Source organism: Providencia sp. PROV130 (assembly GCF_028482225.1).
Lineage (GTDB): Bacteria > Pseudomonadota > Gammaproteobacteria > Enterobacterales > Enterobacteriaceae > Providencia > Providencia rettgeri.
Map to the genome: position 1 here is coordinate 1 of NZ_JAMPQC010000010.1, position 57,671 is coordinate 57,671.

Below are 57,671 nucleotides of genomic sequence, written 5' to 3' on the forward strand. Positions count from 1 at the left end.
CCATCAACTATGGATGAAACGCGTTTATGGTTAGAGGAAATGGATATGTTATTGGCGAGAAGAAATGAATTTGTATTGATATATCCTCCAGTGGTTAAAAAAGAAAAACCATCATCAGAAGATATGCAAAGTATGAAATATGTGCGTCGTTGGTTGAAAGATGCAAAAGAAGCAATGGAACAGCATTGTCGCGCTCTAGTTGTTACGCTACAACCTGATGGCCGAGATAAAGAGGAGATGGAACGCATGGCTCCCATGTTGTCTGCGTTGTATGGTCCCCAAGTTTTAATCGCAACGGATGCAATGGCTGCAAAAGAACAAGCCCAATCAGTTTTAGCTTAGTCGATTGTGGTTTTACTGATTTTACGGATATAACTGGCGATGATATCGACGGACATAGCAATTTGCTGTTGAATAAATTCATCGCTGGGCTTGAAATCGGCAACACAAAAAGTGGTGATAAACACATCCGCTTTTAGCATTTCTAGGTAGCGTGAAGAAATGCTTAATAATGTTGTTTCATTCACTTTAACATCAGGAAGTAAAGCCAACTTCTGTGTTAACAAGCGATAGCTTTTTACAGGGCCTTGCTCAAAAAATGCATGGGTTATTTCAGGGAAACGGTTGTATTCGCCTAAAATTAACCGGTATAACCCGATGGATTCAGGTTTAAGAACATTCAATAAAAATCGAGAACCATAAAAAGAAAGTATGGACTCAATCGTATTTAGTGGGGGTGTTTTATCGTCAGGTTCTTGAAAAATATCATCAATCATAGATGCAATAACAGCGGCAAATAACCCTTCCTTATCACCAAAATTTTTATATAAAGTCGTTCGAGAGCCTCCTGCACGTTCAATAATCATATCCAGAGTTGCACCTTCAAACCCATATTGCAGAAAAATTTCAGTTGCGGCAGTGATCAAAGCCTGATGACGACGTCGGCCTTTTGGGGTTTTAGCTGTAAGCGTGCTATTCATGAATGGCTAATCCTACTATTTGTCTTCAAATAAGAAAATAACATAACAAATTTTACCAAATAGTTTAAATCACGTTACCTCAATCACAGATTTACCTGAAAGAGATCATCATTTAAGCTGATATTTGTCTTTATGATATTTATAAAGATTAACATGTTTAGGGTGATATCTGAATGGTTGTCACAATATTGGGGGTAAGATGGCAGAGCATGCATTGAACGAACAAAAAATAGACCAAAATGATCCTGTTGATCAGCAACGTGAGGTAACTCGGCTATGTATTGAGTGTGGCTTATTGTTATTGCAACATGGCGCTGAAAGTATGCTCGTTGAACAATTGACAACTCGTTTGGGCATTGCACTTGGAGCAAATCAAGTTGATAGTGCAATCTCATCTAACTCATTAGTTTTAACCACCATAATTGATGGCCGCTGCCTAACGTCAACACGGCGTATTATTGACCGTGGTATTAATATGCATGTTGTCACCGAAGTTCAGCATGCGGTCATTCTCGTCGAACATCATTTACTAGACCGAAAACAATTACACAAGAAATTATCATCGATTAAACCGCTACGATATCCTCGATGGTTAATGGTTTTGATGGTGGCTTTATCTTGTGCTTGTTTCAGCAAGTTGAATGGAGGGGGATGGGAAAGTGCGTTAATTACATTTTTAGCCAGTGGCTGTGCAATGTATGTGCGACAAGTGTTAACTTCTCATCAAATGAACCCATTGATTAATTTTTGTATCACTGCGTTTGTTGCGACAACGGTCTCTGGATTATTACTGAAAATACCGTATTTGGCCGTCACTGAAACGATTTCTATGGCTGCCAGCGTATTGCTTTTAGTTCCGGGCTTCCCATTAATTAATGCAGTCGCTGATATGTTTAAAGGGCATGTTAATACAGGTTTAGCGCGTTGGACAATGGCGAGTCTCCTTACTTTGGCTACCTGTATTGGGGTTGTATTAGCAATGACAATCTGGGGTTTAAAAGAATGGGCATAGAATTTCTGTTCTCCTTATGTGAGAAAATGCTACTAGCAGCTATACCAGCAGTTGGGTTTGCTATGGTGTTTAATGTACCTGTTAGAGCATTGAAATATTGTGCTTTATTAGGTGCTATTGGCTATGGTTTTAGAATGATATTGATGACATTAGGGCTGCAAATTGAGTGGGCAAGTTTTCTCGCGGCAATTTTAATCGGTATTATCGGTATTCAGTGGTCGCGCTGGTGGTTAGCTCATCCTAAAGTGTTTACTGTTGCTGCCGTGATCCCAATGTTTCCAGGTATTAGTGCTTATATTGCAATGATTTCAGTCGTTAAAATATCGCAATTTGGCTATGACCCTGAATTAGTTGAGGTCCTAGTGACTAATTTCTTAAAAGCCTCTTTCATTGTTGGAGCCTTGTCTATTGGTATTTCTTTACCTGGTTTATGGTTATATCGCAAAAGACCAAGTGTGTAATTTTTAAGGGATGGCTTACTGGTATTCTTGCTATATCCGCAAGCCATACTTTGCTCTTTTACTAATAAGAGTTAGATATTCTATTAAAGCTGCATAAATTCTGATGTGGGTGTTAACCATAAAATTGAGTTATCGCTGATATCATTAATGCTACTATTTGATTAGAATATGTGATATTTCTTCTTATGCATTAATGTGTTAGAGGAAAAACTAACGCATTCATTTCAATTCTTCGCATATATTCTTATTAGTGGTGTTATTTTGAAACAATTTAGCTTGTCCAAATATTATCAATTCGTTTTTTCGATTCTATTATTTGTTTTTTCTGCTTTTTCATTTTCTGCACCGAGTTCATTTACTGAAGCCAAAGCACTGAGTAAAACTCAGGTTTATGCAGATCAAAATCACCAAGGTGAGGGAACAATATACTGTGGGTGCCAGTGGGAATGGGTAGGAAAAAGCGGAGGAAAAGTCGATTTAGCCTCTTGCGGCTATCAAGTACGTAAACAACAGAACCGAGCCGAACGCATTGAATGGGAACATATTGTTCCTGCATGGGTGTTTGGTCATCAAAGACAATGTTGGCAACAAGGTGGGCGAAAAAACTGTGTGTCTAGTGACCCTATTTTTGGCCAAATGGAAGCCGATCTGCATAATTTAGCGCCTTCTATTGGAGAGGTGAATGGTGATAGAAGCAATTTTAGTTTTGGACAATTACCCGCTAATACGCCATATCCATACGGAATGTGTCGCAGTCGAGTAGATTTTAAACAAAGAGTCTTTGAACCAAGAGATGAGGCTAAAGGGCAAGTAGCCCGAGTATATTTCTATATGCATGACCGCTATAACTTATCTATGTCACGTCAACAACAACAGTTATTGATGGCTTGGGATAATAAATATCCTCCAACCCCTTGGGAAATACAGCGTGATAATCGAGTCGCTAAGGTGATGGGCCATCATAACCCATTTGTGACAGGGGAGAAAAAATGGAGTTTAAATCATAAAAATAGCGCAGAGGGTGTTAATATTTCACCAGTCTCACCTTTAAATCAGCCTCAAGTAATAGAAAATAAACCTATTGTACCAAATACGGTTGAAATTAAAGGTAATCGTAATTCTAAAAAATATCATTTTTCACATTGTGCTAGCTTCAATACCATCGCGGATAAAAATGCCGTCATCTTCACTGACGAACAATCGGCTAAAGCCGCAGGTTTTGAGTTAGCTGGAAATTGTAAAATACGCTAATTATTCGTTAAAACCGCAATAGTTAACTAACTGATTATTGTGGTTTTATTTTTTGTTTTTACGTGTGATAACGAAAGATTTTAATAAACGCCCAAAATTTTGTTAGAAAAATGTTGCTTTATCAAAAAAAATGACGCTATATTTAAAGCAGATGAAAACTGCAATAAAAACATGGACTCATTGAGTCACTAAAAATATTGCTGCTTGTCATATTACTGTCATATAGATTCATTAGTTTAAAAGTATCGCTGTTACAGGAGAAACTAATGGGAAATAAGTGTCTATACACGCGAGTACAAAGCCGGTTACCACTCCATCATGAAATTTCCATGGTGAGATTGGTAACCGGTTTTTTTATTAGCTGAGTTATTATTGCATGGAGTTACAGCCACATAATAGATATTTGATATTAACTTTGAGCTTGAAGGGAGCTCACCTCTGTTTTGAATAGTCCGTCATTTGAATTGACATCACTGATACCTGGAAGGGTTAATACTATGAGTAGACAGAAAGCTGCAACAAAGGCACGTCGTGAAATGAAACGTTCATCACGAAAAGATCGCTCAGGTCGTTTTGATATCAATAACGTCGCATCATTTGCTGAATTTACTGGCATTGAAGCTATCGGTATGGCAAAAGAACGTCGTGATGAATCCCCTATATTGCCCAGAAATGAAGCTCAAAAACTCTATATTAATTCCATTAAACATAAGCAATTAATTTTTGCTAATGGCGAAGCGGGATGTGGTAAAACCTATATCAGCACTGCACTTGCAGCTGATGCGTTAATTCATAAAGATATCAATAAGATTATTGTGACAAGGCCCGTTCTTCAAGCGGAGGAAGATCTCGGTTTTTTACCGGGTGATATGTCAGAAAAATTTGCGCCTTACTTTCGTCCTGTTTATGACGTATTGGTGAAAAGGCTCGGCGCATCCTTTTTACAATATTGTTTGCGTCCCGAAATTGCTAAAGTGGAAATCGCGCCATTTGCTTATATGCGAGGCCGAACATTTGAAAATGCTGTTGTGATATTAGATGAAGCTCAAAATGTCACTGTCACGCAAATGAAAATGTTTTTAACTCGGCTTGGCGAAAATGTGACGGTGATTGTCAATGGTGATGTGACCCAGTGTGATTTGCCAGAAGGTGTGTCCTCTGGGTTAGCCGATGCATTACAACGTTTTAGCACTGATGAAACGGTTTCGATGGTGAATTTTACTATTGAGGACTGTGTGAGATCACAATTGTGCCATAAAGCCTTATTGGCTTATAACCGTTAATTAGTCTTGTTATTGATGATATGCCCCACGATTTGTTCGCGGGGCATAGGTTAAATCTTTATAGAGGCCATTGATTAGTGGTAGAGCATTTCATGTACGATTTGCTCATCTGTGAGGGTATATGGGTAATAGGTTGGCCAATTTTCTAGTTGGCTTAATAATTTTTCCTGAGATTCGTTTCCCATATATAGGTGGAAGTGCCCCGAGGCCTGTGGCTCAATAATATGGTCACTAAATTGGATAAACTTGGGCGCTTTTGAATTAGCATCTTTGCATTCAAACAAGTAACGGACGCCTTTTTTCCCTGAAGTGTAATGAAGAATTTTGTAACCGGCGTAGTCATATTTACAGCTGCTTACGGCACCGTTTTGGGTAAATTCAATGACATCATTTTCAATTCCAATGCTGTCAACATCGGTGGCATAGCCTTTTTTATAATACTCACGATACTCTTCAACTGTTTTGTCTTTATTTTTCTTCGCTTTACTTTCTAAAACTTCATCGAGCTTTCCATTTAATAGTAATGGATTAACAGATTCCCAGATGCCTTGCCAATCGCTTAGAGACCTATCTTTGACGTCAGTATCTTCAAAAATCCCTTTTGAAGCTTGGAGTGCCTTCTCTGATTGTGGATGAGAGTGACTATGTGAGCCATGAGCAGCAGCTGTATAGCTAGTGAGAGCTAATGCGACATAAAGACTGGTTTTTAAAATTGCCATTTTGTACACAGTGGTTTTCCTATTTTTGAAGTGAATATAACGACCATAAAAACCATTATGTTATAACATAACATTTGTAAGCATGAAAATTATTTTAGCAAGTTTATTGATGAGGAACGTAATGACTAAAAACTTGATGAAGGCAGATAGGAGCAGGATATGAGCTCGCTTAGTAGAGTTTATAACCAATAAGCGAGCTAACTATTTGAACTGAAATTAGTCGTCAGGGTTGTCCATCACAGCATGGCGTTCATGGTGATAACCTTCCTCATCATAGCCATATCGCCAGTAAGGAATTGCATAGATATCATCACGACCAAAACCTTTTTCACGACGAATATAGCGACGCAAATCACGAATAATTTGGTCTTCACCCGCAATCCAAAAAGCACAATCATTGCTTGGAATGTCCCAAGACTTAAACGTGCTAATTAATTCAGCTGTTTTGGTGATATCACCACAGATCCAAATTACGTCAACGTGTTCAGGTTTTTTCAGCTCTCGCACGTCTTTTGGGTTATCTAACCGTAGTACGACTTTACCTTGGGCATTTGCTGGCATTTTTTCCAATAATGCGGCAATAGCGGGTAGAGAACTTGAATCACCGGCCATGAAGTAATGTTGTCGGGCAGGCAATAATGGGTCTGGGCCACCAGGATTGGTAATTCCCATCCAATTTCCCGGTTTTGCATCACGCGCAAATAGGTATGCAGGGCCAGTTGCGCCATCATGCATAGCAAATTCAATATCTATCTCGCTAACTTCAGGGCGGATGGCTCTGACGGTATAGGTACGAACAAATGGACGAGGTTTGTTTTCTGGCCAGCTACGGCCTTCTTTACTTAGGATAGGGAGTGCCGGCTGGCTGATTAAATCAGGGGCTAAAAATATTTTCAGGTGCCCACCTTCACAATCTGTTGGGTATGTATCGAGTCTTTCACCGGTGAAAGTAATGCTGCGAATAGATGGGCTGATATCGGTAATAGATTTGACTTGAATGAGCTGTGGTGGAGCCGGGCGGTAGATGTTTTTTTCAACGGGTTGTTCAGTGGCCACGGACGATCTCCTTTATTAATGATAATTTTATTATATGGTAATTATTATCATTATCATGAATAACTTTGTAAGTTGCAACCGCTAGTGAGTGATTGGAAGAGGATATTTATAAAGCGAGGTTTTCAACAGTAGGGAGGCAATTTACAGTGATGAATTGTTGATTTTAATAAAAATGCCGTATGATTTTTAGCATACGGCATATCGAAAGGTAAATTACTTCACTTTCATTCCGGCGGCGGTCATCATCAATTTAAACACGGAAGAGAAGGCAAATAGTGCCAATACACTTCCGAACCAGATAATGGCCATCCAACCGAGTTTTTTCCACCAAGGGGAGGCTGCCACGTTATCAGTGGTAACCTTGTTCTGGGGTAATTTTTCCTCTGAAGACATAGTAACTCCAATAGGTATAAACCAAAATAACAGGAATAATGAATAACGCACCGACTAACATAAAGCCTAAACTTTCGGCTGGGCCAGCGGCATCACGGAAACTGACTGCGGGTGGAATGAGCGTTGGCCAGATACTGATACCTAGGCCAGTAAACCCAAGGAAAATCAACATTAAAGCAGCTAAGAATGGCACGCTATCGAATCGTTGGCGCTTAGCACTTTTTAGGGTCAACCAAGTACAGGCTAATACCAGTAACGGAACAGGTAAAAAGAAGAACAGGTTTGGCAGGGAGAACCAACGCTCAAAGACTGCCTCATTTAACATTGGGGTCCAGAGACTGATCACCGCAATTACTGCTAACATCAGTAATGTTAATGGCCGCAGAACACGATACATCGTGCTACGTAAGTGGCCCTCAGTTTTCATGATCAACCACCCACAAGCTAATAGCGCGTAAGCAACAACGAGGCCAAATCCACAAAATAGAGGGAAAGGCGCGAACCAATCGAAATAACCCCCCATGTAAACACGGTTTTCCACGTGGAAGCCTTGGATAAAGGCGCCAACGACCACACCTTGAACAAAGGTGGCAAAAATTGAACCCCAAATAAAGGCGTGATCCCAATGGCGGCGGTGTGATTCATCCGCTCTAAAACGAAACTCAAAGGCAACACCACGGAAAATCAAGGCCAGTAACATGAAAGTTAATGGAATTGACAGTGCATCAAGGACAATTGCATAAGCGAGAGGAAATGCGCCGAATAGAGCGGCTCCACCTAAAACCAACCAAGTTTCATTGCCATCCCAGACAGGGGCAACGCTGTTCATCATCAGATCACGGTCTTGGCTGTCTTTTAGCGCAGGGTAAAGGATCCCAATGCCTAAATCGAACCCATCCATAACAATATACATCAACATACTAAATACGATAATGACAAACCAAATGAGAGGTAAATCAATGCCCATGAGCTGCGTCCTCCGCGATACCTTTACGAATTAATTTCATCATGTACATATAGCCAATCCCGAAAACACCGCCATAAACGACAAAAAAGGCGATTAAACTGATGCTCATGTGCATTTCACCATGTGCACTGACCGCATCAGAGGTTCGTTGTAGCCCATAAACGACCCATGGCTGGCGACCAATTTCTGTTGTAAACCAACCAGCAAGGATGGCTATCAGCCCAGAAGGTGCCATTAAAAACATAAAACGTAAGAATGTTTTCGACTCATAAAGGTTTTTACGGTAGCGAAGCCATAAACCCCAGACTCCAGCCGCTATCATTAATAAGCCGAGCCCGACCATTACGCGGAATGACCAAAACACCATAAACACGTTAGGCCTATCTTCTGGGGCATATTCTTTTAGCGCGGGGACTTGTTTATCAATACTGTGTGTTAAAATCAGGCTTGCTAAATAAGGAATTTCGATAGCGAATTCTGTTTTTTCCTTTTCTTGGTTTGGAATACCAAACAAGATTAGCGGGGTGGCTTCTCCGGGTTTGTTTTCCCAGTGACCTTCCATTGCTGCCACTTTAACCGGTTGATGTTTAAGCGTGTTTAGGCCGTGAGCATCACCGATTAAAGCTTGAACAGGGGCTAAGACTAAAATCAACCACAGGGACATGGAAAACATTTTTTTCATGGCACTGGACTTGTTGCCTTTGAGCAAGTGCCAAGCGGCGGAAGCCCCAATAAAAAATGCTGCAGCAAGGAAAGCTGCTGTAGTCATATGCAGTAACCGATAAGGGAAAGAGGGATTGAAAATAACGGCAAACCAATCAACGGGAACAATGCGCCCATCAATAATTTCAAAGCCTTGTGGTGTTTGCATAAAGCTGTTGGAGGCCAAAATCCAGAATGTGGAAATAATTGTTCCTAGCGCAACCATACAAGTGGCGAAGAAATGCAATTTTTCACCTACACGGTTCATCCCAAACAACATAACACCGAGGAAACCAGCTTCTAAGAAGAAGGCCGTAAGAACCTCATAAGTGAGTAATGGCCCTGTAATACCCCCCGCAAAATCTGAGAAAAAGCTCCAGTTAGTGCCGAATTGGTATGCCATAACCAAGCCAGAAACAACACCCATTCCGAAATTAACCGCAAAAACTTTCGACCAAAAATGGAACAGTTTTATATAGTCTTCATCACGAGTTTTAAGCCATAAACCTTGTAGCACCGCAAGGTAACTTGCGAGTCCAATAGTAATGGCAGGAAAAATAATATGAAACGAGACCGTAAACGCAAATTGTATACGGGCAAGTTCCAGCGCAGTTAGTCCAAACATATTGACCCCTGAGTGGATATGTTAATGACACGCAACATTCAACGTTTTGATGAGAGCAATTGAGGCGCTAATCCCTAGCAAAAGGAGTTGCTCACACCTGAGTGCAAAATAATCGCCATCCAACGAAAAATGTTTTGTGCTTATAGTTAAAAAAAAGTCAGGTGAATGTGTGGATAAGTAGAACATGAGACGATAAACTATAATAGTAACAATTATTGAGATATTAACTATAACAGTCGAGGCGGCTATGACGAGATATGAACAATTAGCAGCACAAATTCGTCAGCAAATTGAAGACAATATCTGGCAAGTGGGTGACAGATTACCTTCTTTGAGGGAAAGTGTTAAACAGTCGGGTTTAAGTTTAATGACTGTTGTGCAAGCATATCAGTTGCTTGAAAGCCAAGGATGGGTCGTTGCTCGCCCGCAATCAGGATATTACGTGGCAAATCGCAATAACGCATTTGCTGCCGCAAAAGGAGGTAAAGGGCTACATTTGAATGAAAATGTAGAGATTAACGCCTCTATTTTTGGTGTCCTACAAGCTTGTAAGGACCCGAATATTATTCCATTTGGCTCCGCATTTCCAGAGCCCGCCTTATTAGATGACCCAAAACTCGCGAAATCACTCGCGTCTGTCGCTAGGCGCTTATCAAAATTTAATACACCAGCTAATTTGCCTCCTGGTAATGAACAGCTGCGTCGAAACATTGCTCAGCGTTATGCAACTCAAGGGATCCATGTTGCTCCCGATGAAATCGTGATTACAGCCGGAGCAATGGAATCTTTAGTTCTGAGTTTACAATCAGTCACTCAGCCTGGGGACTGGGTCGTTATCGAATCACCTGCATTCTATGGTTCACTTCAGGCAATTGAGCGGTTAAAACTCAAGGCAATTGCTATTAAAACAGACCCGCTATTTGGTATTGATCTTGACGCGTTAGAGGATATTGCAAGTAAATATCCAATTAAAGCCTGTTGGCTGATGACACATTATCAAAATCCATTAGGCGGTACGATGCCGCAAACGAACAAAAAACGACTGGTCGATATCCTGAATAAGCAGCAAATTGCATTAATTGAGGATGATGTCTATGGGGAACTTTATTTTGGTAACAAACAGCCAATACCCGCAAAGGCACTAGATACAAAAGGAAATTTCTTTCATTGTTCTTCGTTTTCGAAATGTTTAGCGCCGGGGTATCGTGTGGGTTGGGTTGCTGCGGGTCAACACGCGACAAAAATTCAGCATTTACAAATGATGAGCACCGTCTCTGCCAGCGTTCCCACACAATTAGCTATTGCTGAATACTTATCATTAGGGGGATATGACAATCACCTCCGTAAACTGCGTTTAACGATGGAACAACGTCAGCACCAAATGTTGAGTGCAATAGCAAAATATATGCCTCAGTCAGTAAAAGTTAATACACCAAAAGGTGGGTATTTTTTATGGCTAGAATTTGAACCGCCATTTAATGCTATTCGTTTGTATCAACTCGCACTAAAAGAGGGGATCAGCATTGCACCGGGAAGTATGTTTTCCACCAGTGATCAGTTTAATCATGCATTTCGTCTTAATGCATCGTTTACATGGAGTGAGAGGGTGGAAGAAGCAATGAAAACTTTAGGCCGTTTATGTCACTTTTTAATCAATGAGAGGCGTGATTAGTCACATTATCATTGTTAATTCATTGCCTTGAAAGATTAACTTTGCCAATCTAAGTATAAATCTAAATGTGTTAGCAGCAATAGATGGGAGGTAATGTGAAAATAAAATGTTTTGACATAATGGAGTTACCTATCCTGGATTGGCATGATGGTGCGGGGGCCAGCCAAGAAGTATTTTGCTGGCCTGTTGCATCGGACTATTCACTACGCGCAAGCATTGCGACCATTGGACAAGAGAGCTATTTAAAACGCTATGCGGAAGGAGAAAGGTTGGCAGTATTGTTGAATGACCAGCCGCTTCTGTTAACCGATACCAAAGTATTTGAGTGTCGACTAGAGCACGCAGGTGATCATGTCCAATTTTCAGCTCAGCAATTTTGTGCGGTAAAAGTCCCAAAGCCATCAGTTAAGTTAATGAATTTCATTTTTCGAGATGACAGGTGGGCGGCTAAAAACTATTTCATCACTGAAGAGTGTAAATTACCAGTTAACCAAGCAGGGTTAGTCTATGTGCTCAATGGCAAATGGGAAATTTCAGGCGCAAATTGCCATCTTATGGCGCAAGGACAAGGAGGCTGGTGGCTACCTGATATCGGTGAAGGGGTGATAAAACCACTTAGCACCGATAGCAAGTTAATTTGGATTGAATTATTGCCTCGCTAACTAGTAGCTAAACCAATAGCAGCCAGTGTTAGCATACCGCCGGCAACACCCTCGGTTATACGGCGTTTTTTATCATTATAAGCTCGCTTATTATGCATGGATGCAAATAATGCACCTATTACACCGTAAATCACGACACACGAAAGTATAAAAGAGGCTGAGAGTATCAAGGACTGAACGGCCACACTTTCTGTCAGTTTAATAAAATTCGGTAAAATAGCGAAATACACAAGTAACCCTTTAGGGTTAAGAAAGCTAGTTAGAAATGCTTTAGCTATTACTGTCTTTGTTGATACAGTTTGAATCTTTAAGTCTCCCGCTTTCATCGCAGATAACACCATGCGGATAGCAAGATAAGTGACATAAGCCACGCCAACCCATTTAATCGTGTGAAAAATCATGGGGGAAGCCGCAACAATCGCAGCTAAACCAAGCGCAGCCAGAATCGCATGCGCCACATAGCCCAGTATAATACCTAAATTAGCTTTTAAGGCAGCAGAGGTGCCACCTGATAATCCTTGGGCGGAAATAAAAAGAATATCTGGGCCTGGTGTGCAGACTAAAGGGACTACGGTTGCGCTAAATAAGAGTAAGGTCTGTAACTCCATTTCAATTCCTCATTATTGTTTATTGTTATTTCACGCAACTGGCCAGTAGCGATAAAATTATAGCGATAATCCAGTGATATTGGATTTTTTTATTGCTTTAAAATAAACAATAATTGGTATTTAATATCATTAATTAATATTAGATTGGAGTTCAGTGCCAATGAAAGAAAATAGACTAAAATTAGATGCCATTGATAGGCGCATCTTACAGGTTTTACAAAGAGATGGAAAAATTCAGAATATTGAATTAGCTAAAGAAGTGGGGCTTTCCCCGTCCCCTTGCCTGCGTCGTGTGAAATTGCTTGAAGAAGCAGGGGTTATCAAACGTTATGTGGCCGTGTTGGATGGCAGTAAAATTGGAGCTGGTCTTTCTTTATTTGCACGTATTTGGTTTAAAACACAAGATGCCAAGACCATCAACCAATTTGTTGAGGACATTAAACTAATGCCTGAAGTCGTTGAATGTCATCTAATGGCAGGGGAATGTGATGCTTTGATCCGTATTGTAACGCAAGACTTAGCCTCTTATCGTCGATTTCATGCAGACCATTTAACGCAAATTAGCAGCATTCAGAGTATTAAGACGGAGGTGCCAATGGAAACGGTTAAGGTGACTTATGCTTTACCACTTTGACGATAATGACCAATCGAGTGATAGTGACGAGTTGGGAGTGCCTAACGATGAATTATAATTATATCTTTAACTATGATAAAAAGATAAATAATAACTATGCTGTATTTATTAGAGAGGTTTATAAAATAAAAGAAATTAAATATGATAAATATGAATAGCTGAACATTTTTTGAATTTTAATTTTACAAATTGAAATATTATTTCCTCTCTTTTAATGTTGAACAGTTAGTTTAATCTTATTTGAGAATGCTATTAAATGAGGTATTTGAATTTTATATGGCGATTTTTAAAGAGATAATTCTCATATAATGAGAACACGATTAAGTAATAACCTGGCCATAACGACAGCGATAGCTAATTATTTGATATATAAATAATGAAAGGAAAGTTTTTTTGATCCTGCGCAACACCATATTACGTCACTTACCTATACTGATATTAATTAAAAATCAAAACAATATAATGCGAATATTTCTTATTTAAAATTTTTCAATTTAATCGGTAATGATGTGAGTGTTTATAAGCATATTTTAAAATGTTATTAGTATTTTAATGACAGTTTATTAATTGATTGTTTACGTTCTAAACCTAATTGAAGACTCATTGAATAATAGGAACTGTTTGCTCATAAATTGAAGGGAAATTTATGATCTATCCTATTACTGATAGAACAATATCGACAGTAAATAATCAAAAATTTAAGCGCTACGCTATTCGCTATTTGGATATCGAACAGCAAACACAGCAGGCAATCATAGAATATGGCCTTAATTTTGAAGCCCCTTTTGCACAGCAACATGAAATTGAGAAACTCAAACTAAGTATAAAGAATCATGGCGCAACTTTTGCCAATAATGGGAAGAGTATACATTGTAATTGGCTCTCGAGTGCTTGCGTGCAATGTCGTACAGGGGAAGGGAGCCACACAACATTTTTGTCATTAAAATGTCACCGCGATTGTTACTTTTGTTTTAATCCAAATCAAGAAAACTATCAGGGTTATCAGCAAGAAATGCGTGATGCGATTGGGGAAGTTGATGCAATTGCAGAGCAAGGTTATCCATTGAGTCATATTGCGCTAACCGGCGGGGAGCCTCTACTTTTTCGCCAAGAAAGTATCGAATTTTTCCAAGCCGTCCAACAGAAATTACCTCAGGCTCATAGCCGTTTATATACCGCTGGTGACCCATTAGACCGTAATACCGCATTAGCTTTAGCGAAGGCAGGCCTACAAGAAATCCGTTTTAGTATCAAAACTGATGATTCAAAAGAACGCATCACCAAAGTTTTGCACCGCATCGCGTTAGCTCGTGAAATTTTCCCAGCGGTTATGGTGGAAATGCCGGTGATCTCCGGTACAGAACAGCAAATGTATCAGTTATTAACTCAGCTTGATGACATTGGTATAGATGGTATCAATTTATTAGAGTTTTGTTTCCCTCTAACAAATAGTGAAGCGTATCAAGCCCGAGGCTTCGAACTTAAAAATCCACCTTATGAGGTGTATTACAACTATTGGTATGCTGGTGGATTGGCGGTTGCACAGAGTGAATTAGCTTGCCTTCGAGTGCTTAATTTTGCACTAGAAAATAAATTATCGCTTGGGGTGCATTATTGCTCTTTAGAAAATAAACATACGGGGCAAGTGTACCAAAGTAATGCTTTTTTCGAACACAATGAAAAAGTATTAGGAAAACATTACTTCTTCTCTTCTCAAGATTATTTTTTTAAAAGCGCCAAGGTTTTTGGTGATGATTGTGAAAAAGTGGCGGCTTTACTGAAACACACAGGCGTTTCTTATTATCAAGATTTGTTACATGGTTTTTTGCAATTTAACCCTGAAGCAATTTACTTATTAACCCCACTAGCCAAACTACCTATTGCGTTGACCTCTCACATTGTTGAGCCCGATGAACAGGGCAATCCTTTAATTAAAGAAGTGCGAATTGAACTCACTACACCCGCTGAATTTTTACTGACTGACCTGTAGGGATACATTTATGACCAATGACGACCAAATTTTAGATTTTCTGTATGCGCGTCAATTTGCTTATGACGTATTGCGGCGTTTGTTTATGGAAGAACCAACGCCAGAGTTATTAAGTTATTTGAGAGACTCAGGGTTGTTGTTATTTCCCTGTGATGAAGCATTACCCGCGATGAGAAATGCCATAAATGACATGCATAAAGACTTAAACAATAGGCAGCTAAAAGCCAATACTGAGGATTTTGAAAACGTGCATTGGGATTTTACTCGCTTATTTATTGGCCCTGAAGCCCCGCCAGCAGCGCCATGGGAGTCAACTTATGTTTCCCGTGACAAACTGTTATTTCAAGAAAGTACCTCAGCAGTGAAATCCTTTTATGAACAGTATGGCGTTCATTTACCGGAAGGGGATAGGGAAGCCGCTGACCATATTGGTTATGAGTTAGATTTTATGTGGCATTTAAGCCTGCGTATTACTGAACTTATTGATAGCGAAAATGAAACCGTTGATTGGGTTAACGTAAACGCGTTGTTGCTCGGGTCTGCCACATTTTTAAATACCCATTTATTGGCGTTTATTACGCCATTTTGCCGCTCAATGCATAACCATGCAGACACATTATTCTATCGCCAATTAAGTTCATTAGTTGAGCTTTTCTTACGTAATGATATTAAAAAAATCAATGAGTTAGTTAATTTATAATAATAAACAAAATGAAGAGGTAAGAGCAATGTCAGAAAGACAGAAAATAGCCTTGAGTCGCCGTTCATTTATAGCTTGGACATCGGCGGCATCAGTGATGGCTACGTTACCGCTGAGTAAGCAATTATATGCGGCAACACCAGAGGAAGAAAAAGCGGTTGAGCAAGCAACTGATGCGGTCACTCAAGGGAAATGGAAGCCCGTGGCCTGCTGGCATAACTGTGGTGGCCGCTGTGTTAATAAAGCATTGGTGGTTGATGGCGTAGTTGTTAGGCAAAAAACCGATGATGTGGTTGCGGACTCACCTGATTTCCCACAACAACGAGGTTGTTTACGTGGCCGTTCACAACGTAAACAAGTCTTTGGTGCAGATCGCTTAAAATATCCAATGAAGCGTAAAGGCTGGGCTCCCGGTGGTGGAGATAAAAGCTTGCGAGGCCGAGACCAATGGATGCGCATCAGTTGGGATGAAGCATTAGATATTGTGGCATCAGAATCGAAACGTATTAAAGAAAAATATGGGAATGAATCGATTTGGATCACTGGCGGTAATGGTGTTGATATCCAAAACGTTTATGCGAAAGCTGGGGGATTTGTTGGCGATTGGGGAACAACCTCATGGGGGGCATGGTTTGAAACACCGGCGCATTTAGGGTTACTTGAAGGGTTTTATACTTTTGGTACCAATGACCGCTTTGATATGCGTAACTCCCAGTTAATCGTGATGTGGGGAGCAAACCCAGCGTGGAGCAGCCCTGGTAGCCCAACCTATAATTACTATCAAGCGAAAAAAGCGGGAGCGCGCTTTATTAGTATTGACCCAAGTTATACGACCACGGCAGAGTTAATGGATGCAGACTGGTACCCTATCAACCCCGGTACTGACCATGCTTTAGCTCTGGGTATCATGTCTGCGTTATTAGAAATGGATAGCCCTGACAACCCATTGATTGATTGGGATTTCTTACGCCGTTGTACGGTTGGTTTTGATGAAAATAATATGCCAGCAGGCGCTGACCCAAAAGGTAACTTCAAAGATTATCTGTTAGGCACCTACACGGGAGAGCCTAAAACACCAGAGTGGGCCTCTAATATTTGTGGTCTGTCAGCTAGCGATATTCGCAAGTTAGCGCGTGAAATCGGCGGTACTAACCGAGTCGCATTGCTTACCGGTTGGGCGCCTGCTCGAATCCATAACGGTGAAGGATGGGTGCAAGCATTCTCAACATTAGGCTTTATGACTGGCCATATGGGAAGGCCTGGCCGCATGACTGGGGTTAGTTGCCACTTTGCTGCTGGAAATAATGGCACGCGGCTCGTAATGGCAGGAGCCAGTGGGTTACCTTCAATCCCAAATCCAGTTAGCTTGAAAATTAATCACAATGAGCTTAACCGTGCATTATTAGAAAAAAGATTCCGCCAACGTGGTGTTGGGGATGTCGATGCAAATATCCAAATGATCATTCACCCGTTTAATGCGACACTGCAAACGCGAGCTAATATTTCACAAAGTGTTGAAGCTTATCGTAAAGATGTAGAGTTGGTTGTAACTGCAGCATATGTTCCACATACTTGTGCTAAATATTCGGATATCGTCTTACCCGTTACGACAGAGTGGGAACGCGAAGGAACCATATTAAATCCAAGTAACCGCGAAGTTATTATAGCTGCGGTGAATGTAACTCCGCCACTTTATGAGGCGAGAAGTGACCAGTGGATTGCCAAAGAAATAGGTAAACGTTTGGGTATTAATGTCGATGAAGTTTTCCCTGTTTCGGAAAAACAACAATTTTTTAATAAACTCAATGGCGCAACAATTATTGGTGAAGATGGTAAGACGACAGAGCCATTAATCACCATTACCCAAGCAGATATTGATGAATGGCAAATAACAGGTAAGCCACAGCAAGGCCGAATTACCCTCAATGAATTTCTTACTGTTGGGAAATACCAAGTCAAGCGTACTGCTGGTGATAACTATGGTTATATTGCCTATGAAGATTTTATTCGCGACCCTCAAGCCAATCCACGACCAACTCCGAGTGGTAAATTCGAAATTTACTGCCAAAAATTAGTCGAAAAAGCCGATGAATGTGGCTGGACGAAATTACCGCCAATTCCGGAATATATCCCTTCCGCAAGCGGTTATGAGGCAAGTTTTAGCGACTTCTCGAAGAAGGAAAAAGGGGATTATCCATTCCAAATCTATAACCCACACTATTTACGTCGATCTCACAGTACGCTTGATAACGTGCCTTGGTTGCGTGAACAGTGGCCAAGCCCAATTTATATCAATGCGTCTGATGCGAAACGTTTAGGTATTAAACACGGTGAAACTGTGTTGATAACGAGCCCACAGGGGAAAATTGTGCGTCCTGCTTTAGTCACACAAACTATGAAACCGGGTGTTGTGGCATTACCACATGGAAGTTGGACAGATGTTGATGAAAAAACAGGAATAGATATGGCGGGAGCTGATAATACGCTAACCATTCAAGTCCCTACAGGGCTTGGGACGTCAGGGTGGAATACGATGCTATGTAATATCGAAAAATGGCATGGTGACCAGCTAGTTCCAGATGCTGCAATTCCACAGCGTATTATTTTTTAGGGGGCAATAAGAAATGGATAAACAAGTTGGATTTTATATTAATGTTGCCACTTGCATTGGTTGCAAAACCTGTGTTGTTGCATGTAAAGACAAAAATGATCTCGAGGTCGGGCGCAACTTTCGTCGTGTGTATGATATTGAAGTTGGTGAATTTCCACGTCCTCGGACTTGGCATTTGTCTATTGCCTGTAACCATTGTGACGATCCGCAATGTGTCAGCCATTGCCCTACCACCGCAATGCATAAACGAGAAGAAGATGGGGTTGTATTAGTCGACCATGATAAATGTGTGGGGTGCCGCTATTGTACATGGGCTTGTCCATACGAGGCACCTCAATTCGATGCCAGTATTGGAATGATGACTAAGTGCGACACTTGTCTTGATCTCCGTGAAAAAGGCGGGAATCCAATGTGTGTTGATTCTTGTCCTATGCGTGCGATTGAATTCGGTCTAATTAGTGAGTTACGTAAAAAATATGGCTCGAATGCAGATATTGCAGGGTTACCTAGCTCAAGTATTACCAAACCGAACCTGGTTGTCGGTACAAAAGGATAAGGAGAATTATCATGCATGAATTTCCATTGGTGGTTTTCACCTTATTTATGCAAGCTTCTGTAGGGTGTTTGCTAGTTTCATTGGTGTGCTATTTTCGTGTACTTGAAGGCGGAAATAACCGACAAAGTGTCCAGTTTATTAAACTGCCTATTTTAGCAAGTTTTATTCTGGGCTGTGTTGGGTTGTTAGGCTCACTATTTCATATGGGGAACCCGCTACACATGTTTTACACCATGTTGCATGTGTCGACCTCATGGATGAGCCGTGAAGTGTGGGCGACGGCAATTTATATGGCGCTCTTGTTTTTCAGTATTGCACTGCTATTACTTAAACAAAATGCGAATGCGCTGTTACTGTCGCTGAGTGCGTTAGCCGGTATTATCTATATGTATGCAATGTCAGCATTATACGCTAACACCTTGTTTAACCTCTGGAATGGTTTATTTACCTACGCCAGTTTCTTTGGCGCGGTGTTACTGCTTGGTGGTGTAGTTGCGGCATTATTACTGGTAGGTTCTTTACGTCGCCATGGCAAAGAAGAACAATTAAAACGTGTGGTTAAAATTGCGCTAGGCATTAGTGTTATAGGAATTTTACTCATGTTACTGGGCGCATTATCTCTACTAGGGAATATGGGAGAGCCGATTTATATGGGAATGACGCCACGTGAACTCCCTGATGGTTTAGTGAACTTAAGTATTGTTAGAATCATACTTATTGCATTAGGGGTATTGTTTGTTGGTCGTTTACTGTGTCAAAAAAATGGGCACAATGTGAATGCAACATTCGTGATGTCACTGGCAACACTCTGTATTTTTGTTGGCGAGGGAGTTGGTCGGGTAGTGTTTTTCTCACTAGGCGGTTAGTTCTTATTAGAAGCAAAATATTATTTGTTTTGCTTTTAACCATATGATGTCGTTAAGTAATATGCTCCGAGGGGAAATTTTCCCTCGGATTTTTTAGTTTTCTTCAGTGCTTTTCATTCTAAATCAAAAACAATAACCCTTTATATAATAAGGAATTAAGCTAGAGTAATTTCAAAATAAATAGTAAATTAAGTTGATTATCTGTAATGATTCTAATTATCATTATTGCTCTTAATCTCCTTTGTTACGTATCCCTTATGAATTTAAAAACTAGCAAGTTACTAATACCATTAGCAATTTCAGCTGCATTAGCGCCTTATCATGTTTTCGCTGTTGAAAATTCAAAAAATGATCAGATTACAGTTACAGGTAATTGGCTTGAAAATACTGAAGATGGTGAGGTGGTATTTAATCACCCAGGTGCTCGGACAGTAAGATCTCAACAGCAAATTAAAGAATTAGGCAGTGAAACCATTGGGGATGCTTTAAAAGGGATCCCAGGGGTGCAGGTACGCGAAAGTAATGGGACAGGGGGGAGCGATGTTTCCTTAAATGTAGGGGTACGAGGGTTAACCTCACGTCTTTCACCGCGTTCAACGATTTTACTCGATGGTATGCCACTAGCCGCTGCGCCTTATGGTCAACCTCAATTGTCGATGTCACCATTATCACTAGGTAGTATTGAATCTATTGATGTGATCCGTGGAGGGGCTTCTGTGCGTTATGGACCACAAAATGTGGGTGGTGTAATTAACTTTGTGACTAAGCCTATTCCGAAAAACTTTTCTGGGGGTGTTTCGTTACAAACTCAAGGAGCTAAAACGGGTGGGTTAAAGACATTGGTGGATGCGTCCGTAGGGGGTTCAAAAGCGGATGATTCAGCGGGAGCGCTATTGCTGTATTCAGGGTTACACGGGCAAGGCTACCGTAAAAGCAATGATAATACTGATATTGATGACCTGATTTTAAAAACCCGTTATGCCATAACAGATAACGACGAGCTACTGGCTAATTTTCATTACTATCATGCGATGTCAGGTATGCCTGGAGGGTTGACTCAAGCGCAATATAATACTGACCCCTTCCAATCAACACGGCCTTATGACCGTTTTGAAGGCAATCGACAAGATATGTCATTGAAATACAAACATGAAGAAGATGACAAGCAATTTGAGTTAATGACATGGTTTAGTAAAAGTTATCGGGGTAGTTACATAGAAAGTGACCACAAAGATAAAGCCAATGAAAGACGCTTAGTTTCTTACCCTCGCCACTATACCGCTTATGCCATTGAGCCTAGCTACTCACAATTATTCCGTTTTAATGATATTTCACACGAAGTGACAGTGGGGTATCGTTATTTAAATGAGACCGCAGACGAAAAAGCTTACCGTTCAAATTGGTACCAAGCGGGCACTCAAAGTTCGCGGCCGAGTACCAATGATTATTATCAACACACATCGGGTGGAACAGAAGCCTATGCGATTTATCTTGATGACACGATTGATGTCGGTAACTGGACTATCATTCCGGGTATTCGCTATGAAAACATTAATATTCATTTAAATGATAGCTTTAAAAACCAAAATAGAAGTAAGCGATATAGCGAACCACTTCCTGCGTTAGCCGTGATCTATCATATTGATGATGAATGGAAACTATTTGCTAATGCGAGTACGTCATTCGGCAGTTTACAGTATTTCCAGTTGAATACTAAAGGGGTAGGGAATTCCCCTGCGAATGGGTTAAGTGCAGAAAAAGCACATAACTATGAAGTGGGGACTAAATACGATAATACAGCGCTATCCCTTGAGGCGACCTTATTCTATATCGACTTTGATGACCAACTACTTTATGTTGAAAATACAACGGGTTGGACAAATCTGGGCGCCACGACTCACCAAGGTGTGGAATTGGCTGCAAGGTATAACCTGTCTGACCTGAGCGATAAATTGGAGGGTATCAGCGTATACAGCACCTATACCTACACGAAAGCGGTCAGTAAAAAAGGTGACTTTGCCCATAAAGATTTACCGTTTTATTCACGGCAGATCTTTACCGCAGGTAGCCGTTATGAAACGGGGAATTGGGTATGGAACTTAAATACCTATGCGCAATCTACCCAAGAATCGCCAGGGACATCAAGCCATTATGTAACAAAGCCCAGTGCGGATGGTCGATACGGAACAATCCCCGGTTATATGGTATGGGATGCACGAGGTGAGTACCATTTTGGTAAAAGTTTGTCTGATTTAACGCTATCAGCTGGTATTAAAAATCTTTTTGATCAAACCTATTTTACGCGTTCTACGGATAATAATTATGGTATCTATGTGGGGCAGCCAAGAACTTACTATGTTCAAGCATCTGTAAAATTTTAATAAATACAAGGCAGAACAATGATAATGAGAAAACTTATCAATATATTCGTGCTGGTTCTTGGTACGGTTAGCCTACTATTTTCAGCTAGTAGCTTATCTGCACCTATCACGGTGAAGGATATTGCGGGTAGGGACGTAACCGTCAATGCGCCAGTATCTCGAGTGATGCTGGCAGATAGCCGTGTCTTAGTTGCGCTGAATATATTACATCCACAAGAACCACTAAAAGGGATTATTGCTTGGGATGATGCGTTAATAAAAAAAGCGCCTGACCTGAGTGTGGCTTATAGCAAAAAATTCCCAGAATTAAGCAAGATCCCTGTTTTCCCAAACCCGTATACAACGGACTTTAGCGTTGAGAAAGCGTTGGTTGCACAGCCAGATTTACTCATTTTTGATATTGGCTTAAAGAGTAAGCTCACAGAAAGTGGCACTCTATCATTATTGGAAAAAAGTGGCTTACCTGTCATTTTTATCGATTTTAGACAATATCCACTGAAAAACACTTTGCCGAGTATGACGTTATTGGGCCAAGTATTTGGTGAGGAACAACAAGCGCAAGCATTTAATCAGTTTTACCAGCAAAAGTTAGACTTAATCCGTTCAAGAGTGGCTAAACTTAGTCAAGAGCAACGCCCAAGCGTATTTATTGAACGAGCCGCTGGTATCCAAGGGGAAGATTATTGCTGTAAAACGTTTGGTAATGGCAATTTTGGTGAATTTGTTGAAACCGCTGGTGGAAATAACCTCGGTTCCCAATGGTTCAGTATTGGAATGGGGGGGGAAATCAGTGAAGAACAACTGATTCACAGCAACCCAGACTACTATTTAATGACGGCAGCAGATTGGGATAACACTCGTAAAGGTAGTGCTTCTGTACCACTAGGTTATACCGGAAATAAACAAACTTCTTTGGCTAGACTGAATAAGCTAATGGATCGCCCTAAATTTCGTTCATTATCTGCTTTCAAAAACAAGCAAGTATTGGCGCTCTATCAGCAATATTATGATACGCCATTCAATATTATTGCAGTGGAAGCAATTGCAAAATTCATCCATCCGGAGCTGTTTGCAGACCTTGATCCGCAAGCGGATAGCGATTACTTACATAAAACGTTCACTGCCTTAGACGGTGATGGTGTGTTTTGGGTTCAAGCGCAATAATTATCTTCTCATGTAGCCCGCTTTAGTGCTGTTGGCAGCTAAAGCGGGCAAATAGTTTATTAGCTAATAAGAGTTTAAGCTTCGTTGATCACTGGCAAAATAATTTTTGACGGGTGCTCACTAGAAAAATGTAGGCTATTACAGGCTATTTTCCACGTTCTGTCACCTGCGATAGTTTTACCCGTATTTGTATTGAAGTCATACTTAGGGAAGTTGCTACTGGAAATATCTAATCGGATACGGTGTCCTTTTGCGAAACGATTTGCACAGGCAAAGGGCTTAATTCTCACTTCGACAATTTCATTCGGTGTTAATAATTCCTTTTTCTCATATCCATGCCGAAAACGGCAGCGAATAATGCCATCTGTAATATTCATGGCATATCCTTGTGGGTAATCGGCACTAGGTGGGTAAACATCAATAAGCTTTGCAGTAAAATCCGTATCTAAAGCATCACTACTGATCCAAAGCGACACCTCTATTTCACCGGCTAAACAGACATCTGTTTGCAATTCTTCGGTTTCGAAAACTAAGACATCACTACGTGCAGAAAGAGGTAGGTTATTTTGTTTGCTACCAAAAAATTGCGGTAATTCACGTTGGTTAAAAGCTCCTCCCCAAAATATCGGTTGGCCTGAAGTTAAGGCGCCGCCAATGGTAGGGATTGGGTGCTTAGGGTCATAACAATAGGATATTGAGGCTGTTTTAGTGTAGGGGTGAAGAGATAATTTGTTATCTGGCCACAAATAATATGCAGTTTTTTCAGTATTTGCTAAAGGCCATTGATGGCAGTTAAGCCATTTTCCACCATGCTCTATACGCCCTTGTCGGTTACGTTTACCGCTTCCACCACCCATCATAAATATCGTTACATCTTCATGATTGTTTTTGGAATTTTCATTTTTTAAGTGGGCTTCAAACCAGTTCAACCGGCAAGAAAGCCAACTTTCACTGACATTGTTATCAAATGCGGCGATATCACCGAACTCTGCGTCACCACTATGAGTGATATTGCGGTCACCATGGAGCCAAGGGCCCATGATTAATTTTTGAGGTGATTGTTTTTTAGTAACAAATGCATGATAGTTATCTAATGTTGAACTGACATAGGCATCATACCAACTGGACATGAATAATACTGGGATATCAGGTATTTGGTCATAGTAACCTTCAGCATAGATGCCTATTTTCTGCCAATAATCGGAAAAACACTCTTCCTCCCATTGTTCAAATAAATACGATTCATATTCAGGGACGTGATTCAGCAATGTTTGTCCTTGATACCATGGCATTGTTGTGAACCATTCATGGATATTTTCTTGTTCGAGTGCAGTTAAAATATCGGGAGATTGCTGGGCGAGTGGGCTTAGTTTAGCTTGTTTAAATGCCCAAGTAGCTTGTTTGAGTTCAAAAGCGCCTCCTTGACGGATCCCACATTGATAGGCGTTGGCAAATCCACCGGAATCCAGCACCATCGTGTGTAAGCCTGGTGGGTTTAGACACGCCATTGCTAATTGTGTATGCGCGGCATAAGAGAGGCCCATTGAACCTATTTTGCCATTACACCAGGGTTGTTCCATAATCCATTGTAATGTATCAAAACCATCTTCGGCTTCATTAATATATTTTGTGAACTTTCCTTCGGACTCATAGCGTCCACGGCAATCTTGATACACAACAATAAAACCATACTCATTGAAGTATTTCGCCATTTCTTGGCGTGTTATTTGCTGGCCTGATACTGTTTTTTCCGAACGAGAAGGTGCGCTCTTATCATAGGGGGTTCGCTCTATAATAACGGGAAAAGACGCAGTTGATTGAGTTTGTGGAAAGTAAGCATCGGTAGATAGCATTATTCCATCACGCATTTTTATCCGGTAATTCTTCATATCCATCTTATTAATACCCTATGGTCACGGCGATAGTCAGTAAGCCGATACTGATTGCCATAAAAATTAAAAATAGCGGTAAAATATACTTCGCCCAAGTAGTCCAACTTACGCCTGCCGTAGCTAAGAAGATTAATAACCCACTGGATGTTGGTGTGATCATGTTAGTCAGCCCATTACCCATTAAAAATGCAAAAACAGTTGTTTGAGGGGAGACACCAGAAATTTCACCAACGGGGCCTAAAATTGGCATTGTGACAGCGGCTTGCCCAGAAGTAGATGGAATGGCAATGTCTAATAATAGTTGAGAAATAAACATGCTATATGATGAAACATAAGGACCGTGATTACCGACTAATCCAACTAATTGATGAATAATGGTATCGAGAATTTTACCTTGAGAAAGAATAATTTCGACCGCAGTCGCTAACCCAATTAACACCCCTGCGATAAGGACTTTTTTCATTCCACTGACAAATGCGTTAGCAGCGGCACTTGCGGTTAAACCACTACAAAAAGTTAAAATGACACTTAAGAATAAATAGTAAGCAGATAAATCATTATTTTTCCAATGCCAGCGATTAGAGGCATAGACTAAAAATGCAACACCGATAGCTAAGACAATTAACATAAGTTTATGGCGATGGGTTAATCGTGTGGCTTGATTATGTTCTTCAACCACATAGCTTGTGAGTGTCGTTTTACGAATGCTATAGAAAACAAATAAAATTCCGAGTGTAATAAAAATAAGGTACGCCGCAATTCGCATACTTAAACCACTAAAAACTGGTAAACCAACAAGCGGTTGTGCTATAGAAAGCGCATATGGGTTGGTGATGGAGGCGAGGTATCCTACCTTAACTGCAATCGCTACAATGGCAAGCCCAATAAGTTCATTCAAGCCAACGCGTTTCACTAAGGCAATAACCATGGGAATAACTAAAAGATACTCTTTGGCTAACCCCATAAAGGTACTTCCCATGGAAAATACAATCATTAAGAAAGGGATCAACAAATAGATATTGCCTCGGGTGACGTGAAGCAATCGTTCTAACCCTGATTCTATTGCCCCTGTTTTATTGAGAATTCCAAACATTCCTCCGATGAATAGCACCATATAAATAAGCGGTGATTGTTTAACAATTCCTTCGGGGATCGCTTTAAACAGTTGAGGTAAACTGACGGGCGCGGCAGTACCTTCTGCTGATTTTTCAGTGCCTAATAATTGCTCTAACGTGATGTCTTTAGTAATAGTTTGGTAAGAGTCAGGAATGACTTTTTTGCCATCGCGCTCATATTGGCCTGAATTAACAAAATAAGTCATTAAAAAGGCAATGATAACAATAGTTAACATTACTAAAACTGGGTTCATTTGCCAGCCTGGTGGTGACGATGGAGTTTGTATGGTGTTGTTTGTTGGTTGCATGGTGTTGTCTCTTTTATTGTATTAATTATGAGTCGTAACCGAGCTGCCTTGATATGCGTAAAGCAGACAGAAGCAGTTGTTCAGTCATATCTTGTTCTTTTTCATCAGAAAAACGGCTTAGTGGTAAGCTAATGCTCAGTGAAGCAATGCATTCCCCGTGTTGTGAAAAGATAGGTGCGGCAATAGCACCGATACCTGCGGTTAATTCACCTCGGGTAATGGCAAAACCTTGTGAGCGTATGGTGGCAATTGATTTTTCAATTGAGGGATTCTTTTCAATAAAATGTGCTTGAACATCTTTAGGGGAGTAAGCCAATAGTACTCTGCCTGACGCTCCAGATCCTAACGGTCGGCGATTGCCAGCTTCACTGCGTACTTGAAGTGATTGCCCTGATGGCTTATGAAGAACTTGTAATATTTCACCGTTGTCACGTATACGCATTTGAATGTTTTCATCAAAACGTTGACGAAGTTGCTCTGCTTCAACTTCCGCGACTTGGATATAGTTTATTTGCTGGCGAGCGCAATTCCCCAAGCTTAATAATTGATGGCCTAAATGATAGGTCACTGGATTTTCATTTTTTTGCACGAAATGACGGTTTTCTAACGTGCATAATAAGCGGTATACCTTGGATTTATTCATACCAGATAAGCGTGCAAGTTCACTTAATCCAAGATTGTTTTTTTCACCTAATAGCATCAATAGCAATAAAGCATCATCAACGGCAGTGACAATATTCTCTTTCATCTCAACCTCGACTGGTTTATACAGTAAACCATTGGTTTATTTAATAAAATTAGCATGGAGAATAATAAAAAATGATTCAAGAGAGTTGTTAATAAATTGTGAGGTGAGTTAGGGTTTTAAAAAGGTTTCTGCCAGTGAAAAAAAAGAGAAATGAAATATTTATAAGATAAAACAATTGGTTACATAAAACATAAAACGAGAAAGTTTTGATGGGAACATGAATAGAAATTATTGTAAATGGAAAGCTAGTCGTCATTTATGGTGGTTATTTGGTTCACCTAGTGAAATTGATTCGTACACCAGTAATAAATAAAAGAACCTCCAGCGAAAAAATACGTCGTTTTTATTGAATTTTTAAGAGGAAAAATTCGGAAATGGTAGAGGTTATCAAAAAAGCATCGAAGGCATTTCTTAAATAATGAGCCTTATGGCAGAATGAAATTCACTTTTCTTAATGGATAACAGAGATGAAACTAGCGCTGGTCGGTTCTGGAAAAATAATCATGTCGGCCCTTGATGCTTTAATACAGGTGCAGGGGATAGAGCTAGTCGCACTGTGTGTTCGGGCGGAAAGTATTGAAAAGGGGCAGGATATTTGCCAACAATTTGGTATAGCAAAGTTATATACTGATTATCAAAAGTTGTTACAAGACCCGGATGTTGAGGTGATATACATAGGTTTGCCAAATCATTTGCATTATCAGTATACCTTTGATGCATTGATGGCTGACAAACATGTGGTATGCGAAAAACCGTTTACACCAAATTGGCAACAGTTGCAGGCGTTAATTTCCATTTCACAGACTAGGGGGCTTTTTTTGTTTGAAGCCATTACGTCTATTCATACCCCTGAATTTCATTTTATCAAGCAACATATTGATAAAATAGGTGAAATCAAAGTGATTCACGGTAATTATTCCCAATATTCAAGTCGATACAATGACTATTTGCAAGGCCGTATTCATGCCGCTTTTGACCCACAGCAAGCAGGTGGCGCTCTCTATGATATTAATCTATATAACATTTATTTGTTATCGGCCTTGATGGGAGCACCCGATAGTAGCCACTATATTTGTAATAAAGGGTTTAATGGAATTGATACATCAGGGGTACTAACGGCCCATTTTGAGCATTCAGTTGCATCGTGTGTGGGAGCGAAAGATTCGGCGAGCCCCGGTTACTTTATTATTCAAGGTACTAAAGGGCATATTTGTATCACGGGAGCCCCAAGCCTGTGCCAGTCAGTTGAGGTTTGTATTGATGGGGAATTATCCAGCGTATCTCGGAATGCAACAATCAATCATATGGTCTATGAGTTTGCATTCTTTCGTGAGCAAGTCGCCAGTAAAAACCGTGCTAAATGCGATGAATTGCTTGAATTAGCATTAATTGTCTCAAAAATATTGCATCAGTCACGAGACGATGTAGGGCTGGTATTTGAATCATAAAGACATTGGCAGCGCAATGGCTGCCATAATTTGTCAATCTAATATGAATATAAGGACGCGACTGATTTCCCCAGTTTTTCAGCAAGCTCAGATGCTGCATATCTGTCCATAACTACCTCAATATAGGCCGCATGGTTCGATAGTTCGGCCTGCTTAATCGCATTGTCTAATTCATTGCAGTTGGTAACACGCTGACAATACCAATCATTACAACCTAATGCGGCGGGAAGCTGTGCATAATTCCATTGGGGTAAGTCGTTGTAATAGGCTTCAGGGTTTTTACACAGAAGTCGTTCAATTAAATAGCCATCATTATTTAGGACGAAAACAATCGGTTTTAAACCAAAGCGGGCAAACTGGCTAATTTCTTGGGCCGTGAGTTGGTGAGAACCTTCCCCAGTCACTAAAATAACTCGCTTCTGTGGCTCCGCAATTGCTGCACCAAAGGCTGCAGGAGTAGCCCAGCCGATAGATCCCCATAATGTTTGATTGTGAAATTGTGCATTTTCAGGTAATAAAGCAAAACCTAACCCCATAGATGCTGTCCCCGTTTCTGCAATAATAATGTCGTCCTTACGGAACATTTTTTCTAGGCGAGGGTACAAATATGAGGCGGTAATTTGGCCATTTTCACCTTGCTGTGGTGATCCTAATCCTTGAGCTTTGAGCCCAACATGATTAAGTGAGGGCGCAAGTTCTTTTAATTTATCTAACACATCTTTCATCAATACATTCGGGTAGATAGCGGAACCCACTTTCACATGGTCAGAAAGAATGTTAATACAGCTTTCAGGGGCAATCGTTGCGGTGAAGCTACCGGAGTTGAAGTCCGTTAATACTGCACCGATCCCCATAACACAGTCACAACTCTCGACAAATTCTCGCAGATCAGGGTTCATTAGTTTTCCATTATAAATCCCCATATATTGAGAGTTCGATTCGCTTAATACCCCTTTATCCATAAACATGGTGGCATAAGGCAGGCCAGTTTTCTGAATAATAGCCTCAACATCAGTCGTTAAGCCGAAACGAGCCGTTAAAATCCCAGGAATAATGCAGGCTTTTGTACTCGATGTGAGCTTTTCGACAATAGCGGTAACCGCAGCTGATAATGACTTGCTATGACTTTTATTTATAGTGATAGTTTCAGGTGTTTCATCTGCTTTAATAGGCATAACAGCGTAGTCAGAAGGGAAACCTAAATAAACGGGTCGAGATTCTTGTAAAGCGGTTGTAATTAAACGTTCTGTTTCGACAATACAATTTTCAGGCGTTAAAATGGCGTGAGCACAGCTTACATGTTGGCTCATTTTATAAAATACATCGAAATCACCATTTCCTAGGGTATGGTGAACTAAACGGTGGTTTTTTTGAACTCCGCTTGCTGGCATACCAACAAGATGAAAAACGGGAAGATGTTCGGCATAAGCGCCGGCAATACCATTTAAAGCACTGAGTTCGCCGACACCAAAAGTGGTTGATAACGCCGCAGCACCTTTCACACGAGCATAACCATCCGCAGCATATGAGGCATTGAGTTCATTGCAGTTACCAATCCAGCGCATATTTTCACTTTCACATACTGCATCTTCAATAGGAAATGCGTAGTCACCAGCAACACCAAAAATATCGTGAATACCGATTTGGTAAAGTTGATCTAATACGTACTCGATAACCGTCTTATTCATCATGCTGATCTCCATTAATTGCCTAGCTAATAATTCTAAGTTGAATTATTTTTATCGTTTATTATGCTTTAAAGGAAATCACTTAAACTCATTCTATCTATAACTAAAAATCATAGGGGGCGAAATGGACATTCGTTCATTACGTTATTTTGTTGAAGTTGTGCAGCTCAATGGTTTTAGCCGCGCGGCAGAAAGTTTATTTGTCACGCAACCAGCGATTAGCCGCAGTATTAAAAAATTAGAAGATGAACTTGGTTATACTTTGCTGATTAGGGAAGTCGATGGCGTTAAATTAACAGAGGAAGGCTATATTTTATTGGCTCATGCGAAGCAAATCCTTTCACAGTTTGGCAGTATGAAAAAAGCGTTACTGGAAAGGTCAGGCCCTATATCTGGAGTACTACCCGTGGGGCTACCACCCGTGATAGCATCGACCTATTTTGCTGATATTATTATGGCTTTTAGCCAACGTTATCCACAGGTGGAACTGAAAATTCTTGAGTTGGGTACGCGCAAAATGCGTGAGGCAATGTTAAATGGCGAAGTTGAAACTGCAGCTGTGATGTTACCATTTGCAGATGACCACTTTGAAGTACACCCTTTTTCAACCGACCGATTAATACTATTGGTCAGCAATCAGCATCCACTCGCAATACGTGAATTTGTTAAATTTAGTGAAATAGCCGATGAGCCTTTTATTTTCTTTTCTGATGATTTTCTAATTAATGAACTTGTTGTTAGTGCTTGCGGTGTTTATGGTAAAAAACCCACTATTTCTGGGCGCAGTAGTCATTTAGATTTGGTGACTGCTATGGTAAGAGCCGGGGTAGGGATAACGCTACTTCCGGACAGTATGTGGCAGAACACCAGTTCAGTGGGATTATCCGTTATTCCAGTTATTGAGCCAACATTGGCTTATGACATTGCTTTAGCGACAGTAAAAAATCACCACCAAAGCCGTCGTGCACAAGCATGGCATGATTTGGCTTTGGATATGTTAAGAATAAGAAAAGAGTAAGCGAGGCTTACATAAAATTTGATACCCAATCGGGTATTTTCTTATGCAGCCTTCACGTTTTATCAGTCATTACGGATAAAATAGAATAAGCCCAAATACAGCAAAGATGGCAAGGTGCATCCAGCCTTGAATAGGGGATGTTTTCTGGCCATTAAATGAAAGCATAGTCAGTAACATGGTGATTGCGAATAAAACAATTTCCGCGTTTGAAATCCCCATAATGACTTGTTTACCGGTAATAATGCCGATAATTAATACTGCAGGCACAGTTAAACCTACGGTTGAGACAAATGCACCTTGGCAAAGGTTTATCGCTCGTTGCATTTCATTATTCATTGCCGCTTTTACTGCTGTGATTGATTCAGGCGTAAATACGATAATGGCGATCAGGACACCACCGACTGCTACTGGTGCTCCTAAAGCTTCAATTCCGTAATCAGTCACGATGGCTAAGTAATGCGCAAGTAACACAATAGGGAGTATCAGCCCAATTAACACACAAGAACGAATGATAATGGCTTTTTTGTTTGACTCAGAGTGGTTATCTTTCTTTTCGATATTATTGTCTGTCAAAACATTGTTAGCTGAAATGTATTGTTCTGGGACACTCATCAGCCCTTTAGGCGGTTGGATAAAAAACCGACGATGGCCTCGCATCTGCATCCACAAGAAAGCACCATAGATAAGTATAGTAATACCCGAAATACCAATGGCTTGCGTATAGGAATACTCCCCTTGGCTAGAGGTATAATTTGGTAGGACTAACGCTAAACCAGTCAGTAATACGATCATTGAAAGATAACTGTTTGCCCCTTGCGTATTATATTCTTGTTCACCATTTCTAGCTGAACCTGCGAGTAAGCAGATACCTACGACGAGGTTCATGATAATCATCATCACGGCGAATATTGAATCACGGCCAATGGTTGGAAAATCACCGGGACCTAGTAGAACCGAGGCAATAAGAATGACTTCAATTAAGACAATAGATAAAGTCAGGATCAGCGTTCCGTATGGCTCACCCAATTGTTCAGCAAGATGGTCAGCCTCTTTAACGACGCCGAAGGAAGCGGTTAGAATCGTAATGAACAGCAGTAAAAAAATCCAAGTTGCACTAAATGCAGAAAGGCTGTCATTAAGTAATGTTTCACCACTTAAGATAAAGAAAATGACGACTAACCAAGAGCCGATTAACCGACTCCAAGTTGTTAACGGGATGAGTGGACTATTGAAACAGAAGCGCCCCATATTGTTTTCCTTTAGAAGAAAGGGCCGTCCCTGTTGCTGATACGCACTTGAGGTCGTCCTCAAGCCGAAAGAATATTAATCGGTCATTACTATAGCATTCATCGATTATCTTGCAACTCCTGCTTGGGAATAAGCGTTATAGTCGCTGATAACATCGAAGGGGATTTTGACTCGCTTAAACACGATAAAACAGGATATTTCTATATAACAGATTACTTATTAACTAGCTATAAACATTCATTTATTAATAAAGATTGAGTGAGGTTTGAGTATTGACTTAGCTTAAAGTTTTTCTTGAATAAACAATATTTATTAAGAACTAATAATAATTACATGAGAAATTATTTTTGATTTAAATCACATATGCAGAATATTGTTCATACATTAATGAATCAAAAGCGCTATTGTTAAAAAAATGAAAATAAATTGTTTATTTTATTTGGTGGGGTGACAAATGAGCGCAGTAAAATATGATTATATTATTGTAGGTGCAGGTTCTGCCGGTTGTGTTCTTGCTGCTCGGTTGATCCAAGAGACGCAATCCAAAGTATTACTTATTGAAGCGGGCGGTAGCGATAACCACTTGTTTATTCGTATGCCAGCTGGCGTGGCGAAAATTATTGCCCAAAAAAGTTGGCCTTATGAAACTGAGCCAGAGCCTCACGCGAATAACCGTAAAATGCAAATTGCCCAAGGGAAAGTGTTGGGGGGAAGTAGTTCTGTCAATGGAATGATTTATATCCGAGGCCAAAAACAAGATTATGATAATTGGGCTCTAAATTACGGATGTGAGGGCTGGGGATACTCGGATGTATTGCCATGGTTTAAAAAGGCTGAGAGTAATGAAAGCCTGACAGGAGAATACCATGGAACAGAAGGCCCACTTCCTGTCAGTGAAAATAGATACCGGCACCCATTATCAATGGCATTTATTCGTGCAGCGCAAGAGCATGGCCTTCCTTATGTCAATGACCTTAACGGAGAAAGCCAGCAAGGAACAAGCTTTTACCAGACGACAACACATAATGGAGAAAGAGCCAGTACATCAAGAACCTATTTAAAATCAGTGGAAAAGAGTGATAAGTTGACATTAAAGCTTAGCACTCAAGTGAACCGTATCATCATTCGCGATAACCGCGCGATTGGTGTTGCCTATCAAGGAAAAAATGGCCATGAAGTTGAGGCATTCGCCAGTTGCGAAGTATTGGTCTGTTCTGGGGCGATGGGCTCTGCAAAATTATTGATGCTATCAGGGATCGGGCCAGAGGAGCATCTGTCTTCGTTGGGGATCCATACTCATGTGAATCTACCTGTTGGCAAAAATTTTCATGACCACCTACATATGTCAATTAACGTCACAACTAAGCAGCCAATAAGTTTATTCGGCGCGGACCAAGGTTTAAATGCGATTAAACACGGGGTTGAGTGGATGGCATTTCGCAGTGGACTGCTCACCTCTAACGTTTTAGAAGGTGCTGCATTTAAAGACAGCTGCAACCAAGGTCGTCCTGATGTGCAAATTCACTTTTTACCTATTTTAGATAGTTGGGATGACGTTCCTGGTGAGCCTCTGCCCGCCGCACACGGCTTTTCATTAAAGGTCGGCTACTTACAACCTAAGTCTCGAGGTGAAATTTTATTACGCAGCACAGACCCACAAGCTCCACTAAAAATTCACGCTAATTATCTTGGCTCACCTGAAGATATGGAAGGTTGCAAGCGCGCAGTTAAGTTTGGCTTAGAAGTATTGGATTCCCCTTCATTACAAGCGCTAAGCAAAGAAGTTTTAATGCCACCCGCTTCTGTACGTCATGATGACGCTCAACTTGAAGAGTTTGTCCGAAATTTTTGTAAAACAGTTTACCATCCTGTGGGAACTTGCCGTATGGGAATGGATACCACAACATCAGTGACTGATTTGCGGTTACGTGTACATGGTATTGAAAACTTACGTGTCGTGGACTGTTCTGTAATGCCTGAAATTCCAAGTGGCAATACCAACGCACCAACGATAATGATTGCAGAACGCGCCGCAGCGATGATTATGGAAGATAGAAACACAAATTAACCTTGTGATAGGCTAATATAAAAAAACAGCATAAAACCAAGGTAACACCTGAGCTTTATGCTGTTTCAATAAACTTACGGTACGTTATAGACCAAGCTGATGTTAATTACTACACATTAAACAAGAAGTTCAGCACATCGCCGTCTTTAACGATGTAATCTTTACCTTCTGCGCGCATTTTACCGGCTTCTTTTGCGCCTTGCTCACCACGGTACTGGATAAAATCATCGAATGCGATGGTTTGCGCGCGAATAAAGCCTTTTTCGAAGTCAGTATGGATTTTACCTGCGGCTTGTGGTGCCGTTGCACCGACAGGGATAGTCCATGCACGCACTTCTTTAACCCCAGCAGTAAAATAAGTTTGCAGGTTTAATAACTGATAGCCGGCACGAATAACACGGTTAAGACCCGGTTCTTCAATACCTAAATCAGCCATAAACTCATCGCGCTCTTCGTCTTCAAGTTCTGCAATATCAGACTCAATCGCTGCACAGACGGGAACAACTACAGAGCCTTCGGCTTCTGCAATTTTATACACCACATCTAAGAAGGGATTATTTTCAAAACCATCTTCATTAACGTTAGCAATGTACATCGTTGGCTTTAATGTTAAGAAGCTCAAGTAGCGGATAGCGGCTTTATCTTCATTAGATAACTCTAATGTGCGCAACATACCGGCTTGCTCTAGGTGCGGCAAACATTTTTCTAATGCTTCTAATTCTGCTTTTGCGTCTTTATCGCCACCTTTTGCGCGTTTTTGGACACGATGGATAGCGCGCTCACAGGTATCAAGGTCAGCAAGTGCTAATTCAGTATTAATGACTTCAATATCTGCAGCAGGGTCAACTTGGCCTGCAACGTGAATGATATTGTCATTTTCAAAACAACGAACAACGTGACCAATGGCTTCGGTTTCACGGATATTCGTTAAAAATTGGTTACCTAGGCCTTCACCTTTAGATGCCCCTTTGACTAAGCCTGCGATATCCACGAACTCCATCGTAGTTGGTAAAATACGCTGTGGCTTCACAATTTCAGCTAATTGATCAAGACGTGGGTCTGGCATTGGCACAACACCCGTGTTTGGTTCAATTGTACAGAAAGGGAAGTTGGCTGCTTCGATGCCGGCTTTGGTCAATGCATTAAACAGAGTGGATTTACCCACGTTAGGCAGACCAACGATACCGCATTTAAAACCCATATGTTTCTCACCTTAATAGCGAGGGGCAGACATACGCTGCACCCAATGTTTAGAAATTGGCGCTGATTATACACAAAAAGTCGATTCGGATGAAATGAACTCTTATACCGTTGCTTTAAAGCCATGCAAGCGGTTTATTGCTTTGTCCATACCATCAGCTAGTAGAATGTCAGTACACCTGACCGCTTCATCAATCGCATCATCAATGAGTTTTTGCTCAGATAACGGGGGTTTACCCAAAACAAAGCCAACGACTTTGTTTTTATCACCCGGATGGCCAATACCAATGCGTAAACGATAAAAATTCGGGTTATTGGCGAATTTACTTTGAATGTCTTTCAACCCATTGTGGCCGCCATTACTGCCCCCTAATTTCATTTTAGCTACACCGGGGGGTAAATCGAGTTCATCATGGGCGACTAAAATTTCATCGAGATTGATGCGATAAAAATTGGCTATAGCGGCAACTGATTTACCACTTAGGTTCATAAATGTGGTTGGAACCAGCAGGCGGATGTCATTACCACCCATATTAATACGTGCGGTATAACCAAAAAACTTCGCTTCTTCTTTCAATGGCTGATTATGGCGCTCAGCCAGTAAATCAACATACCATGCACCTGCATTATGGCGCGTTTGTGCATATTCAGCACCCGGATTGGCAAGTCCAACAATTAACTTAATTTTGCTCACGGTGGTGATTTCACTATCAGTTATGAAAAATAATGTCCTAGTTTACCTTGTGAAATGCAGGATGTACAAAATTGTGATGGATAAAGTAACTATGTTTATAATTGCTGAGTAAACTATTCGGATTTTCTGATTTCTTGATAAAAAGCATTTTTTGTACAGATATTCTTGCTAACTTCCTTCCTTGTGATGTCTATCGCAAAAAATTTTACTTAATGCACTATAATCATTACATAAATATAAAGTATGACCGAATTTATTTACACATGCTTGCTTATCAGTTTACTGGTACTGGAGGTATATATGAAACGGAAAAGCGCTCACCTTCTAGGTAATATCTTCATGGGAATCGGAATGGTGTTGATGATCGGAAGTATCGGTGTCAACTTATTCTCTCATATCGTTAACTTAGGCCTTTCAGAACTCATCACGAACGGTTCCTTATTCGGCATTTTTATCGGTGCGATGGTATGGTTAGTCGGTGCTAGGATCGGCGGCCGTGAAAAAGTTGCAGACCGTTACTGGCAATTGAAACAACAATATCATTCACGCAGAGACAATCACCGCTATCCATAAATAGTCTAGAGCAATTAATTGCTGATAATGGTGAACTAGTTTGATAATTAGGCATTAATAAGAGTGAAATTCCAAAGAATTTTGCTCTTTTGTCGTGAATATTGTTCGTTATTTTAGATGGCTATTTTTGTCGTTTCATAATGTGAAGTCACTACTATGATCGGCGATAAAATATAAAAATAAGCACCAGTGGTTTTTTCCCTGCCAAAATCATAAAGCCCCTGCAAATGATATTGCAGGGGCTTATATTTTTTATTGTGACTTTTTCATCACGGTTGAACGCTAAAACCCAATATTGGAGAATTAGTGCTCAAACATTGCTGAAATTGACTCTTCGTTGCTAATACGACGGATAGCTTCAGCTAACATACCTGAAAGCGTTAAAGTGCGAACATTGCTCAGCGCTTTGATTTCAGGAGAAAGAGGAATAGTGTCACAAACAATGACTTCATCAATGACTGAATTTTTGATGTTGTCTACAGCATTACCTGAGAAAATCGGGTGTGTTGCGTATGCAAATACACGTTTCGCACCACGTTCTTTCAGTGCTTCAGCTGCTTTACACAGAGTACCACCGGTATCAATCATATCGTCCACTAAGATGCAATCACGACCTGAAACATCACCAATGATATGCATGACTTGAGAAACGTTCGCACGTGGGCGGCGTTTGTCAATAATGGCCATATCAGTGTCATTCAGGAGTTTTGCGATAGCTCTAGCACGTACCACGCCGCCGATGTCTGGAGATACAACGATTGGGTTTTCCAAATTCTTCTGTAACATATCTTCCAGAAGAATAGGGCTACCAAATACATTATCCACAGGAACATCAAAGAAGCCCTGGATCTGCTCTGCGTGTAAATCGACAGTGAGTACACGGTCTACACCTACACTTGACAGAAAATCGGCAACAACTTTAGCGGTGATTGGTACACGGGCAGAACGTACGCGACGATCCTGTCTTGCATAACCGAAGTAAGGGATAACAGCGGTAATACGACCAGCAGATGCACGGCGTAGGGCATCGACCATAACAACCAGTTCCATCAGGTTATCGTTGGTTGGTGCACAAGTTGACTGGATGATAAAAATATCACCACCGCGAACATTTTCATTAATTTGAACACTGACTTCGCCGTCGCTAAAACGACCAACAGCCGCGTCTCCAAGATTAGTGTAAAGGCGGTTAGCAACACGTTGTGCTAGTTCCGGTGTAGCGTTACCAGCAAAAAGCTTCATATCGGGCACGAGAAAAACCTCAGGCTTGCGTCCAGAGAGATATTGTTGACCAACAGCGACAAGGCTTATTGGTGCAATACACGGGTTATCCCAGCGCGGAACTTGTGCAGTGGGGAAACGTTAACGCCTTGAGCGACGAACCCTTGCACCCACGATGGGGCTTTATTTAACACCTGCAGGGCATCCGCTTGTGTTTCAAATTCAGAAAAAACACATGCGCCTGTTCCTGTAAGGCGAGACGGAGCATATTCTAACAGCCAAGAAACAAGCTGTTCAACCTCACGAAAACGTTTTCTTGCGATTGGTTCGCAGTCATTTGCGTACGGAGCCAGTAATAATGCGGCTAGGGAGCGTTTTGGAGAATTTCGATTTAATTGTGGATCTGTGAAGATCATCGGGGTTGATATTTCAATTCCGGGATGAGCCACCAGATACCATTTCTCTTTAGGGGAAGCTTTGGTTAAAATGTCACCAACCCCTTCGGCGAAAGCAGCATGCCCACGAACAAACACAGGAACATCTGCTCCTAATGATGCGCCTAATTGCGCAAGGACTTCATCAGAAACCTGTGTTTTCCAGTGTTCGTTAAGCGCAATTAAGGTGGTTGCTGCGTTTGATGAGCCTCCACCAATACCTCCGCCCATCGGTAATATTTTATGAATACCGACATCGGCACCTAGTGGGCCACTGTGTTGCAACGTATCACGGCAATAGGATTGTAATAATCTAGCAGCCCGTAAAATTAGGTTTTTTTCGGGGGGAACCCCTTGCATATCCGTCAATAAATTCAACTGGTCGTCATCACGTGTTGTGATAGTGATTTCATCGCCATAATCGACAAATTGAAATAGAGTTTGTAACTCGTGATAGCCATCAGGGCGTTGGCCGGTGATGTACAAAAAAAGATTTAATTTTGCCGGAGAAGGCCATGTTAACGTCATTTCTTCAGTGTCCAACTATCCATTTTCAATTTGATAAGTCTATCACCTTGGAGTAACTCGAGATAGTTTGGCAGCATTGGTGTTGTTTTGCTGTCATAGGAAATATAGTTGAGCTGCCATGTTTCACCATTACTTTTAAACGTAACACTTTTTAGCAGGTGGTTTTCATCTAAGGTGAAGTCTGTTGCACGTCCGGGCGAACCTGTTAACCAAGCGGTTAGGTCATCAATTGGGATTTCCATACCAGTGAGCTGATAAATCAACTCGCTCGGCACGTCACTCATATGGGTTTGACCATCTTTGGTAGTTAATCGAGCTAAATCAGGTTCAACGGTAAGTTCAAGCTCACGGCTACCTAATGGGTTGGTTAACAATAAACGGTATTTTTCCGGTGTATATTGTTGCCAGAAAAACTTAGCGTACGTTTTTGTTTCTCCTCCGTTATAGGCAAAGGAGCCTCGTGTTTGGTAGTCACGTAGCTGACTTAATTCTTGTTGATGTGCTTTCCACTTAGCATCCGATGCGGAGCTGGTTCCTTTCGTGGTTGTTTGTGACGTTGTCACGCAAGCAGTTAGCAAGACGCATGAAAGTGGTAAGAGGCGAAAAAAGTGCTTATTTATGTGCATAAACGGTAAAGCTTGAGTTAATTGCATATCAAATCTCAAAGTTGTATTGGGCGCTGATAGCAGTCTCTATTGAGTTACTTGCATTTAAAGAGGTTTAGTTTAGCGCGATATGGCTATCTGAGTCATCTATTGCACTCGATGATATACCTAACCGATAAAAATCTGTAAGTGATTTACTGTTTGTATACAAATAACATAGTGCATTGACAGCGGGAATGGTTTTCTAAAGTGGCTATTAAACCAATCCAAGCTCGTCACCATTTGCTTTCTGTGCGAAATAATTGCATCCTCTATGCATCTTATTGCAGTTAATTTATCATTGTTAATAATGATATGGCTGATAATCAGTTTTATATAGTATAAATAAACGATAAAATTACGATCAGTTTTGACTGATAAAATCGCCATTACGTCTGTTATTTCGGTTTATTTTTTGGCGTGGGTCATCTTTCTGAAGGATAGGCTTATGCAAACCGTAGAAAGAGAGACGCGGATCATCTACAATAGAACAATATAAATAACAGTCATGCTAATTGGTAGGAAATACCCATCGAGCATAACTGAAAATAATTAGCACTGTAAGCAATGTGAGCAAGTCGTAAAGCATAATGACCTTATTAGCCTTAGGCATCAACCATAAAACAGCACCAGTAGCCCTGCGTGAGCGGGTGGCTTTTGGTCCTGAAAAAATTGACCATGCACTTGAGGAACTTCTCAAACAGCCTCAAGTGAATGGTGGCGTTGTGCTGTCTACCTGTAATAGAACTGAGCTTTATTTGAGCCTTGAATCGCAAGAACGAGCTCAAGAACAGCTAGTAAAATGGCTGTGTGATTTTCATGGTATAACCCAAAAAGATTTACAGCCGAGCCTCTATTGGCACCAAGACGACCGCGCGGTTAGTCACCTAATGCGTGTCGCTAGTGGCTTGGATTCACTTGTTTTGGGTGAACCACAAATATTAGGGCAAGTCAAAAAGGCGTTTGCGCTTTCACAAGGTAACCACTCGTTATCGAGCGAACTTGAGCGTCTTTTCCAGAAATCGTTTTCTGTTGCAAAACGTGTGCGCACAGAAACCGATATTGGTGCGAATGCAGTTTCTGTCGCATTTGCAGCTTGTACACTTGCTCGCCAAATATTTGAATCACTCAAACATTTAAACATCTTGTTAGTGGGTGCAGGGGAAACAATTGAGCTTGTGGCGCGTCATTTACGTGAACATGGCGTACAAAAAATGATGATAGCTAACCGAACACGTGAACGTGCGGAGTTATTGGCCAATGAGGTCAATGCACAAGTCATTTCGTTATCGGATATTGATAACCGCTTAGCGGAAGCAGATATTGTCATTAGCTCAACGGCGAGTCCTTTACCCATCATAGGGAAAGGGATGGTCGAACGAGCAATGAAAATACGTCGTAGTAAGCCGATGTTATTAATTGATATTGCCGTTCCTCGAGATATCGAACAAGATGTTGAAAAATTAAGAGATGTTTATCTCTATACTGTGGATGATTTGCAGTCTATCATTGCACAGAACCTTGCTCAGCGAAAAGCCGCAGCCGTTGAAGCTGAATATATTGTTGAGCAAGAAAGTAGCCACTTTATGGATTGGTTGCGCTCACAAGCGGCAGTGTCTACAATTCGCGATTATAGAGAACAAGCTGAGGCCATTCGGGCAAACATGGCTGAAAAAGCGTTGACCGCTATCCGTCAAGGCGCAGACCCTGAGCAAGTGATCATGCAATTATCGCAACAATTAACCAACCGCCTTATTCACGCTCCAACCAAATCTTTGCAGCAAGCTGCAGGTAATGGGGATGTCGAGCGTCTAAATCTACTTAGGGACAGCCTAGGGCTGGACCATCAATAACCACATTTTAATCATAGGTCTTATATAACGAATGAAGCCTTCTATTGTCGCAAAACTAGAAGCATTACAAGAACGCTACGAAGAAATTGAAGCGCACCTTGCTGATGCAGGTGTAATTGCCGATCAAGACCGTTTTCGTGCTTTATCAAAAGAATATGCCCAATTATCTGATGTCGCTAAATGCTTTAGTGCATGGCGCACAGTACAGGATGACATAGAAACAGCTGAAATGTTGTTAGACGATCCTGAAATGAAAGAAATGGCTCAAGAAGAGCTTAAAGAAGCCAAAGGGCGCAATGAAGAGCTCGAACAGCAATTACAATTGTTGCTGCTTCCGAAAGATCCTGATGATGAATATAACTGTTTCGTTGAAATCCGTGCGGGTGCCGGGGGAGACGAAGCGGCAATTTTTGCGGGTGATCTATTCCGTATGTATAGCCGTTATGCAGAAAACAACCGCTGGCGCGTTGAATTAATGAGCACGAGCGATGGCGAACATGGCGGTTTTAAAGAAGTCATCGCGAAAATTTCCGGTGATAGCGTTTATGGTCGCTTAAAATTTGAGTCAGGTGGTCACCGTGTTCAACGTGTTCCCGAAACGGAATCTCAAGGCCGTATTCATACATCCGCTTGTACTGTAGCGATTTTACCTGAACTGCCAGAAGCTGAATTACCTGAGATCAGCCCTGCGGATTTACGTATTGATACTTTCCGCTCATCGGGTGCGGGTGGGCAGCACGTTAACACCACAGATTCAGCAATACGTATTACCCATATTCCGACAGGCATTGTTGTTGAGTGCCAAGATGAACGTTCGCAGCATAAAAATAAAGCAAAAGCGATGTCTGTATTAGGTGCGCGTATTCGCCAAGCCGAAATGGATAAGCGCCAAGCCGCAGAAGCATCTGAGCGTCGTAATCTGCTAGGTTCTGGTGACCGTTCTGACCGTATTCGTACCTATAATTTTCCACAAGGCCGAGTGACTGACCACCGTATTAACTTAACGTTATATCGTTTGGATGAAGTGATGGAAGGGAAATTGGATTCACTTATCCAACCTATCATCAATGAATACCAGGCAGACCAACTTTCTGCGTTGTCTGAGCAGGAATAATGCAGTATATCGAATGGGTCAAGCAGGCAGTCAACAGGCTGTCTGCAAGTGACAGCGCGAAGCGAGATGCTGAAATTTTACTGGAACATGTCACAGGCCGCAGCCGTACCTATCTTTTTGCATTTGGTGAGACAGAACTCAACGCCGAAGAATTCCAACAAGCTGAATTACTTTTGCAACGCCGTGAGAAAGGTGAGCCTATTGCCTATATTATCGGTGAACGTGAGTTCTGGTCCCTTCCTCTTTACGTCTCTCCTGCGACATTAATACCTCGGCCAGATACCGAATGCATTGTTGAACAAGCCTTATCTAGGTTAACAGAGCAAAAAAATCAAATTTTAGATTTAGGTACTGGGACTGGGGCAATTGCACTAGCCTTGGCATCTGAAATGCCGCAAAGTCAGGTTATCGGTGTTGATTTTAACCCTGATGCAGTTGTTTTAGCACAACGAAATCAGCAGCGCTTGAATATTTCAAATGTCAATTTTATACAAAGTAATTGGTTTGCTTCACTATCAATTCAACAATTTGATATGATTATCAGTAATCCACCCTATATTGATGAAAATGATACGCATCTCAGCGAAGGTGATGTGCGATTTGAGCCGTTAACCGCTCTAGTGGCTAAGGATGAAGGCTTAGCTGATTTAATGCATATCATTCAAGAGTCTAAAAAATATCTTAAAAATCAAGGGTGGTTGCTTCTTGAGCATGGCTGGACACAAGGTCTTGCGGTGCGTGATTTATTTGAAGTACATGGGTACACCAAAATTGAGACCTGTCTTGATTATGGTGGAAGAGAGCGAATTTCACTCGGTCAATGGAATGGTTAAGTGGCATAGCAGTGGGAATGTAATGAAAACCATAGCGAATATAGAATTTAATCAACTCCCTTTAAGTGAAGGGATCATGACTGTTTCACAATGTATCCGTCATGATTTCCCGCTGATGAAAGTGCAAGCTCAGTTAGATAGCTTAGTCTCATCAGCCAAGTCTCGTATCGATTTAACCGCTGATAACGAAACAAAAATTCAGCAATTGGCCTCACTTTTTTATCAAGAGTGGTCGTTTGGCGCAGCTGAAGGGATCTATTTGTTATCGGATATGCTGTGGCTAGACAAAGTATTGTCATCTAAACAAGGTACGCCAGTGACACTCGGTGCTATTTTTTTATATATTGCCGAACGCCTTGATATTGCGATTTATCCCGCTATTTTCCCTACTCAATTATTATTTATTAGTGAAAGAAATGATGGCAGCCAATGGGTAATTAACCCTGTAAATGGTGAGTCTTTATCATTGCACACGTTAAATTTGTGGCTCAAAGGAACCGTTGATCCTTTTTCTGAGTTTTACTACGACCAACTTGAGGTAGCAGAAAACAGCATTGTTATTCGTAAAATTTTTGACACGCTCAAAGCTGCATTAATGGAAGAAAAAAAGATGGAGTTAGCGTTACGGGTTTGTGAAACGCTTTTGACTCTTGATCCTGAAGACCCTTACGAAATTCGTGACAGAGGGTTAATTCTTGCGCATTTAGATTGTAATCATGTGGCATTGAGCGATCTCAATTATTTTATTGAACATTGCCCAGAAGACCCAGTCTCTGAAATGATTAAAATACAAATTTATTCGCTGGATAACCATCCAGTCGTATTACATTAATTAACATACAGGCCAATTTTCCTGTTTCAATATTAAAGGTAAGAGTATGCAACAGAAAGTAGTCAATATTGGTGATATCAATGTCGCGAACGACTTGCCGTTTGTGTTATTTGGTGGGATGAATGTATTAGAATCCCGCGATATGGCGATGAAAGTGTGTGAGCATTATGTCACAGTGACACAAAAGTTGGGGATCCCTTACGTATTTAAAGCGTCATTTGATAAAGCTAACCGCTCATCAATTCACTCTTACCGTGGTCCAGGTCTTGAAGAAGGAATGAAAATATTCCAAGAGCTGAAACAAACATTTGGCGTAAAAATCATTACGGATGTTCATGAGCCAGCACAAGCTGCCCCTGTTGCCGAAGTTGTTGATGTCATTCAATTACCAGCGTTCTTAGCCCGTCAAACGGACTTAGTTGCAGCAATGGCTAAAACAGATGCGGTAATTAATATCAAAAAACCTCAGTTTATCAGCCCAGGACAAATGGGAAATATCGTTGAGAAATTTATCGAAGGTGGTAACGATAAAATTATTCTTTGCGACCGCGGTGCAAACTTTGGTTATGACAACCTAGTTGTTGATATGCTTGGCTTTAATGTCATGGTTCAAGCATCAAAAGGCTGTCCTGTCATTTTCGACGTAACCCACGCATTGCAATGCCGCGACCCATTTGGTGCAGCATCTGGTGGCCGCCGTGGTCAAGTTGCTGAGCTGGCAAGAGCGGGAATGGCGGTTGGGATCGCAGGGTTATTTCTTGAAGCCCATCCAGACCCAGACAACGCGCGTTGCGATGGTCCATCAGCATTACCATTAGATAAGCTAGAGCCATTCTTAAAACAAATGAAAGCAATCGACGAAGTTGTAAAAAGCTTCCCTGAGTTAGATACAAGTCGCTAAGTTAGGCGGTTTATGCAACTCACTGAAGTCGTTTCTATGTTCGGCGCTGATTTACAGCGCCGATATGGTGAAAAAATTTATAAAATTACCTTACATGGTGGTTTTAATTGCCCAAACCGTGATGGCACCCTTGGGCGAGGCGGCTGCACCTTCTGTAATGTGGCTTCTTTTGCCGATGAAAGCCAATCATCTCAAACCATCGATGAACAAATTCACCAACAAATTACCCGAATTTCCCGCGCAAAACGTTATTTAGCTTATTTCCAAGCCTATACCAGTACCTACGCAGAAGTGAGTCTGCTAAAGCAGCTCTATGAAGACGCTTTACAACAGGCTGATATTATTGGCTTGTGTGTTGGAACGCGCCCTGATTGTGTTCCTGATGCGGTATTATCTTTATTGAGTTGTTACCAACAACAAGGTTATGAAATATGGCTTGAGCTAGGTTTACAAAGTGCTCATGATAAAACGCTACATCGTATTAATCGCGGCCATGGTTTTGATGCATACCAACAAACAACGCAAAAAGCGCGTAGCCTTGGATTAAAAGTTTGTACGCATTTGATTTGTGGGCTACCCGGTGAAAATGCCCAAATGAATATGCAAACATTGGATAAAGTACTTGAGTGTGGAACGGATGGCATCAAACTTCACCCGCTACATATTGTTGAAGGTAGTGTAATGGCAAAAAGTTGGCGAGCAGGGCGCTTGGCAACACTTTCTCTTGATGAATATACCCAAATTGCCGGTGAAATGGTGCGTCATACTCCAACTGACATTGTCTACCACCGTATTAGTGCCAGTGCCAGAAAACCGACGTTACTCGCCCCGAGCTGGTGTGAAAACCATTGGGTAGGAATGAATAACTTATATCAATACTTCTTAAAATGGGGAGGCCAAGGCTCTGCGCTTTGACTTCTTTAATGAGAACAATTATGAAACCAAACTTTTTTAAAGCTATTATCGTTTCATCCCTAATTACGTTTTCTTTTCAAGCTATCGCTCAACTTGATATTACCCCTGAAGATAAACAAAAATTTGTACAAACTCACCAAAAAGCAACGAAGAAAGATGCCCTTGCTCAGTATCAGCTGGCCCAAATGTATTTTTCCGGTTTAGGTGTTCTACAAAATCTTAATAGTGCGCGTTTATGGGCAAACGAATCCGCAAAAAATGGTAATGCAGATGGTTATGCGTTATTGGCGGATATCAATCTATTAAGTGATAGTTACTTTTCACAGGAATTGGTTGATGCGCGTAAATACGCGATTAAAGCGGTTGAAATGGGCAGCACACGCGGAAAAATCAGTTTAGCAGAGTCATTGATAAACCCAATTGCAGGTAAAACGGACTATCAACAGTCTATAGAACTTCTAAATGAAGTTAATGCGTTAAATAACCCAGACTATTTTATTGCTCCAATTTTGCTTGGTGTTATCTACCTAGATGGCCAAGGCGTCGCAAAAGATGAAAAGCAAGCACAACAATGGTTTGATAAGGCAAATGAGATGACTTATCCAGGGTATGCAGAATGGATGGCAGCATTTAGATTTTCTGAAGATAACACAGGAACGGTGGCTATCGACCCAGTAAAAGCAAAAAAATTAAGGGCAATAGCCTGCGAAAAAGGGAAAGAAGCAGGGAATGAGATGTTTTGCTTCAATGAGTAACAGTTAAACCGCCATGTAAAAATAACATGGCGGTTTAGTTAAGGGACTTAAATTAAGACGCTGTTGTTGCCTTTTCTGTGTCGATAGAACCCGCCTGTTCGATAGCCTTAACAGCTTCAAGTGCATGATCCATTGAATTATAAAAACTTAACACGCCTTCAATCGGTGTAACTTTTGCTCTTGCCAACGTTTTTAATGGCTGGAACGGAATGTCACAAACTAAGACATGGGTATCTTTGCGTACGGCATCGATGAATTTTTCGAAAGCTTCTAAGCCACCCGCATCTAAGACCGGTACTGCGTCCCATTGCATAATGATGGTTTCATAACCGGCGCTTTTGACACGTAATTCATCAAAAATACGCTCAGCAGCAGCGAAAAATAATGGGCCATTTATTCTTACGACTAAACGGCTTCGCTCTTCATCTGTTTCCGCTAGTTGTGTTGAACGCGTCATATTGGCAATTCGTCGCATAAACAATAATGACGCGAGAACAATCCCGACAGTGATAGCAATAACCATATCGAATAGAACGGTTAGAGACATACATAGTACTAATACAATAATGTCATCTTTTGGCGCGCGTTTAATCAAATAAACGACTTTACCCGCCGCACTCATGTTCCAAGCTACAATCAATAATAATGCAGACATGGCGGCTAATGGCAAATAAGAGAGCATTGGAGCCAGAACCAATAATGTGAGTATCACCAATATTGAGTGAATAATGGCAGAAATGGGCGATGTTGCGCCTGCGCGGACGTTAGCCGCAGAACGAGCTATTGCGGCAGTTGCGGTGATACCACCAAAAAAAGGTGCTGCAATGTTCCCCACTCCTTGGCCAATAAGTTCGCTATTGGAATGGTGTTTGGTTCCCGTCATGTTGTCCAATACTACGGCACATAGTAGTGATTCAATCGCACCAAGCACTGCCATAGAAAATGCAGCAGGCATTAATGCGGTGATCATCGCCCAGTTAATTGGCGCACTTCCGGGGAGCTCCCACGGCAAAACAAACTGCGGTAGGATAGGGGGAATGCCATTACCTTCAGAGCCATCAGGCAATAAATAGCTAAATTCAGAACCAATAGTCGCGACTTCCATGCCAAATAATGAAAGCACCCACATGACTAAAGTCCCGACAATAAGGGCAGGTAAATGGCCGGGAAATCTTAATTTTAATTTAGGCCAGAAGATAAGTACCAAAAGAGTTGAAAGCCCAATTAGTGTATCGCTGTATTGAAACGTGGGGAATGTATTACCAATAGCAATTAGCTTATCAACATAGTTTTCTGGGACATGCTCCATTTGCAAACCAAAGAAATCTTTAATTTGCATTGTGGCAATGGTGATGGCAATACCGGAAGTGAAGCCTAATGTAACAGATACAGGGATATATTCGATGAATTTACCGAACCGAGCAAAGCCCATCGCAAGCAGGATAACCCCTGACATCATTGTCGCAACCAGCAACCCGCTGAGCCCAAATTGCTGTGAAACAGGGTAGAGGATCACTACAAATGCAGCTGTGGGGCCAGAAACGCTATAGCGAGACCCACCTGTTATCGCAATGACGATCCCTGCAATAGCCGCGGTATATAGCCCATATTGCGGCGGAACACCACTTGCAATAGCCAAAGCCATTGCGAGCGGAATAGCGATAATACCCACGGTAATACCCGCAATTAAATCTTTAATAAAGCGAGTAGCTGTATATTTTTCTTTCCAACAAGAATCTATTAGCGCACTAAAAGGGCGCAACCTATTAATTTTTTTTGTACTCATTATACCCTACCAAATAACAGGGTGAAAAATAAACGAAAGATGTACCTATAAGGATACGCTTAGCAATCTGAAAAAAATCTGTTATGTATCAATGAATCTGCAATTATCATAACGTTTTCAGTAACAAAAGTAAAAAACCGTTATATTATAAAGAAAAACAGTTAGAATACATTTTATATAACTGCTTTTTAGTTTTAGGCTGCATATATGTAATAGCAATTTTATTTTTTGAACGGTAAATAATAGTATTGATTAATACTTAATCAATCAACTTGCTATTATTGCTAGTAATAACCCTATCCATTGCACGAGTATTAACCCAAGTGCATGAGTAAAAAGACGTTTAGTCCCTGACCACCTTTGCTGCATCGTGTGATGTTTGATTTTGTTTGGAAATAAAAAATTTAATGCATTATCAAAATGTTCTGTTTCATTATGTGTGTAGATAATTTTAAAAAAATGGTTATCGAGCCATAGGCGATATATATAATACTGGCAAACTATAAATATAATTATATTGATGAATAAAATATATTTAGGGTAATTAGAATAGAAATACAAAGCGAATTGACAAAATAATGCCAATACAGACCCAGTCGCAAAATAACGCCAACTATGAGTTAAAATAGTGATAACTTCACCTTGTTGTTTATTCATCAATGTATTCATTATTCACTCGACTTAGATGGTAATCGGCATACCAATTATTCAGTTGTTGTATCGTTGCTGCATTTAAAATCACTTGTGGGCGAGCTTGTTCAACTAATGCTACGGCTTCTTCTATGTTTTTAGCATCGCCATGATGTACCAACCATGCAACAGCAACAGTCGCACTTCGTGAATAACCTAATTTGCAATGAATGTATACCGCCCCATGTTTTACCAGTGCATCCATAGTATGGACTGACTTTTCGATATCTTCCGCGCTTAGTGGTAACAAATCAATTTGCGGTTGGCTACAATATTTAAGCCCTTTGCTGTAAGAATTGCGAGGCCATTCGCAAGTCATATCTAACACAGCTTGAGTTTGCAAAGCGTAAAGTGGGCGCCCTCCCAAAACAATGTGTTTATTCACAATACTGGGTTGTGCGCAGTGCTTAGCAAAGTAATGATAGGTTCCCCAAGCAATCAGCCGGTATGGTAGTAATAAAATAGCGGCAGAAGGGGAAATATTCCCTTCCGGTGTTTTTTGGAAAACGCTAGCACCAGCGCCTAAATAACCAAGGGTAATAAAAAAGAGAGCGATAGCGGGCCATAACAGTAACCAAGCGAATCCTTGGAAGATAAACGCAAGAATAAAGCAAACAAGAGAACCTATGCCATAATTTTTGCTCATTTTAAAACTGCGAGGTGACCCCGTGTAATGCCATTGCCAGTGAGTTTGTATAGGAAGTAAATAACTAATTAATAAGCCAACGGCAAAGCCGGTGACGACATCAATAAAGTGGTGCTGCCAAGTCGTCAATACGGACAGGAGAATGAGTATCGACCAACTATTAAGCAACCAGCGCCATTTTGTTGGTGTATGTGCTCGAAAACGTAACCATAAGATCCACAATAAAATAATATGTAATGAAGGAGCTTGGTTAAAGGGGAGGTCAAATAGCTCTAGGCTGTCAAACATCCAGCCAAATAGGCCATCAGTACTTGGTCGAGGGAAACTAAACTTAAGTGGAAATAGCAAAAAACCAATACAAGCGACAATCGAAGCCGTGATGAGCCGTAAGCCATGGATCATTTGTTCTTTACGGGTTGTGCAAATAAATAAAGATAACCCATAAAAAAGATCAATGCTCCAATAGGGAATGATAGACCAAGGGAGAAATGGAATATGGGTTTCCCAAGAAAAAACGATAGAAGGAACCTGATTTAACGTTGCGGTATACGTATTGACTTGGCCATAAGTTAGGAAGAAAAAAGGTGCTAGAAAAACTAGCCATAGCAAACCAGAGCGTATTATTTGGCGTCGAGATACAGCCTGTTGAGGTTTGCGAGTTGCGGTTATCATCCTTTATCCTATTCCTTTAAATGGCAACGAACTGGCGGTGATATCAGTAAATGATTAGGGAAACAAATAACGCTAAGCAGCATAGGTGCTTTGCGGGCAATAAACAATGGCTATCACCTAAAGTTGAAGTTAGTGATTGATGTCAACAATGTGGCATCAATCACAATGCGAGATAAATAGGCTAACGTCGTCTAGCTATGGATACGCTGAATATGCCCCAGTTATCAATTGATTGGTTTAGTTTTTCAAAGCCCGCTTCTTCAACTAAAGTATCCATTTCGCCTTGGCTACGACAACGCATAACCCATGCTTGGCCACCTTGGTGGCTTGGTAGTACCCGAGCAATCATTTCAACTTGAGGGTGCCATGGCTGGCAAGTATAAATTAATAGCCCGCCAGATGGGATAGCTCGAGAAAGTCCATTTAATGAAGCTTTTATCATTTCATTACTGGGGAACAGTTCATACAAACCACTGACAATGCCAATTGTTGGAGATGGTGAAACCGCGGCTAAATCATCGGCGTCAAAAGCATTACCTTCAGTAAATTGAATTTTATCTTCAAGGTAACGTTCCTTAATATGTAACTGTCCTTGTTCAACATTGATAGGGCTATAGTCTCTTAATAGGACAGACTCAACTTTGCTATAATCATTAATTGCATCAAAGATATAACGACCTTGGCCTGCGGCAATATCCATAATTCGAACAGGGTTACCTGTCTCCGTGAGGTCACGAATCGCTTGCCGAATAATATTTTCAATATTCACTTTGCGTTGGCGTATTCCTTGCCAGCCTATACTGTTGAGATATTGCCTATCAATCACACGGCCAAATAAGCCTTTACCTTGGGCTTTGTCGCGGTATACGTAATCGAGAGTTGAACCTGAATCAAACCCTTTGTCATAACCAATGCGAATACCTTCAGAAGCTTTGCCTAGTGTGCTCATTGATTTGCTCATAATTTTATAAGCAAGATTTTTAGGGCACCATTTAGGCAAAGGAGTCATGAGCGAACGATATTTTTCAGCACTGATACTCCAGATATCCTCATATTGATAATTATGTTGGTAGCGCGGTAAGGCGAATAATTTTCCAATAAAATCACGGATTTTTTCAATTGGGATATGGCGTTCTTTTTCACCTAGCGTGTCGTGATAAAAACCGGGCAATATATGCTTTTCTTTTATTGGGGTATTTAATTTTTCAAAAAACTGATGTTGAGGTCGATGGTGGACAACGTGGTCACTACCTGAAATAAATAATTGAGTTGGTAAGGTAATTGCACCTGCATCGGCCACTATACGTTCAGCTGTTTTATATAATTCAAGTAAAATATTGACGGCAATAGGGCGAGTGATCAATGGGTCGCGATTAAACGAATCAATTCGTTGTTCATCATGAGTCAGAAATTTAGCTTTGACATAGGAATTCACATAGAACAAACCGCGAGCCTTTTGCATTAAAGCAAGCCCTGCTCGGGCAAATGGAACATACAATTTAACCTTAAATGCAGGAGAGGCGAGTACCATTCCACGAATTTTGGGGGCGTAATCATGAACCCAAGCGGAGACAAGGACGGCCCCAACACTTTGCCCGATAACAACGATATTTTCTAAGGGAATATTATATTGGGAGGAAATGTGATGTACGAATTCATCGACATCATTGACAGACGTGCTTAGTGAAGGGCTATAACCTCGAGGGCCATCATTTCTACCATGGCCACGGGCATCCCATGCAAACATCGCATAGTCAGGTAAATTGAGTTCATCGACTAAATGGGCGACACGGCCAGAATGTTCATGGCCACGATGAAATAAAATAATCGCTTTGTTGGTCGAAGTCTCTGTTGGCCAATGTCGATAAAAAAGAGAAGTATGGTCACTGGTGGTAAATTGGGACTCAATAACGGGACGTTGCGTCAGATAATCTGTCTGAGCGTTCATAATTCTTCCTTAATTATTATTCGCCGATGCAGATAATTCACAAAGTGCACGACGAATACGGTTATAGCAAGTATAAAACAGCAACAAAGTTAAAAGGATAAACAAATAACTTACCCAACTAGAAAATATGATTTGTGGAAAAATACTCACAAGCAGCCCTAACGCACCGAAAATAAAGGCTCGATCGCTTTTACCAATAGGGCCGTCATAGCGACGAGACGCACCAATTGCCTGAGTGATAACACCAATAAATTCAGTTAGTAGCGTAAGAAATAGAATGAATAAAACAAGCCAAAATGCTTGAGGGAAAATAACCATAAATGGTAGGTATAGTGCGATATCTGAAATAACATCACCAAGCTCATTCAAGATTGCACCAAGGTGGCTTTTTTGGTTGTGCTCCCTTGCTAACATGCCATCTATCGCATTGAGTGCCATACGAATAAACAGTACGAAAGGTAATAAAATAAACAGGTGTGGGTTTGGAATGAACAGTAATAGCATTCCGCAGATCACAGACAAAAGTAAAGCTGCCAAAGTGACTTGATTAGCCGTAACACCCGCACTAAATAGCTTACGAACAATTGGACGAAGAAGATCTTGAAATTTAGGTTTCAGATCGTAAATGGTCATTGAGTATTCCTTTCTCGTCACTGCACTTAGATGCAGCATTGGGATATATCAATACCCGATTGATGGATGTCTGCAATAAGAGCTATCTTAAGTTAGGAAATAACCAAGGGACGTTATCTAGTAATTTTATCGACGATGCCACGGTAACTGTTTGAATAGAAAACCAAAAAAATACGTCATAAAAGCTAAAAAGAATGGATTTATTGGTATTAAGGAAAAATGGATTAGCCAATATGATACTCGATCAGGCCAATATCCTTTGTTTATCGATTTTTGAACGCATTCGTTTAAATTGGCTAGGTGTCATGGTGGTCATTTCTTTGAATTTTCGGCAGAAAGCGCTGTGATCAGCATAAGCACACTTACTGGAAATTTCAGTGATTGAAAAATCATCTTCGAGCAGCTCAATCGCATGTTCAAGGCGCATTTTTTGAATATATTGTTGGGGGGTTATCAGAAAAATAGCTTTAAACTGGCGATTCAATTGAGAAAGCGAGAGGCCAGATATGTCAGCAAGGGTAGTCATTTTTATTGCGGTATCGAAATGCTCACTAATATAGCGTTCAACACGGCTAAGTTGGTTGTTTAGCTTAGGGCTGACCGATTTCACATCTTGTAAATCCACTGAAATACCTGCAACTCCAATAACTTGGTTACGTGTATTAAAAATAGGAACCTTAGTCGTTAAACACCATCCCAACAAACCCGCTTTATACAGGTGAAGTTCAAGTTTATTAATGACGCTAATTTTCTTCTCCATCACTAAATAATCTTGAGAACTATAGCTTTGGCCTAGTTCTGAATGAAATATATCCTCAGCACATTTACCAACTAGATGATTAACGCTATCGATTTTACAACGGGTGGCTAAATTATCATTGGCCAACACATACTTTGCATTATGGTCTTTCACAAAGAAAGTCACATTCGGCAAGGTATTAATGAGGGGCATTACTAAGCCTAAATGATTTAGTAGAACATCAATATTATCAACAGGAAACAGCATATTTTCCTGACTAATCAATAACAATTTATTTAGATTTATCATGCTGCGCTCCGAAATATTAAATTAATTTTACTAATTCTGTTAAATATTTTTAGATTGTGCAGAAAAGCGCATAAGTTTGTTGGAAAGATATCAAGAGTTGTTAACATAAATCAAGCATTCTATTAACAATGATAATAGATAGGGTGCTAACCAATGCAATATCAATATAACAAAATTGAAGTTATCGATTCCCATACTGCAGGCGAGCCAACTCGGCTCGTTATCGACGGATTCCCTGATTTAGGGCAGCAAAGCATCGCATCAAGACTGGAGATATTACGCCATCAACATGATGTATGGCGTAAAACCACCATTTTAGAGCCACGAGGTAATGACATTTTAGTGGGGGCTCTCTTGTGTAAACCACAAAACCCCGCAGCAACAGCCGGTGTGATTTTTTTTAACAATCAAGGTTACTTGGGAATGTGTGGCCACGGCACTATCGGTTTAGTGGCCTCATTGCATTTTCTCGGCCATATCACTTTCGGTAAACATCTGATCGAAACCCCGGTAGGGGATGTCACGGCTCATTTGCATCAAGATGGCAGTGTAAGCATTCAGAATGTTTATTCATATCGTTATCGCAAAGCGGTACAAGTTAATGTTCCAGAACTCGGCACCATTACCGGGGATATTGCTTGGGGCGGAAATTGGTTCTTTCTTGTAGAGCAGTCACCAGTTGCTATTGATTACCAAAATATTAAGTTACTGACAGAAGTCAGTTTAAAGATTAAGCAAGCCTTATCTGACCAGGGTATTTGCGGTAAAGATGGCCAAGAAATTGACCATATCGAATTATTCGGTACACACCCCGAGGCCAATAGCCAAAGTTTTGTTTTATGCCCTGGTGGCGCTTATGACCGCTCCCCTTGTGGAACAGGAACAAGTGCCAAACTTGCCTGTTTAGCCGCGGATAAAAAGCTGGCGGCTGGTGACATCTGGCATCAAGCCAGTGTGATTGGCAGCCAATTTCAGGCCAGTTATCAACAGGCTGATGAAAACGGCATTATGCCAACTATTCGTGGTCATGCCTATATCAGTGGGAAAAATACCTTATTGATAGATGAACAAGATCCATTTTGTTTTGGAATTTCAGTGGCATAGGGGAATAAAATGGAACGCAAATATCCAGTGATTGTAGTGGGTGGCGGCATTATTGGCTTGAGTATTGCACTAACAGTGCAAGCTAATGGGTCACAAGTGCTGTTGCTTGATAAACATGAAATTGGCCAAGGGGCCTCGTTTGGCAATGCAGGGCATATTGCGACAGAACAGGTTTTTCCAATTGCGGATCCGAGCGTTTTAAAATCACTTCCGAAAATGTTACTTGACCCATTGGGGCCTCTGCGTCTGGATTGGCGTTATTTATTACCGCTAACACCTTGGTTAATAAAATTGTTGGGTAACATGCGCCATAAGCCTTTTACCCATATTCATCACACATTGATGACACTAAATAGTGCCGCTTTCGATTCATGGCAAGCATTTATTCAGAAATGGCAATTAAATGATCTTGTCAAAATGAAGGGGTCACTATTGGTGGCAGAGAAAAAAGAGACGCTCGATAAGCTAAGCCAGCACAGTGAGTATCTACAAAGTATTGGTGTGACTAATCAATTGATTGATCAAGATGCGCTATTAACGCGCGAACCTGCTTTATCTGAAAGCCAAATTGGTGGCATTTTTTACCCCGATACAGGCCATGTTGTGGATTTATGTGTGTTACACAAAAAACTGACAGAAGCTTTTATCGCTGCAGGTGGCCAAGTATTAACCCACTGTGAAGTAACAGAAATTACATCAACGTCGAATCAACAAGCGATATTGACAACCACTCAAGGGCAGTTTACAGGACAAAAAATAGTGATTGCAGGGGGCGCATTCTCTAAATCGCTAGTCAAAATGGTGGGTCGTATCAAAGTACCACTTGAAACTGAGCGTGGTTATCATTTGATGTTGCCCCATGAATTAGGTCGATTATCGATACCAGTATCAAGTATGGATAGGCGTTTTATTATGACGCCAATGTCTCAAGGGTTACGCCTCGCAGGAACCGTAGAATACGCGGGGTTAAAACGCCCTGCAAATATGCAGCGAGCTCAACATTTTCTTCCATTAGCACAACCCATGCTAAAGAACACATTAAATAGCCAACAATCTACATCATGGATGGGATTTCGCCCATCTACGTCAGATTCATTGCCTGTTTTAGACCATAAAGGCCCGTATATTTTTGCATTTGGTCACCAACACTTGGGATTAACCCAAGCGGCGATCACCGCAGATATTGTGAATAGTTTTATCCATCATCAGCCGACAAGTATCGACTGTACCCCTTTTTCCATTGAACGATTTCTTTAATTTTGAGGAGAATTCAAATGAATTTCCATGGCATTCTTGTTCCGTTAGTGACTCCATTTCATGATGATTTAACATTAAATGTCAGCGCACTTGCTGAATTAACTGAAAAACTTATTAAGCGGGGTGTGACGGGGTTAGTGGTTTGTGGGACAACAGGGGAGTATTACGCATTAAACGAAGATGAACGTAAGACCGTGCTGTCAACCGTTTGCAAAATTGCCAAAGGGCGAGTGACATTAATTGCGGGTATTAATGATTTATCAACTGAGGGGGCTATTGCACGTGCGAAACAAGCTCAAGAACTCGGTTATGAAGGGTTAATGCTGTCCCCACCGCCATATAGTTTGCCGGACCAGCAAGGGGTATATGCCCACTATGAAAAAGTCGCAAAATCAACACCATTACCCATTATTATGTACAATTTCCCAGCTCGGATTGGTATTGAAATTGACATTGAAACGGTCATTAAGCTAGCCGAAATTGACAATATTGTCGCTATCAAAGAAAGCAGTGGGAACTTTAGTCGAGCACTGCATTTATTACAAACACCATTCAAAAATTTTG

Annotated in this window: 52 protein-coding genes (1 of these 52 running past the window's edge); 29 read left to right on the plus strand and 23 right to left on the minus strand. The window is 40.9% G+C overall.

Going from position 1 to position 57,671, the window contains the following annotated elements; genetic code table 11:
* Nucleotides 1-342 (plus strand): hypothetical protein (locus tag PSF28_RS07395; protein ID WP_272684838.1); only part of this gene is annotated, 342 nt, incomplete at its 5' end.
* On the opposite strand, the gene PSF28_RS07400 is transcribed toward PSF28_RS07395, so the two are convergent.
* Nucleotides 339-980, minus strand: a complete 642-nt coding sequence (locus PSF28_RS07400; protein ID WP_272684839.1) for a TetR/AcrR family transcriptional regulator — start codon at nucleotides 978-980, stop codon at nucleotides 339-341. The genes PSF28_RS07395 and PSF28_RS07400 overlap by 4 nt on opposite strands.
* A 199-nt stretch (nucleotides 981-1,179) precedes the next feature.
* Here PSF28_RS07400 and PSF28_RS07405 point away from each other — a divergent pair, with 199 nt between their 5' ends.
* The 4 genes from PSF28_RS07405 (at nucleotide 1,180) to phoH (ending at nucleotide 4,987) form a co-directional block, all read left to right on the plus strand.
* Nucleotides 1,180-1,992, plus strand: a complete 813-nt coding sequence (locus tag PSF28_RS07405; protein WP_004910522.1) for a threonine/serine ThrE exporter family protein — start codon at nucleotides 1,180-1,182, stop codon at nucleotides 1,990-1,992.
* Nucleotides 1,983-2,453 carry a threonine/serine exporter gene (locus PSF28_RS07410; RefSeq protein WP_004910523.1) on the plus strand — a complete coding sequence of 157 codons (471 nt, stop codon included), beginning with the start codon at nucleotides 1,983-1,985 and terminating at the stop codon, nucleotides 2,451-2,453. The genes PSF28_RS07405 and PSF28_RS07410 overlap by 10 nt, the downstream gene beginning before the upstream one ends.
* Before the next feature lie 276 nt (nucleotides 2,454-2,729).
* The gene (locus PSF28_RS07415; protein ID WP_425594632.1) at nucleotides 2,730-3,704 is read left to right on the plus strand and encodes an endonuclease; all 975 of its coding nucleotides are present in this window, start codon (nucleotides 2,730-2,732) and stop codon (nucleotides 3,702-3,704) included.
* A 497-nt stretch (nucleotides 3,705-4,201) separates the two neighbouring features.
* Nucleotides 4,202-4,987, plus strand: a complete 786-nt coding sequence (gene phoH, locus PSF28_RS07420; RefSeq protein WP_210838926.1) for a phosphate starvation-inducible protein PhoH — start codon at nucleotides 4,202-4,204, stop codon at nucleotides 4,985-4,987.
* A gap of 74 nt (nucleotides 4,988-5,061) precedes the next feature.
* Here phoH and zinT read toward each other — a convergent pair whose 3' ends face one another.
* The 5 genes from zinT to PSF28_RS07445 all read right to left on the minus strand — a co-directional run bounded on the left by zinT (nucleotide 5,062) and on the right by PSF28_RS07445 (nucleotide 9,449).
* The gene (gene zinT / locus PSF28_RS07425; RefSeq protein WP_210838943.1) at nucleotides 5,062-5,706 is read right to left on the minus strand and encodes a metal-binding protein ZinT; all 645 of its coding nucleotides are present in this window, start codon (nucleotides 5,704-5,706) and stop codon (nucleotides 5,062-5,064) included.
* Nucleotides 5,707-5,922: 216 nt separating this feature from the next.
* Complete coding sequence (locus PSF28_RS07430) at nucleotides 5,923-6,762, minus strand: siderophore-interacting protein (RefSeq protein WP_210838925.1); 840 nt, start codon at nucleotides 6,760-6,762, stop codon at nucleotides 5,923-5,925.
* 213 nt (nucleotides 6,763-6,975) lie between these two features.
* Nucleotides 6,976-7,155 carry a DUF2474 domain-containing protein gene (locus PSF28_RS07435; protein WP_051128883.1) on the minus strand — a complete coding sequence of 60 codons (180 nt, stop codon included), beginning with the start codon at nucleotides 7,153-7,155 and terminating at the stop codon, nucleotides 6,976-6,978.
* A complete protein-coding gene (cydB, locus tag PSF28_RS07440) occupies nucleotides 7,112-8,122 on the minus strand; it encodes a cytochrome d ubiquinol oxidase subunit II (protein WP_272684840.1) in 1,011 nt (336 codons plus the stop codon). Before cydB ends, PSF28_RS07435 begins: the two co-directional genes overlap by 44 nt.
* Nucleotides 8,112-9,449: a cytochrome ubiquinol oxidase subunit I gene (locus PSF28_RS07445; RefSeq protein WP_004910539.1), complete on the minus strand. Its 1,338-nt coding sequence runs from the start codon at nucleotides 9,447-9,449 to the stop codon at nucleotides 8,112-8,114. The genes cydB and PSF28_RS07445 overlap by 11 nt, the downstream gene beginning before the upstream one ends.
* Before the next feature lie 247 nt (nucleotides 9,450-9,696).
* Here PSF28_RS07445 and PSF28_RS07450 point away from each other — a divergent pair, with 247 nt between their 5' ends.
* Together PSF28_RS07450 and PSF28_RS07455 are read left to right on the plus strand one after the other, a co-directional pair.
* Nucleotides 9,697-11,121, plus strand: coding sequence for an aminotransferase-like domain-containing protein (locus tag PSF28_RS07450; RefSeq protein WP_004910542.1), 1,425 nt, complete (start codon nucleotides 9,697-9,699; stop codon nucleotides 11,119-11,121).
* A gap of 95 nt (nucleotides 11,122-11,216) precedes the next feature.
* Nucleotides 11,217-11,783 carry a HutD/Ves family protein gene (locus PSF28_RS07455; RefSeq protein WP_272684841.1) on the plus strand — a complete coding sequence of 189 codons (567 nt, stop codon included), beginning with the start codon at nucleotides 11,217-11,219 and terminating at the stop codon, nucleotides 11,781-11,783.
* Here PSF28_RS07455 and PSF28_RS07460 read toward each other — a convergent pair.
* Nucleotides 11,780-12,391 (minus strand): LysE family translocator, encoded by a 612-nt coding sequence (locus PSF28_RS07460; RefSeq protein WP_210838920.1) that lies wholly within the window; start codon nucleotides 12,389-12,391, stop codon nucleotides 11,780-11,782. The two genes, PSF28_RS07455 and PSF28_RS07460, sit on opposite strands and share 4 nt — an antisense overlap.
* 160 nt (nucleotides 12,392-12,551) lie before the next feature.
* Here PSF28_RS07460 and PSF28_RS07465 point away from each other — a divergent pair, with 160 nt between their 5' ends.
* From PSF28_RS07465 to PSF28_RS07500, 8 genes are all read left to right on the plus strand, one after another.
* Entirely contained in the window at nucleotides 12,552-13,025 is a 474-nt protein-coding gene (locus tag PSF28_RS07465; protein WP_210838918.1) for an Lrp/AsnC family transcriptional regulator, read from the plus strand.
* Between the two features lie 646 nt (nucleotides 13,026-13,671).
* Entirely contained in the window at nucleotides 13,672-15,015 is a 1,344-nt protein-coding gene (locus PSF28_RS07470; RefSeq protein ID WP_272684842.1) for a radical SAM protein, read from the plus strand.
* A gap of 10 nt (nucleotides 15,016-15,025) precedes the next feature.
* Entirely contained in the window at nucleotides 15,026-15,715 is a 690-nt protein-coding gene (locus PSF28_RS07475; RefSeq protein WP_210835536.1) for a TorD/DmsD family molecular chaperone, read from the plus strand.
* 28 nt (nucleotides 15,716-15,743) lie between these two features.
* Nucleotides 15,744-18,326, plus strand: coding sequence for a molybdopterin-dependent oxidoreductase (locus PSF28_RS07480; protein WP_272684843.1), 2,583 nt, complete (start codon nucleotides 15,744-15,746; stop codon nucleotides 18,324-18,326).
* A gap of 13 nt (nucleotides 18,327-18,339) precedes the next feature.
* Nucleotides 18,340-18,882, plus strand: coding sequence for a DMSO/selenate family reductase complex B subunit (locus PSF28_RS07485; RefSeq protein ID WP_210835542.1), 543 nt, complete (start codon nucleotides 18,340-18,342; stop codon nucleotides 18,880-18,882).
* 11 nt (nucleotides 18,883-18,893) lie between these two features.
* Nucleotides 18,894-19,748 (plus strand): dimethyl sulfoxide reductase anchor subunit family protein, encoded by an 855-nt coding sequence (locus PSF28_RS07490; protein WP_272684844.1) that lies wholly within the window; start codon nucleotides 18,894-18,896, stop codon nucleotides 19,746-19,748.
* 257 nt (nucleotides 19,749-20,005) lie between these two features.
* Nucleotides 20,006-22,129, plus strand: coding sequence for a TonB-dependent receptor family protein (locus tag PSF28_RS07495; protein ID WP_272684845.1), 2,124 nt, complete (start codon nucleotides 20,006-20,008; stop codon nucleotides 22,127-22,129).
* An 18-nt stretch (nucleotides 22,130-22,147) separates the two neighbouring features.
* On the plus strand, nucleotides 22,148-23,293 hold the full coding sequence (locus PSF28_RS07500) for an ABC transporter substrate-binding protein (protein ID WP_272665024.1): 1,146 nt from the start codon (nucleotides 22,148-22,150) through the stop codon (nucleotides 23,291-23,293).
* Nucleotides 23,294-23,367: 74 nt separating this feature from the next.
* Here the strand turns inward: PSF28_RS07500 and PSF28_RS07505 are convergent, their stop codons facing one another.
* Genes PSF28_RS07505 through PSF28_RS07515 form a run of 3 tightly spaced genes read right to left on the minus strand, consistent with a single transcriptional unit; the run spans nucleotide 23,368 to nucleotide 27,356 of the window.
* Complete coding sequence (locus PSF28_RS07505) at nucleotides 23,368-25,188, minus strand: CocE/NonD family hydrolase (RefSeq protein WP_272684846.1); 1,821 nt, start codon at nucleotides 25,186-25,188, stop codon at nucleotides 23,368-23,370.
* Nucleotides 25,189-25,192: 4 nt separating this feature from the next.
* Nucleotides 25,193-26,608: a YfcC family protein gene (locus PSF28_RS07510; RefSeq protein WP_272683316.1), complete on the minus strand. Its 1,416-nt coding sequence runs from the start codon at nucleotides 26,606-26,608 to the stop codon at nucleotides 25,193-25,195.
* 25 nt (nucleotides 26,609-26,633) lie between these two features.
* Entirely contained in the window at nucleotides 26,634-27,356 is a 723-nt protein-coding gene (locus PSF28_RS07515; RefSeq protein WP_004910559.1) for an IclR family transcriptional regulator, read from the minus strand.
* Nucleotides 27,357-27,823: 467 nt separating this feature from the next.
* Here PSF28_RS07515 and PSF28_RS07520 point away from each other — a divergent pair, with 467 nt between their 5' ends.
* On the plus strand, nucleotides 27,824-28,804 hold the full coding sequence (locus PSF28_RS07520; protein ID WP_272684847.1) for a Gfo/Idh/MocA family protein: 981 nt from the start codon (nucleotides 27,824-27,826) through the stop codon (nucleotides 28,802-28,804).
* Nucleotides 28,805-28,842: 38 nt separating this feature from the next.
* Here PSF28_RS07520 and PSF28_RS07525 read toward each other — a convergent pair whose 3' ends face one another.
* Nucleotides 28,843-30,492 (minus strand): alpha-keto acid decarboxylase family protein, encoded by a 1,650-nt coding sequence (locus tag PSF28_RS07525; RefSeq protein ID WP_272684925.1) that lies wholly within the window; start codon nucleotides 30,490-30,492, stop codon nucleotides 28,843-28,845.
* A 124-nt stretch (nucleotides 30,493-30,616) separates the two neighbouring features.
* Between PSF28_RS07525 and PSF28_RS07530 the strand changes: the two genes are divergently transcribed.
* Nucleotides 30,617-31,510, plus strand: coding sequence for a LysR family transcriptional regulator (locus PSF28_RS07530; protein WP_272684848.1), 894 nt, complete (start codon nucleotides 30,617-30,619; stop codon nucleotides 31,508-31,510).
* Nucleotides 31,511-31,579: 69 nt separating this feature from the next.
* On the opposite strand, the gene PSF28_RS07535 is transcribed toward PSF28_RS07530, so the two are convergent.
* Nucleotides 31,580-32,758 (minus strand): calcium:proton antiporter, encoded by a 1,179-nt coding sequence (locus PSF28_RS07535; RefSeq protein ID WP_272684849.1) that lies wholly within the window; start codon nucleotides 32,756-32,758, stop codon nucleotides 31,580-31,582.
* A gap of 454 nt (nucleotides 32,759-33,212) precedes the next feature.
* Here PSF28_RS07535 and PSF28_RS07540 point away from each other — a divergent pair, with 454 nt between their 5' ends.
* The gene (locus tag PSF28_RS07540; RefSeq protein WP_272684850.1) at nucleotides 33,213-34,826 is read left to right on the plus strand and encodes a GMC family oxidoreductase; all 1,614 of its coding nucleotides are present in this window, start codon (nucleotides 33,213-33,215) and stop codon (nucleotides 34,824-34,826) included.
* A gap of 109 nt (nucleotides 34,827-34,935) precedes the next feature.
* Here the strand turns inward: PSF28_RS07540 and ychF are convergent, their stop codons facing one another.
* The gene (gene ychF, locus PSF28_RS07545; protein ID WP_004910600.1) at nucleotides 34,936-36,027 is read right to left on the minus strand and encodes a redox-regulated ATPase YchF; all 1,092 of its coding nucleotides are present in this window, start codon (nucleotides 36,025-36,027) and stop codon (nucleotides 34,936-34,938) included.
* 102 nt (nucleotides 36,028-36,129) lie between these two features.
* Nucleotides 36,130-36,720 carry an aminoacyl-tRNA hydrolase gene (pth, locus tag PSF28_RS07550; protein ID WP_210835555.1) on the minus strand — a complete coding sequence of 197 codons (591 nt, stop codon included), beginning with the start codon at nucleotides 36,718-36,720 and terminating at the stop codon, nucleotides 36,130-36,132.
* Nucleotides 36,721-37,020: 300 nt separating this feature from the next.
* Here pth and ychH point away from each other — a divergent pair, with 300 nt between their 5' ends.
* A complete protein-coding gene (gene ychH / locus PSF28_RS07555; RefSeq protein ID WP_115167325.1) occupies nucleotides 37,021-37,293 on the plus strand; it encodes a stress-induced protein YchH in 273 nt (90 codons plus the stop codon).
* Nucleotides 37,294-37,596: 303 nt separating this feature from the next.
* Here the strand turns inward: ychH and prs are convergent, their stop codons facing one another.
* The 3 genes from prs to lolB are packed head-to-tail and all read right to left on the minus strand — an operon-like array spanning nucleotide 37,597 to nucleotide 40,129.
* Complete coding sequence (gene prs, locus PSF28_RS07560) at nucleotides 37,597-38,544, minus strand: ribose-phosphate diphosphokinase (RefSeq protein ID WP_004910604.1); 948 nt, start codon at nucleotides 38,542-38,544, stop codon at nucleotides 37,597-37,599.
* A gap of 56 nt (nucleotides 38,545-38,600) precedes the next feature.
* A complete protein-coding gene (gene ispE / locus PSF28_RS07565; protein ID WP_210835556.1) occupies nucleotides 38,601-39,476 on the minus strand; it encodes a 4-(cytidine 5'-diphospho)-2-C-methyl-D-erythritol kinase in 876 nt (291 codons plus the stop codon).
* Complete coding sequence (gene lolB / locus PSF28_RS07570; protein WP_272684851.1) at nucleotides 39,473-40,129, minus strand: lipoprotein insertase outer membrane protein LolB; 657 nt, start codon at nucleotides 40,127-40,129, stop codon at nucleotides 39,473-39,475. Before lolB ends, ispE begins: the two co-directional genes overlap by 4 nt.
* Before the next feature lie 581 nt (nucleotides 40,130-40,710).
* On the opposite strand from lolB, the gene hemA reads away from it, so the two are divergent.
* The 7 genes from hemA to PSF28_RS07605 are packed head-to-tail and all read left to right on the plus strand — an operon-like array spanning nucleotide 40,711 to nucleotide 47,323.
* Complete coding sequence (hemA, locus tag PSF28_RS07575; RefSeq protein WP_210835557.1) at nucleotides 40,711-41,973, plus strand: glutamyl-tRNA reductase; 1,263 nt, start codon at nucleotides 40,711-40,713, stop codon at nucleotides 41,971-41,973.
* A gap of 31 nt (nucleotides 41,974-42,004) precedes the next feature.
* Nucleotides 42,005-43,087 (plus strand): peptide chain release factor 1, encoded by a 1,083-nt coding sequence (prfA, locus tag PSF28_RS07580; RefSeq protein ID WP_004910610.1) that lies wholly within the window; start codon nucleotides 42,005-42,007, stop codon nucleotides 43,085-43,087.
* Nucleotides 43,087-43,920 carry a peptide chain release factor N(5)-glutamine methyltransferase gene (gene prmC / locus PSF28_RS07585; protein ID WP_272684852.1) on the plus strand — a complete coding sequence of 278 codons (834 nt, stop codon included), beginning with the start codon at nucleotides 43,087-43,089 and terminating at the stop codon, nucleotides 43,918-43,920. The genes prfA and prmC overlap by 1 nt, the downstream gene beginning before the upstream one ends.
* Before the next feature lie 22 nt (nucleotides 43,921-43,942).
* On the plus strand, nucleotides 43,943-44,752 hold the full coding sequence (gene sirB1, locus PSF28_RS07590) for an invasion regulator SirB1 (protein ID WP_210835560.1): 810 nt from the start codon (nucleotides 43,943-43,945) through the stop codon (nucleotides 44,750-44,752).
* 46 nt (nucleotides 44,753-44,798) lie between these two features.
* Nucleotides 44,799-45,653: a 3-deoxy-8-phosphooctulonate synthase gene (kdsA, locus tag PSF28_RS07595; protein WP_004255137.1), complete on the plus strand. Its 855-nt coding sequence runs from the start codon at nucleotides 44,799-44,801 to the stop codon at nucleotides 45,651-45,653.
* Between the two features lie 12 nt (nucleotides 45,654-45,665).
* A complete protein-coding gene (locus PSF28_RS07600) occupies nucleotides 45,666-46,568 on the plus strand; it encodes a TIGR01212 family radical SAM protein (RefSeq protein WP_210835562.1) in 903 nt (300 codons plus the stop codon).
* 20 nt (nucleotides 46,569-46,588) lie between these two features.
* Nucleotides 46,589-47,323, plus strand: coding sequence for a tetratricopeptide repeat protein (locus PSF28_RS07605; RefSeq protein ID WP_210835564.1), 735 nt, complete (start codon nucleotides 46,589-46,591; stop codon nucleotides 47,321-47,323).
* A gap of 52 nt (nucleotides 47,324-47,375) precedes the next feature.
* On the opposite strand, the gene dauA is transcribed toward PSF28_RS07605, so the two are convergent.
* The 6 genes from dauA to PSF28_RS07635 all read right to left on the minus strand — a co-directional run bounded on the left by dauA (nucleotide 47,376) and on the right by PSF28_RS07635 (nucleotide 54,746).
* Entirely contained in the window at nucleotides 47,376-49,109 is a 1,734-nt protein-coding gene (gene dauA / locus PSF28_RS07610; protein WP_210835566.1) for a C4-dicarboxylic acid transporter DauA, read from the minus strand.
* Between the two features lie 267 nt (nucleotides 49,110-49,376).
* The gene (locus tag PSF28_RS07615) at nucleotides 49,377-49,766 is read right to left on the minus strand and encodes a hypothetical protein (protein ID WP_272684853.1); all 390 of its coding nucleotides are present in this window, start codon (nucleotides 49,764-49,766) and stop codon (nucleotides 49,377-49,379) included.
* Nucleotides 49,759-51,117 carry a phosphatase PAP2/dual specificity phosphatase family protein gene (locus PSF28_RS07620; RefSeq protein WP_272684854.1) on the minus strand — a complete coding sequence of 453 codons (1,359 nt, stop codon included), beginning with the start codon at nucleotides 51,115-51,117 and terminating at the stop codon, nucleotides 49,759-49,761. The genes PSF28_RS07615 and PSF28_RS07620 overlap by 8 nt, the downstream gene beginning before the upstream one ends.
* A 181-nt stretch (nucleotides 51,118-51,298) precedes the next feature.
* Nucleotides 51,299-53,065 carry a bifunctional alpha/beta hydrolase/class I SAM-dependent methyltransferase gene (locus tag PSF28_RS07625; RefSeq protein ID WP_272684855.1) on the minus strand — a complete coding sequence of 589 codons (1,767 nt, stop codon included), beginning with the start codon at nucleotides 53,063-53,065 and terminating at the stop codon, nucleotides 51,299-51,301.
* A gap of 9 nt (nucleotides 53,066-53,074) precedes the next feature.
* The gene (locus PSF28_RS07630) at nucleotides 53,075-53,698 is read right to left on the minus strand and encodes a CDP-alcohol phosphatidyltransferase family protein (RefSeq protein WP_210835572.1); all 624 of its coding nucleotides are present in this window, start codon (nucleotides 53,696-53,698) and stop codon (nucleotides 53,075-53,077) included.
* A gap of 244 nt (nucleotides 53,699-53,942) precedes the next feature.
* On the minus strand, nucleotides 53,943-54,746 hold the full coding sequence (locus tag PSF28_RS07635) for a helix-turn-helix domain-containing protein (RefSeq protein WP_042851586.1): 804 nt from the start codon (nucleotides 54,744-54,746) through the stop codon (nucleotides 53,943-53,945).
* A gap of 153 nt (nucleotides 54,747-54,899) precedes the next feature.
* Here PSF28_RS07635 and PSF28_RS07640 point away from each other — a divergent pair, with 153 nt between their 5' ends.
* The 3 genes in view from PSF28_RS07640 to dapA are tightly spaced (at most 17 nt apart) and all read left to right on the plus strand, a layout consistent with a single transcriptional unit that may run on beyond the window.
* Nucleotides 54,900-55,850: a 4-hydroxyproline epimerase gene (locus PSF28_RS07640; protein ID WP_272684856.1), complete on the plus strand. Its 951-nt coding sequence runs from the start codon at nucleotides 54,900-54,902 to the stop codon at nucleotides 55,848-55,850.
* A gap of 9 nt (nucleotides 55,851-55,859) precedes the next feature.
* Nucleotides 55,860-57,107 carry an NAD(P)/FAD-dependent oxidoreductase gene (locus PSF28_RS07645; protein WP_210835575.1) on the plus strand — a complete coding sequence of 416 codons (1,248 nt, stop codon included), beginning with the start codon at nucleotides 55,860-55,862 and terminating at the stop codon, nucleotides 57,105-57,107.
* A gap of 17 nt (nucleotides 57,108-57,124) precedes the next feature.
* On the plus strand, nucleotides 57,125-57,671 hold the 5' portion of the coding sequence (dapA, locus tag PSF28_RS07650; protein WP_272684857.1) for a 4-hydroxy-tetrahydrodipicolinate synthase. It continues 320 nt past the right edge of the window; 547 of the gene's 867 nt are visible here — the first part of the coding sequence; its start codon is at nucleotides 57,125-57,127; its stop codon lies beyond the right edge, outside the window.

What these genes read in the sequence shown, in the direction of transcription:
- PSF28_RS07400 (WP_272684839.1), bottom strand. Translation starts at nt 980, where the DNA reads ATGAATAGCACGCTTACAGCTAAAACCCCAAAAGGCCGACGTCGTCAT.
- PSF28_RS07405 (WP_004910522.1), top strand. Translation starts at nt 1,180, where the DNA reads ATGGCAGAGCATGCATTGAACGAACAAAAAATAGACCAAAATGATCCT.
- PSF28_RS07410 (WP_004910523.1), top strand. Translation starts at nt 1,983, where the DNA reads ATGGGCATAGAATTTCTGTTCTCCTTATGTGAGAAAATGCTACTAGCA.
- phoH (WP_210838926.1), top strand. Translation starts at nt 4,202, where the DNA reads ATGAGTAGACAGAAAGCTGCAACAAAGGCACGTCGTGAAATGAAACGT.
- zinT (WP_210838943.1), bottom strand. Translation starts at nt 5,706, where the DNA reads ATGGCAATTTTAAAAACCAGTCTTTATGTCGCATTAGCTCTCACTAGC.
- PSF28_RS07435 (WP_051128883.1), bottom strand. Translation starts at nt 7,155, where the DNA reads ATGTCTTCAGAGGAAAAATTACCCCAGAACAAGGTTACCACTGATAAC.
- cydB (WP_272684840.1), bottom strand. Translation starts at nt 8,122, where the DNA reads ATGGGCATTGATTTACCTCTCATTTGGTTTGTCATTATCGTATTTAGT.
- PSF28_RS07445 (WP_004910539.1), bottom strand. Translation starts at nt 9,449, where the DNA reads ATGTTTGGACTAACTGCGCTGGAACTTGCCCGTATACAATTTGCGTTT.
- PSF28_RS07450 (WP_004910542.1), top strand. Translation starts at nt 9,697, where the DNA reads ATGACGAGATATGAACAATTAGCAGCACAAATTCGTCAGCAAATTGAA.
- PSF28_RS07460 (WP_210838920.1), bottom strand. Translation starts at nt 12,391, where the DNA reads ATGGAGTTACAGACCTTACTCTTATTTAGCGCAACCGTAGTCCCTTTA.
- PSF28_RS07465 (WP_210838918.1), top strand. Translation starts at nt 12,552, where the DNA reads ATGAAAGAAAATAGACTAAAATTAGATGCCATTGATAGGCGCATCTTA.
- PSF28_RS07470 (WP_272684842.1), top strand. Translation starts at nt 13,672, where the DNA reads ATGATCTATCCTATTACTGATAGAACAATATCGACAGTAAATAATCAA.
- PSF28_RS07475 (WP_210835536.1), top strand. Translation starts at nt 15,026, where the DNA reads ATGACCAATGACGACCAAATTTTAGATTTTCTGTATGCGCGTCAATTT.
- PSF28_RS07480 (WP_272684843.1), top strand. Translation starts at nt 15,744, where the DNA reads ATGTCAGAAAGACAGAAAATAGCCTTGAGTCGCCGTTCATTTATAGCT.
- PSF28_RS07485 (WP_210835542.1), top strand. Translation starts at nt 18,340, where the DNA reads ATGGATAAACAAGTTGGATTTTATATTAATGTTGCCACTTGCATTGGT.
- PSF28_RS07490 (WP_272684844.1), top strand. Translation starts at nt 18,894, where the DNA reads ATGCATGAATTTCCATTGGTGGTTTTCACCTTATTTATGCAAGCTTCT.
- PSF28_RS07495 (WP_272684845.1), top strand. Translation starts at nt 20,006, where the DNA reads ATGAATTTAAAAACTAGCAAGTTACTAATACCATTAGCAATTTCAGCT.
- PSF28_RS07500 (WP_272665024.1), top strand. Translation starts at nt 22,148, where the DNA reads ATGATAATGAGAAAACTTATCAATATATTCGTGCTGGTTCTTGGTACG.
- PSF28_RS07505 (WP_272684846.1), bottom strand. Translation starts at nt 25,188, where the DNA reads ATGGATATGAAGAATTACCGGATAAAAATGCGTGATGGAATAATGCTA.
- PSF28_RS07510 (WP_272683316.1), bottom strand. Translation starts at nt 26,608, where the DNA reads ATGCAACCAACAAACAACACCATACAAACTCCATCGTCACCACCAGGC.
- PSF28_RS07515 (WP_004910559.1), bottom strand. Translation starts at nt 27,356, where the DNA reads ATGAAAGAGAATATTGTCACTGCCGTTGATGATGCTTTATTGCTATTG.
- PSF28_RS07520 (WP_272684847.1), top strand. Translation starts at nt 27,824, where the DNA reads ATGAAACTAGCGCTGGTCGGTTCTGGAAAAATAATCATGTCGGCCCTT.
- PSF28_RS07525 (WP_272684925.1), bottom strand. Translation starts at nt 30,492, where the DNA reads ATGAATAAGACGGTTATCGAGTACGTATTAGATCAACTTTACCAAATC.
- PSF28_RS07530 (WP_272684848.1), top strand. Translation starts at nt 30,617, where the DNA reads ATGGACATTCGTTCATTACGTTATTTTGTTGAAGTTGTGCAGCTCAAT.
- PSF28_RS07535 (WP_272684849.1), bottom strand. Translation starts at nt 32,758, where the DNA reads ATGGGGCGCTTCTGTTTCAATAGTCCACTCATCCCGTTAACAACTTGG.
- PSF28_RS07540 (WP_272684850.1), top strand. Translation starts at nt 33,213, where the DNA reads ATGAGCGCAGTAAAATATGATTATATTATTGTAGGTGCAGGTTCTGCC.
- ychF (WP_004910600.1), bottom strand. Translation starts at nt 36,027, where the DNA reads ATGGGTTTTAAATGCGGTATCGTTGGTCTGCCTAACGTGGGTAAATCC.
- ychH (WP_115167325.1), top strand. Translation starts at nt 37,021, where the DNA reads ATGAAACGGAAAAGCGCTCACCTTCTAGGTAATATCTTCATGGGAATC.
- ispE (WP_210835556.1), bottom strand. Translation starts at nt 39,476, where the DNA reads ATGACGTTAACATGGCCTTCTCCGGCAAAATTAAATCTTTTTTTGTAC.
- lolB (WP_272684851.1), bottom strand. Translation starts at nt 40,129, where the DNA reads ATGCAATTAACTCAAGCTTTACCGTTTATGCACATAAATAAGCACTTT.
- hemA (WP_210835557.1), top strand. Translation starts at nt 40,711, where the DNA reads ATGACCTTATTAGCCTTAGGCATCAACCATAAAACAGCACCAGTAGCC.
- prfA (WP_004910610.1), top strand. Translation starts at nt 42,005, where the DNA reads ATGAAGCCTTCTATTGTCGCAAAACTAGAAGCATTACAAGAACGCTAC.
- prmC (WP_272684852.1), top strand. Translation starts at nt 43,087, where the DNA reads ATGCAGTATATCGAATGGGTCAAGCAGGCAGTCAACAGGCTGTCTGCA.
- sirB1 (WP_210835560.1), top strand. Translation starts at nt 43,943, where the DNA reads ATGAAAACCATAGCGAATATAGAATTTAATCAACTCCCTTTAAGTGAA.
- kdsA (WP_004255137.1), top strand. Translation starts at nt 44,799, where the DNA reads ATGCAACAGAAAGTAGTCAATATTGGTGATATCAATGTCGCGAACGAC.
- PSF28_RS07600 (WP_210835562.1), top strand. Translation starts at nt 45,666, where the DNA reads ATGCAACTCACTGAAGTCGTTTCTATGTTCGGCGCTGATTTACAGCGC.
- PSF28_RS07605 (WP_210835564.1), top strand. Translation starts at nt 46,589, where the DNA reads ATGAAACCAAACTTTTTTAAAGCTATTATCGTTTCATCCCTAATTACG.
- dauA (WP_210835566.1), bottom strand. Translation starts at nt 49,109, where the DNA reads ATGAGTACAAAAAAAATTAATAGGTTGCGCCCTTTTAGTGCGCTAATA.
- PSF28_RS07615 (WP_272684853.1), bottom strand. Translation starts at nt 49,766, where the DNA reads ATGAATAAACAACAAGGTGAAGTTATCACTATTTTAACTCATAGTTGG.
- PSF28_RS07620 (WP_272684854.1), bottom strand. Translation starts at nt 51,117, where the DNA reads ATGATAACCGCAACTCGCAAACCTCAACAGGCTGTATCTCGACGCCAA.
- PSF28_RS07625 (WP_272684855.1), bottom strand. Translation starts at nt 53,065, where the DNA reads ATGAACGCTCAGACAGATTATCTGACGCAACGTCCCGTTATTGAGTCC.
- PSF28_RS07630 (WP_210835572.1), bottom strand. Translation starts at nt 53,698, where the DNA reads ATGACCATTTACGATCTGAAACCTAAATTTCAAGATCTTCTTCGTCCA.
- PSF28_RS07635 (WP_042851586.1), bottom strand. Translation starts at nt 54,746, where the DNA reads ATGATAAATCTAAATAAATTGTTATTGATTAGTCAGGAAAATATGCTG.
- PSF28_RS07640 (WP_272684856.1), top strand. Translation starts at nt 54,900, where the DNA reads ATGCAATATCAATATAACAAAATTGAAGTTATCGATTCCCATACTGCA.
- PSF28_RS07645 (WP_210835575.1), top strand. Translation starts at nt 55,860, where the DNA reads ATGGAACGCAAATATCCAGTGATTGTAGTGGGTGGCGGCATTATTGGC.